The following is a 56326-nucleotide window of genomic DNA, read 5'->3' on the forward strand; positions in this document are numbered from 1 at the left end:
ACGGCATCCGCAACCGCATCTGCCTCTGCCTCTGCCTCTGCCTCTGCCTCTGCCTCTGCCTCTGTATCCACGACGGCACCTGCGACTGCACGCTGATCGAGGGCGATCAGCGGGTCCCCCGTCAGCGGGTGGTCGACCACCGCCGCCCGTACCCCGAACACCTCGGCCAGCAGCTCCGGTGTCAGCACCTCGCGCGGCGCACCGGACGCCACCACCGTCCCTTCGGAAAGCACATGGAGCCGGTCGCAGACCGAGGCCGCCGCGTTCAGGTCGTGCAGGGAGACGAGCGTCGTACAGGCCCGGCCGCGCAGCAGGCTCAGCAGCTCGACCTGGTGCCGTACGTCCAGGTGGTTCGTCGGTTCGTCCAGGACGAGGACGTCCGGTGCCTGGGCGAAGGCGCGGGCGAGCAGGGCACGCTGCCGCTCCCCGCCGGAGAGCGCCGAGAACCGCCGCCCGCCGTGCTCCGCCAGCCCCACGTCGGCCAGGGCGCGGGCCACGGTCTCCCGGTCGGCCCGGTCGTCGCCCGCGAACGCCCGCTTGTACGGGGTGCGGCCCATCGCCACCACCTCGTGGACGGTGAGTTCGAAGTCGCCGCCGCGTTCCTGGGGCAGGGCGGCGATGTGCCGGGCGGTGCGCGACGGCGGCATGGCCCGGATGTCCTCCCCGGCGAGCAGCACCCGGCCCGCTTCGGGGTTCAGATGCCGGTAGACCGTACGCAGCACCGTGGACTTGCCGCTGCCGTTCGGGCCGACCACACCCGCGATCTCACCGGGCGCGGCCATCAGCCGCACCCCAGCCACCACGCACCGGCCGGCGTAGGACACCCGCAGGTCCTCGATGTCGATCCGCATGCCCTGCCCCGTGGCCGCTTCCGTACGTACTCCTCCGCCGGCCGTGCCGGTGCCCCTCCTCGCACTCATGCTCCCGCTCCCGATCCCAGCCGCCGGTCCAGCACGTACAGCAGTACGGGCGCGCCGATCAGCGCCGTCACCACGCCCACCGGCAGTTCCTGGCCGTCCATGGCGGTACGGCACACGATGTCCACCACGATCAGCAGGAGCGCCCCGGTCAGCGCGGCCAGCGGCAGCAGCCTGCGGTGGTCGCCCCCGACGATCAGCCGGCACAGGTGCGGCACCATCAGCCCCACGAAGGCGACCGCCCCGGACACCGACACCAGGACACCGGTGAGCAGGCTGGTCACCACGAACAGCAGCCGGCGCAGCCGCACGACGTCCACGCCGACGCTCGCCGCCGTCTCGTCCCCCATCGTCAGCGCGTTCAGCGCGCGGGCCCGCGCCTGGAGGACCAGCAGCCCGGCCGGTACGGTGACGGCCGGCAGCAGGAGCGTGCCCCAAGTGGCGCCGCCCAGGCTGCCCATCAGCCAGAACAGCACGCCGCGCGTCTGCTGCTCGTCACCGGCCTGCAGTACGAGGTAACTGGTGAACCCGGCCAGGAACTGCCCGATGCCGACCCCGGCCAGCACCAACCGCAGCGGCGCGAAGCCGCCGCCCCGGCGGGCCAGCGTCCACACCAGCGCGAACGAGGCGAGCGCCCCGGCGAAGGCGGCCGACGACAACCCCAGGCCCCCGCCCAGCCCGAACACCCCGCCCGCCCCCGCCACGGTGCCCGCGCCCAGCACGATCGCGGCCACCGCGCCCAGCGAAGCGCCGTTGGAGATGCCCAGCAGGTACGGATCCGCCAGCGGGTTGCGCACCAGCGCCTGGGTGGCCGTACCGACGAGCCCGAGGCCCGCGCCGACCAGCGCGGCGAGCAGCGCCCTCGGGACCCGCAACTGCCAGACGATCAGGTCGTCCGTCCCCGGCCGGGGCGGCTCGCCCCCCAGGCGCCGGAACACCACCGACCACACCTCGGCCGGGGCGATGTCGGTGGCACCGAGTGCGACGGCCGCGGTCAGCGCGACGAGCAGGGCGACCAGCAGCCCGAGAGCGAGCCAGACGGCACGGGCCTGGCCGGGCCCCCTTCCCTCGGCACCTCCGACCCGCCCTTCCTCAGCACCTCCGACCCGCCATTCCGCGGCACCTCCGGCCCGTCCTCCCTCAGCTCCTCCAGCCCGCCGTTCCTCGGCTCTTCCGGCCCGCCCGTCGTCCTGCCCGACGGCTCGCCCGAGGTCCGGCCCCGGAGCCTGCTCGACGGCCTCCCGCCTCGCGCCCGGCGCTGCCATCAGCGGTCCGCTCCGGGCTCGGCCAGGCGGTCCGGGTAGAGCGTCGCCGCGATCCGCCGCACCGTATCGGCATTGCCCACCCCGGCGATGGTCGTCTGCTCCGAGCCGATACGCAGGAATTTCCCTTCCCGCACCGCGCGCAGTCCCGCCGTGGCCGGGAATTCCTTGAGGAACTTCTCAGCTTCGTCGAATGCCTTCCCGGTGGCCGCGGCACTTCCCCGGTTCCGTACGCCGAGCTGGATCCAGTCCGGGTTCTTCGCGACCACGTCCTCCCACGACACCGGCTGGAAATCGCTCGCGCAGTCCGCGAAGATGTTCCGCGCCCCCGCTTCGGTCAGCACCGCGTTGGCCACCTGCCGGTTGCAGACCGCCACGGGCTGTTTCGTCCCCGCGTCGAAGTCGAAGAAGAAGTACGACGGCCGCTTCGCCGCAGGCACGTCGGCAAGGGCCGCACGTACCGAGGAAACCTTCTTCTCCATCTCCGCCACCAGTCGCCCCGCACGGTGCGAGGTACCCGTGACCTGACCGAGCCGCCGGATGTCGGCTTCCACCGCGGACAGGTCCCGCTGCGGCACCTTCTTGCGCGGCGCACACGCCGTAGAAGCCAGATAGACGTGCTTGATGCCCGCCGCGGCGAATTCCTCCTCGGTCGGACCGGTCGCCGCGCCGCCCATCATGCCCATGGACGCGAACGTGTCGATATAGACATCGGCTCCGGACCCGAGCAGCTTCTCCTTCGGGATCACCGTCTTCCCCAGCACCGGGACGCGTTGCGCGCGGGCGTCCAGTTCGGGAGGCAACGTGCCTTTCCCCGGCGGGAATCCGGTACCGACGACCCGGTCGCCCGCTCCCAGCCGGAGCAGCATTTCCAGGCTCGCCGCATTGCTCGTGACAATCTTTCGCGGCGCCTCGGAAAACGTCGTCCGCCGCCCCTCGCAATCGGTGACCGTGGCGGGAAAGCCACCCGCTCCGCCGCCCCGCCCGTCCGCGGCGTCCGCCGCCGTCTGCCCGCCGGAACTACCGCAGCCGGTGGCCAGCGCGGCCACCCCCAGCACCCCCACGATCGCCGCCACCGACCGGCCTCGCCACGCCGACCGACCTTCCGGCACCATCCGGCCTTCCCAAGCCGACCGACCTTCCGGCGCTGCCCGGTCTCCCGACACGGACCGGCCCTTCGACACCGACCGGCCCTTCAGCACCGGCCGGCTCCCGGCCACCGGCTCCACCAGATCCATCCGAGGACGCATACGTCCGCTCTCCCTGCCTCTCGACCGCCCGAGGGCCCGCGCGTGCGGGCCCGGGACCAGGTAGTCGAGCGGACGGCGCCCCGGGTTCCCGCCGTATTGGTCCGATGACCACACCGCGGCCGGGCGTTAGAGTGTGCGGGCCGTGGTGTCGGGAAGACCGGTGAAGACCGTCAGGTCCAGACCGGAGCGGCCCTCGCCACTGTGATCGGGAAGTTCCCGCCCCGTTCCGTACGCGCCCCGCGCCCGTACGGAGCCACTGGCCGCAGCCCGCGACCGGGAAGGCAGGGGCGGGCGCGCACACCCGTCAGCCAGGAGACCGGCCACGGCATCTCACGAACTGATCCACGAGGTGCTGGAGCGTGACCACCGGATGCCCCCGTCCGCCAATTCCCCTTCCCCTTCACCGTCCCCGTCTTCTCCCCCCTCCCCCTCCCCCTCCACTTCGCCGTCCCCGCCGTCCGCTTCCGCGTTCCGCTGGCGGCGGCAGGACACCGTGCGGACCGCCGGGCTGATGGCGGTCATAGCCGCCCTGCACGTCATCGCCTTCGGTGTGCTCTTCCTGCTGGTCGTGCCGCAGCACTACGCCGTCGGGTCGCAGGTCTTCGGGGTCGGTCTCGGCGTCACCGCGTACACCCTCGGTATGCGGCATGCCTTCGACGCCGACCACATCGCCGCCATCGACAACACCACCCGCAAACTGATGGCCGACGGCAAACGCCCGGTCTCGGTGGGCTTCTGGTTCGCGCTCGGGCACTCCAGCGTGGTCGTCGCCATGGCGGCGCTGGTCGCCGGCGGCGCGCAACTGGCCGGCACCCTGCTCGACGACGGATCGAGTGCCCACCAGGTGCTCGGCACCGTGGGCACCACGGTCTCCGGCAGCTTCCTCTACCTCATCGCCGCGCTCAATCTCGTCGCGCTGGCGGGCATCTGGCGGGTGTTCCGGGCGATGCGGCAGGGCCGGTACGACGAGGCGGAGCTGGAGCAGCACCTCGACTCCCGCGGCTTCATGAACCGCGTACTGGGCCGCTTCACCCGCTCCATCACCCGGCCCGGCCAGATGTACCCGCTCGGCCTGCTCTTCGGTCTCGGCTTCGACACCGCGACCGAGGTGACGCTGATGGTGATGGCGGGCAGCGGCGCGGCGGCCGGTCTGCCCTGGTACGCGATCCTGGTGCTGCCGCTGCTGTTCGCGGCGGGGATGAGCCTGTTCGACACGCTGGACGGTACGTTCATGAACTTCGCGTACCAGTGGGCGTTCTCGAACCCGGTGCGCAAGGTCTACTACAACCTCACGATCACCGGTCTGTCGATCGCCGTCGCCTTCTTCATCGGGACCATCGAACTGGTCACCGTCCTGCACGAGAAGCTGAACCTGACGGACGGCGTGACCGGCTGGATCTCGGCGATCGACCTGGACAACGTGGGCTTCATCATCGTCGGCCTGTTCGTGGTGGTCTGGGCGGCGGCGCTGGCGTACTGGCGGCTGGCCGGGGTGGAGAAGCGCTGGTCGGCGCGGGCCACCGAGGCGACCGGGGCCCCGGAGGCCGCACGGGCCCCGGAGACGGCCGGGGAGACCGCCTGACCCGTCGCCCGACCTACCGGGCCCGACCTACCGGACCCGGTCTGTCCGCTCCCCGCCCCGCCCTTCATCAGTGGGGGCCGGGCCACCGCCCCCACCCGCCATCGGCAGGGTCGGCCGCCGCCCCACCCTCCACCGGCAGGGTGGGGCGGTGACTGCTCCCGCCCTGCCTCAGGTCGCCGAACCGGCCGCCGCGCCCGTCTTCAGATCACGGCCCCAGCGCGCCAGCTCGGCTTCGAGGTCGAGCGGGCGCAGCCGGTCCGGTTCGTCCGGGCCCGGCCAGTCCGTACGGGGCACCCGCCACATGACCTCGAACTCGTTGCCGTCCGGGTCCTTGGCGTACAGCGACTTGGACACCAAGTGGTCGGTGGCGCCGACCAGCGCGCCCCGCCCCGCCAGGTCCGCCGCCACGTCCGCCAGCTCCCCGAGGGTGCCGACCTCCCAGGCCAGGTGGTAGAGCCCCACCCGGCCGTGCTCGGGGCCCGGCGCACCGGCGCCGACCGCGAACAGTCCGAGATCGTGATCGTTGGCGGTCCCCTCGGCGCTGAGGAACGCGGCCCTCCCCGGTATCTCGGTGTCCACCCGGAACCCCAGCGTTTCCGTGTAGAAGGCCACAGCGCGCGCCACGTCCCGTACGTAGAGCACCGCGTGATTCAGCCGCCGCACTGCCACGTCAATCCCTCACCTTCCGCTTCTCCCCGCACCCATCACTTCACGGCACATCACGTCATGCCACACTCGGCTCCCCCGGCTCCACCCGGCTCGCCAGGAATCAGTCGCGCACCAGCAGCATCACGAACGCGACGATCACGCCGAACACCAGGGCGGCCACCCCGTACGCAAGGCGGTGGTTGCGCAGGACCGGGAGCAGCCGGTCGACCGCGTACCGGCCGGGGCCGGTCAGTGCCAGGGCTCCCGCGCCCGCCGTGAGCAGCAGCTCGTACTCGACGCCCTCGGGCGCGAAGAAGCCGCCGCCCCACTTCACCGCCAGCGCGTTCACCATCGTCCCGACGACCGCCGCGCCCGCCAGCGGCGTCAGCAGCCCGAGGACCAGCCCGAGGCCGCCCAACGTCTCGCTGAGGCCCGCCACCACGGCCATGGCCTTGCCGGCCGGGTAGCCGCTGGCCGTGAAGAACTGTCCGGTTCCGTCCAGCCCCGGTCCGCTGAACCAGCCGAACAGCTTCTGCGCACCGTGCGCAGCCATGGTCAGGCCGACCGCGAGCCGCAGAACCAACAGACCGATGTCGTACGCGTGCGGGGTCGCGGCATGGCGGTCGTCGACGCCGCTGCCGTAGTCGCGAAGGGGGCTGAGGGGGGAGGACATGCGAGCGCTCATTTCTGTCTGTCTGGTCCGTCCGGACCGGCGTGCCCTACGGGAGGACCGACGCCGCCCCGACGGAAGTACTTGAAACTTCAAGTCACACACCGACGATACACATCACTTGAAAGTGAAACAACACCCCCACCCCTCACCCTCCGAACGCCACCCCACACGATGCGTAACCCTTAAACCTACCCCCCACACCCCCACCACACACCGCATCCACACCAAGACCCACCCCACCCCACCCCCAGAAAAACCACTCCCCAACACCGCCCACCCCTCCTTTCCCTCCCCTCCCCCCTCATCTCCCTCTTCCTCCTCATCCCCCTCCCCCTCGCCCACCTCTGCCGCCCTCTCCCCACCCCTCCGCAACCGCCCACGTGTCCTTGTCCCCACCGCGCCACTCGACGAGCCCCGGAGTGTCCAGGTCGATGTCCTCGGCATCCGGCGCCAGCCCCGCATGCCGCAGGAACTCGGCGACATCACCACGCCCGTGCGCCAGCCCGACGATCTGCCCGTGGACAGTGACCCGCCGCCCACCGGACGAGGAGGGCGGGTGGACGATCACCGGCGGATGCTCAGCCATGCTTTCAGCGTGCACCGAGACCGCCCACCACGCATGTCGGCCGCACCGCACCATGCCGGCCCCATTGCCGGAGAGCTGCACGGAAGCGCGCCCACCGATACTCACCGAACCAGCGTCGCTGGTCGTGGCGTTGACGTACGGAACAACCGCGCCAGGCTTGACGAGCCGCCCGGCGTCCGCGACGCACCACACGGCAAAGCCGGCGCACCGCCCCGGCTCGCGACATCCAAACACCGTCCGACCAGCAACATCGACGTCAACCCCAAATGCCGAAGACCCCCCGTCAAGATCGACGGGGGGTCTTCGCGCTGGTGGGCACAACAGGATTTGAACCTGTGACATCTGCTTTGTAAGAGCAGCGCTCTACCGCTGAGCTATGCGCCCTGGCTGGACCGACAGACTACCTTGCTTCCTGGGCTGCTTCACAAACCAGGGGCCTCAGCTCCGGCGGCGGGCCGGGGAACCAGCCCCCGAGATCGCGAACCAACCGGCCGCTGTATTCGTTCTCACTGGGTGGGAGAATGGCAGCCGGGCCTGGGGCGATGCGATCGGGAGAGGGATGTGACGGCGACACACACGCAGCCGCACGAGCAGCGAGCACGCCGTGCAGTACGCCGTCGCCCCCGCGGGGGCGCGTTCCGGGACACGATGGCTCTGCTCCTTCTGCCGCTTCCTTTGCTGGCCGCCGCGGCGCCGGCCGCGTTCGCCGGTGGCGGTACGCGGCGCTGGTTCGGGCGCGGGGAGAGCCAGCGGGCGGACGCGCAGGCCGCGAAGGATGCCGCGGCTGCGGCGTTCTACGAGCTGGACACGGCACAGCGCGACCTGCGGATCTCCATAGAGACGATCACGGCGGTCGACAGTTCGCCGGCGGCCGTACGGGCCGCGAAGGACTACGAGAACTTCGGGCGGCGGATCGACGAGGTCAGCCAGGGCTACATCAGCGCTGTCGACGCCCACGATCTCGACCGGGACGATCTCGACGCCGGTGCCGCCTCACGGGCCCGCGCCGACCTGACCCGGGCCAAGGAGGAGCTGGAGCGGGTCAAGGCCGACCTCGACCGGTTCGCGCAGGGGCTCGGCCCGCTGCTGCAGACCGCGGAAACGCAGTTGGCACGGCTCGCACCGGCGGTGGAACGGGCGCGGCAGGCCCTGCTCGCGGCGAGCAACGCGCTGGACGCCGTCCGGGCGCAGGACTTCAAGGCCGACGATCTGGCGGCCCGGCTGGCCGCCCTGTCGCCCGAGCTGACCAAGTTGAACCAGGGCGCCGGTCAGCACGGCGTGCAGGAGACGATCCGGCGCGCCGACGACGTACTGCGCCAGGCCGAGTCCGTACGGACCGAGGCGGAGCGGCTGCCCGAGAAGGCCGCGGAGATCGACAAGCGGCTGGTGTCGCTGCGGACCCGGGCGCAGGCCATCACGACGCGGGCGAGCAAGGTCGACCCCGTACTGAGCGAATTGCGGCGGCGGTACAGCGCTGCCTGCTGGCAGGACCTCCAGCATGTGCCGGACCAGGCCGCGGACGCCGTCGCGCAGGCCGAGAGCAAGGTGCGGGAGGCGCAGCGGGCGCGGGACGAGCAGCAATGGGCCGACGCCACGAGCCTGCTGGCGACCGTGCGGGCCCTGCTGAACACCACCGACGAGGCCGTCTCGGCGGCCGGCGACCGGCTGCGGCGGCTGGACGAGGTGTCCTTCGACCGCGAGAAGGAGGTCGAGCGTACGCGCTTCGCCGTACGGGACGCGCAGCGTCTGGCGATGGCCGGACGCAGCACGCCCGACCCGCGGCACGCACGGCCGCTGGACGATGCGGTGGCACGTCTGGAGCGCGCGATCGCCGGTCTGGAGGGGCGGCACCCGGACTGGTGGCACTTCCTGACCGAGACGGAGGCGGTACGGCAGACCGCGTCCCGCGTCGTCCAGGAGATCCGCGACGAACGGGGCGGCGGCGCAGCGGGCTGAGTCGGCTACGGTCCGGACGGTCGGCAGGAAACAGGGCGGCAGAAAGCTGCCCGACGTCGGCGCCTGCCGCCCCGGCTCTCCCGCCTCAGCTCTCCCCCCCAGCCCTCCGGCCTCCGGGGTCCGCGCTCAACCCTTCACACGCGGCTCACCGGCCCACCAGCAGGCAAGTACGCCGGCACGCCGACACGCCGGGCCCACCGGCACGCCAGCGCCCCACCCCATCGCTCCGGCGGATCCTCCCGTCCTCCCCTCCCACCCCCATGACCTGCCGCTATGGCGTTACGCCCGGTTCAGGCGGATGCTGGTGTCAGGCACGGCCCAGGCGGTTCATCGCGCTAAGGAGGCCGGAACATGGACGCTGGCCAGGCTCTGCACGGGCCCACCCGGACGCTGCGCGGCAAAGTGCGGCACACACGGCTCGACGAACATCTGCCCGTCGATCACCGGCTCAGCACGGTGTACCGCTTCGGCGCCGGTTTGATGGGGTTGGTTCTCGTCGCCTTCGGCATTCTCGGACTGATCGACAAGATCGGATTCTTCGACACGGGCGGCGACACCGTCGCGGGCCTGAACACCAACGGTGCGCTGAGCGTGCTGTCGATCATCGTGGGACTGGTCCTCTTCGGGGGCATGGTGATCGGCGGAAACCTCGCCTCCACGCTCAACATCGTGCTCGGAGTGGCCTTCCTGCTGAGCGGCTTCATCAACCTCGCCATCCTGGAGACCGGCTTCAACTACCTGGCCTTCCGCATCCAGAACGTCCTGTTCAGCTTCCTCGTCGGCCTGATGCTGCTGGTCTTCGGCATGTACGGACGGGTCTCCGGCGGCCTGCCGCACGACAACCCGTACTGGCGCGCCCGGCACCCGGAAGCGGCGCAGCGACAGCCCCGGCGCCCTGTCCCGCCCCCGCCCCGTACCGGCGCTCATGTGTCACCACGGCACGAGCCCCCTACAGGTGGCCGCCACCGCCGCCCGAAACACCGCAGACGCGCCGTATGACAAGGCCAGCCCGGGTGGCACCACCGAATCTCCGGCCTCCCCTCCCTGGATCTCCTTCCCTCTCCCTCGCGCCCCGACCTCCCACCCACCCGCCCACCGATTGATAACCCCCGCCTCGCATGCCAGCCTCTGACCAGCCACGATCAGAGGAAAGGCGGCGGCCTGTGAAGATCAGCCGTGTCGAAACGTTCCTGGCTATCCCACGCTGGATGTTCGTCCGCGTGGAGACCGACGACGGCCTCGTCGGCTGGGGTGAGCCGGTGGTCGAGGGCCGCGCGGAACCGGTACGCGCCGCTGTCGAGGTCCTGTCCGAGTACCTCCTCGGTCAAGATCCGTCGCGTATCGAGGACCACTGGCAGGTCATGACGAAGGGCGGCTTCTACCGCGGCGGCCCGGTACTCTCCTCCGCGGTCGCCGGGCTGGACCAGGCCCTGTGGGACATCAAGGGCAAGCAGTACGGCGTGCCCGTCCACCAACTCCTCGGCGGCCCCGTACGGGACCGCGTCCGCGCATACGCCTGGGTCGGAGGCGACGAACCGCACGAGATCCGGGACGCACTGACCGCCCAGGTCGAGGCGGGCTTCACCGCCGTCAAGATGAACGGCTGCGGACGGATGTCGCCGGTCGCCACCCGCGCGGAAGTACGCGCCTGCCTGCGTCGGGCCGAGACCGCCCGTGACGTGCTGGGCGATGAACGGGACTTCGGCCTGGACTTCCACGGCCGGGTCTCCCCCGCCAACGCGCGCCGCCTCCTTCCTCTGCTGGCCGAGCACGCACCGATGTTCGTCGAGGAACCCGTGCTCTGCGACTACCCGCACGCACTTCCCGACCTGGTCAACGCCTCCAGCATCCCGCTCGCCCTGGGCGAGCGGCTCTTCACCCGCCAGGAGTTCCTCGCTCCTCTCCAAGCCGGTGTCGCCATCCTCCAGCCGGACATCTCGCACGCGGGCGGCATCTCCGAACTGCGCCGGATCGCCGCCCTCGCGGAGACGTACGGAGCCCAGCTCGCCCCGCACTGCCCCCTCGGCCCGGTCGCCCTCGCCGCCAGCCTTCAGGTCGCCTTCACCACCCCCAACTTCCTCATCCAGGAACAATCCATCGGCATCCACTACCACCAGGACGCCGAACTGCTCGACTACGTGGCCGACCCGGAACCCTTCCGTTTCCACGACGGTTTTCTCCTGCGCACCGACCGCCCAGGGCTGGGCGTGGCGGTCGACGAGCCCGCCGTACGAGCCGCCGACCGGCAGGGGCACGCCTGGCGCAACCCGGTCTGGCGTCACGCGGACGGTTCGTTCGCCGAGTGGTGACCGACAACCACGCCCCCGACCGACAAGCCGCACGAGGACACATCAACGACTCATCAGCGCACGCACCAGCACGCGCACCACCGCGCGCGCCAGAGAGGCACAGGCCCACCGCTCGAACGGGCCGTGCCGACCGGCGCCTTCGCGATCGCCTCGCCCGTTGACTGGAAGAGCGCCCCCTCCCGGGCCGAACTGAGCTGTCTCGGCACACCTCGCGGCACCGCCGTACGTTGCCCCGGACCGCTACCTCCCCACGACCCGCCCCCTCTCCCCCACTCGCGAGCTAATCTGTCACCATGCCTCGTTACGAATACCGCTGCCGTTCCTGCGGCTCGACCTTCGAGCTGAGCCGCCCGATGGCCGAGTCCTCCGCCCCGGCCGCCTGCCCGGACGGGCACGAGGACACGGTCAAGCTGCTTTCCACGGTCGCCGTCGGCGGCGCGGCCGCCTCTCCTGCTCCGGCCCCCGGCGGCGGCTCAGGTGGTGGCTGCTGCGGAGGCGGGTGCTGCGGTTAACACCGGTCACCGGTAGTTCCAGAGGTACCGGCGGCACCGACAGCACACCGGTGCCGCCGATGGCTTCGGCTTGCCGATGGTCGCTCCGGGGCCCGGGTGCCTGCCTCGGCCTCAGCTCGGCTCCAGGGGTCCAGGCACCGCGGGCCTCGCGCTGAGCCCACCTCCCTGCGCCCAGGGCCCGGCGCCGGTTCGCCACATCCGCCCGGAGCCCGCACCCGCACCCGCACCCGCACCCGCACCCGGCGATCACAGTTTGCGTGCCACCGTCAGTCCGTCTGCCACAGTGAGTATCACCGCCTCTACCCGCTGGTCCGCCATGACGTGGTCGTTGAACTCCCGGATCGCCGCGGCTGCGCCTTTCACCTGCGGGTCGGTGACGGTGCCGCCGAAGAGGACGTTGTCCGCGGCGATCAACCCACCCGGCCGCAGGCGCGGCACCAACTCGTCCCAGTAGGGAATGTAGTTGCCCTTGTCCGCGTCCAGGTAGGCGAAGTCGATGTGCGGCTCGGCGGGCATCGCCCGCAGGGTGTCCAGTGCCGGTGCGATGCGCAGGTCGATCCGGTCCGCCACACCGGCTCTCTCCCACGCTTCACGGCCGTATGCCGTCCATTCCTCGGACACGTCGCAGGAGATCAGCTCACCGTCCGGAGGCAGGGCCTGCGCCATCGCCAGGGTGGAGAAGCCGGTGAAGGTGCCGACCTCCACGATGCGGCGTGCACCGCACAGACGGGCCAGAAAGGCCAGCAGCGGGCCTTGCTCCTGTGCCGACTGCATCTGCGCCTCGTCGGGGAAACGCTGGTAGGTGGTCTCCACCAACTTCCGCTGAACGGCGTCCAGCGGCGGATTGTGCGCGAGGACGTAGTCGTACAGCTCCTCCGTGATCGCGGTGGATTTGCTCTTGGTCACCGGTCCTCCTCAGGCACCCAGATAGCGCAGAACGGCCAGAACGCGGCGAGAGTAGCCCGAAGTGCCCGCCAGACCGAGCTTGTCGAAGATCGCGTTGGTGTGCTTCTCCACCGCGCTCTGTGAAATGTGCAGCCTCCCGGCGATGGCAGCGTTGGTGTGGCCTTCGGCCATCTGGGCGAGCACCTCACGCTCACGAGCCGTGAGCGAGTTCAGCGGATCGGTGCGGCTGCTACGAGAGAACAGGACGCGTACGACCTCCGAGTCGAAGGCCGCTTTGCCGGAGCCGACCCGCTCCAGCGCGTCCAAGAACTCGTCCACCTGTACGACTCTGTCCTTGAGCAGGTAGCCGACGCCTTCACTGTCCTCGGTCAGCAGTTCGGTGGCGTACCGCCGCTCGACGTACTGCGAGAGGACCAGCACACCGACATCCGGCCAACGCTCACGGATCTGCACCGCCGCCCGCAGTCCCTCGTCCGTGTGCGTAGGAGGCATCCGTACGTCCACGACCACCACATCGGGCCGCTGCTCCGCCGGCGCGCGCTCCAGCACGGTCATCAGTTCGGCGGCGTCCGCGACCGCGGCTGTCACCTCGTGGTCCTCTTCCGTCAGCAGGCGCACCAGGCCTTCCCTCAGCAGGGTCGAATCGTCGGCAAGTACTACGCGCACGGCAACTCCGCGGTGATCGTGGTCGGTCCGCCGATCGGGCTGTCCACCCGTAACCGGCCGTCCAGGGCGGCGACCCGGCGTGCCAACCCGACCAGCCCGCTTCCCGAGGCATTCGCACCGCCCCAGCCGTCGTCCTGGATCCGGACGGACAGCATGTTCTCGTCCCGGCCGACAATGACGGTTATCCCTTCCGCGCACGAGTGTTTCACCGCGTTGGTCACCGCCTCGGAGACGACGAAGTAGGCGACGGTCGCCACGGCGGTCTCGGGCTCCTGGGTGAGACGACAGGTCAGCCGGACCGGGACCGCGGAACGCTCCGCGACGGTTTCCAGAGCGGCCTGCAAACCTGCTTCGTCCAACACCGTCGGATAGATGCGCCAGGCGACCTCGCGCAACTCGGTCAGGGCCTGGCGGCTTTCGGCGTGGGCCTGTCGGAGCAGTTCGACCGCATGGGCCTCGTCCTTGCTGCGCACCGCACGGCCGAGCAGCATTCCGAGGGCCACCAGTCTCTGTTGGACGCCGTCGTGCAGGTCGCGCTCGATGCGACGGCGTTCGTCGTTGACCGCGGCGACGACCCCGGCTCGGCTGGAGGCCAGTTCGGCGACCCGGCGTTTCAGATCTCTCTCGTGTGTGGGGCCGAGGAAGTGCCGCGCCAGCCGGGCTTCCAGGGCCGCCACCCCGAACACCGCCTGCAGACTGAGGAAGAGCAGGAACAGGGCGCCCACGCCGGTCTCCGCGACGTCGACCGGATGCTCGACATGGGTGAACGTCCATACCGTCGACGCCCAGAGGACTATGGTCGCCCCCGTGAGCGCGGCGAAGACCACACCCGCGCCGAGAAGTCCCAAGAGCCAGCGGACCGCGAGGTATTTGAGCGCACGCTCGTCGTCGTACCCGTAGGCGAAGTCGGCGCCGCCGAACCGCAGACGGCGGCGCGCCGACTCGATGAGCCACCGGGCCACGGCCATCACCGGCGCGAGCACCTTGCGTCTCCCGCGCGGCCAGACGAAAACGCAGAGCAACGCGAGCCCCGAGAGCACGATGAACGGCAGCTCGACCGCCACCGTGCCCGCGCCGACCAACAATCCGACCGTGAGGCGCATCCCGCGCCGTGCCATCCCCCGCATGATCGAAACGCTAGTGGCTGCGACGACACCGCCGCACTGCGGAAAACCGCAGTGTTCCGTGCGGTTTTCCGCAATGTGCCGCCGCCCGCGGATTTCTAGCGTCGAAGCATGAACGAACACGCGGAAACCAGCTGGATCACCGGGCTCATGGACACGCTCGGCGCACCAGGCGCCGGCCTGGCCATCGCCGCCGAGAATCTCTTCCCGCCCCTGCCCAGCGAGTTGATCCTGCCCCTGGCGGGCTTCGCGGCGGGCCAGGGCCGGATGACTCTGTTCTCCGCTCTGCTGTGGACGACGCTCGGATCGGTACTCGGGGCCCTGGCTCTCTACGGCGTGGGCGCGCTGCTCGGCCGGGACCGGATGCTCGCGATGGCGGCCAAGCTGCCGCTGGTCAAGGTCTCCGACATCGAGAAGACGGAGCGCTGGTTCGAGCGGCACGGCAACAAGGCGGTCTTCTTCGGCCGGATGGTGCCGATCTTCCGCAGCCTGATATCGGTCCCGGCCGGTATCGAGCGGATGTCGTTACCGGCCTTTCTCGTCCTGACCACTCTCGGCAGTCTGATCTGGAATGCGATCTTCGTCCTCGCCGGCTACGCGCTCGGCGAGAACTGGGAGGAGGTGACCGGCTATGTGGACGCGTACTCGAAAGTGGTGCTGGTGGCCGCCGTGCTGGCGGTCCTGGCCTTCCTCGTCGTACGGCTCAGCAGGAGTGGACGGGGGCAGCGACGCCGCGGGTGAACGCCCGCAGGATCTCCTCGCCCGCCACGGCTCCGCGCGCGTCCAGCGCGGTGACGTGGGGAACGTTCCACCCGGAGTCCGCCAGCTCCCCGTGGCCGGGACGCCACCCGCGGTCTGCGGCCAGCAGCAGGTCGGCGTCCAGCAACGAGTCGCCGGCGGCGAGGACCTGCGAGGCACCGGTCCGGCGGACGACTTCGGCGACGGCGGCGCTCTTGGTGAGCGGCTTCGGCACGGCGTAGACCTTCCGCCCCTGGAGCGAGACGGTCCAGCCGCGGGCGTCCGCCCACTCGGCGAGTTCCTTGACCCAGGTCTGCGGCAGCAGCGAGCGCTCGACGACGAGGTAGGCGAAGAGGCCCTCGGCCACGCGTTCCTTGAGCAACCAGGCCGGGTCGGCGGTCCGCAGCAGGTGCGTACGGACCTCGTCGAGCGATGCGCACTCCGCGCTCAGCCGGGCGGCGACGGTGCGCTGCCAGCTCGGGTCGGACTCTCCGTCGACGAGCAGGTGTCCGCCGTTCGCGCAGATGGCGAACCTCGGTGCGGGGCCAGGGAGGTGGATACGCCCGTACTGCTCACGCGTGCGCGTGGTCGTGGGGACGAACGTGGTGGCGTCGGCGAGAACGGCGAGCAGCTCCGCCGCCGTCTCCGTCATGTAGGAGAGCGGCCGGTGCTCGTAGACCTCGACGCAGAGCAGGCGGGGCGCCTCGGCGTCGGGCACGGCCAGGTCCAGTGCGGCGGCCGAATAGATGAGGGTGCGGTCCAGGTCGCTGGCGACGATCGTGCTCACGGCGCGGTCACCGCCTTGCCGTCCGCACCCGTCGCGTCCCGCGTGAAGCGGGGGTGGATCAGTCCGACACAGGTGTAGGGGAGTTCGTCGACCTCTTCGACGGGGACGCCCCGCTGTTCAGCCAGGAGACGCACATGATCGAGATCCGTTCCGGCGCCGCGCCGGGCAAGAATCTTCCAGGGGACGCGCCGGAGCAGTACCCGCGTGGTCTCACCGACACCCGGCTTGACAAGGTTGACGTCGTGGATACCGTACGCCTCACTGATCCGCTCGACCGCGGCCCAGCCCGCCCAGGTGGGTGTCCGGTCGGCCGCAGCCAGTTCCTTCACGTCGACGGCGACCTGGTCGGCGACTTCGTCGAACCGCGCCGCGACGGTGTCGACGAGCACCCGCGAAAGGTCGGCCGGCGCGAGGTCACGGTAGAACTTGGCGCCGTGGAAGTCGTCGGGCCCGACGAGATCGTCGCGGAGTACGGTGCGCGAGATCAGACCGGAGACGGTCGAGTTGAGGCACGCCGAGGGGATGAGGAAGTCGTCGCGGGTGCCGTAGGTGTCCACGCAGCCGCCGGGATCGGCGAGGACCGCGATCCGCGGGTCGAAGCCGGGGAAGTCGCTCAGCGCCTGGGCCAGTTCCCGGGTGATGGCGCCCTTGCCCGTCCAGCCGTCGACGAAGACGATGTCCGCCGGATCGTGGTGGGCGGCGAGCCAGCGCAGTGCGGTGGTGTCGATGCCACGACCGCGCACGATCGAGACCGCGTAGTGCGGCAGGTCGAGCCCGTGAGCGTGCAGGGCCCAGCGGCGCATCAGAACGCCCACCGGGGTGCCGGCGCGGGCCAGCGAGACCAGTACCGGACGGGCGGAGCGCTCGGCGATCACCGTTTCGGTGACGGCACCGACCGCCCGCGCGATGCGGCCGGCAGAGGCCTCCAACGCACTGTGGAACAGCGCCTGGTACTGCTCGCTCGGCTGGTATTCGACGGGCAGCGACTCGGCATAGTGGGCGCCACCTGCCTGTATCGCTTCCTCGCGCTCCTCCGTCGGCGCTTCGAGGGTGATCGAGGACAGATCCTGGAGCAGCCAGCCGACCTCGTCGGGGGCGTAGGAGGAGAAGGCGGGGCCGCGCAGCGGCTCGGGGAGGGGCATCGGTCAGACCTGTCGTCGCGTGGCGTGGGACGTGTGCTTCGGGGTGGGCTCCGGCGTCTGCGGCAGCGTGCCCGCCGGTGTGTAGGAAGGGATGACGGCGAGGAGCAGCCGGTCGGTGTGCTCGGCGAGTCGGCCCAGGAGGCCGTCGGCGCCGTGGAGTTCCGGGGTGTCGCCGTGCGAGTCGGTGACGGCGACGACCGCGTCGAAGCGCCGCTGCGGGTCCGCGCCGGCCGCGACGTTGTACGCGTACCGCTCCCCCGGTCCGTCAGCCGGCCGGTCGTGGGCGGGGAAGGCCAACCGGGTACGTATGGCGTAGCCCGGGTCGTCCACGGCGAGGACCGGGGAGCGGGTGGTGGTCGAGAAGTACACCTCGGCCGATGTACTGGCCTCCAGGGCTCCGGCGAGGCGCAGCGGCGCGTACATCAGCTCTTCGTTGCCGAGGACCAGTACCCGGCGGGCGCCGGTGAGGCCATCGGCGATCCGGGTGGCCATGCCGGGCAGCGCCGTCTCCAGGCGGGACCGGTGGGCTGCGGTGAAGCCGTGGCGCCCGCCATCCGGAACGCCCTCCGGCCAGTCCAGGTCGATCCGCACGGCTTGCACCGGGCCGCTCGGGGCCACGGGCGTGTCCGAGGCTGCGTCCCCGGCCTCACGGCTGCTCCCGCTCTCGCCACTGGCACTGCTGCCCTCCCCGGCGCCGGCCGCCGGGGCCCCCGAAGCCCGGCTCGCGGGCATCGGCACGGGCGTGGGCGTCGTGTGCTGATGGGCGGCTACGAGGGCTTGGCCGCGTTCGAGGACGTCGGCCGGGAGTTGTACGCCGCCGGCGGCCAGGGCGATGAGGTCGACCCGTGCCCCGAGGTCTGCGGCGAACTTCCGCAGCCGGCCGCGGTCCGTGTCCGAGCGCATGTCGACCAGGGCGACGACGACGTACCGCTCGCGGGGGAAGCGGGCGTGCAGCGCCTTGATGGTGTTCAGGACCGTGCGGCCGGTGGAGAACTCGTCGTCGACGAGGACCAGGGGGCCGTCGCCGGCCAGCAGCGCCGGGTCCTCCGGGAGCAGCAGGTGCGAGGTCGCGTGACTGTGTTCCTCCTCGAAGCCGCCCGCCTGCTCGACCCCCGCGACCGGCCGCCGTGTGGAGTGCAGATAGGGCGCGAGGGCCAGACCGTCGGCCACGCTGTGCCCGAGTCCCGTGGCGGTCTCGGCGTATCCCAGGACGACGGCGCGCGCCGCCTCGGTGTCGCCGAGCAGTTCACGGACCTGGCGTCCGAGCCCGAGACCCGCGCCGTAGACCGTGTCCGGCCGCTGCGGTACGTGCTTGCCGAGCACGTTCGACACGAGCAGGTGCGCCCGCTTGGGATTGCGCCGCAACGCCAGCCCGAGCAGCCTGGGCAGCTCCGGCCCGCCGCTCAGCGAGACTCCGAGCCGCTGGGCGACCCACTCTCCCGTCCACACCACTGTGCCCGTCTCCTTCGTCTCTTCCGCCGTCGTCATCGTCCGTTGCTTCCTGGACGTCGTCGGCCCGGTGGGGCGGTGACCGCCAGGCTCGAACCGTTCGCCGTCTCAGGTGTGCGGAAGGCCGGCCGCCAGCAGTTCCACGAAGCCGACGCCCTCGCGGGCGACGCCGAACACCTCGGCGCGCAGCAGGGTCCGTTCGGCCCAGGCGCGATGCGGCTTGATCTCGTTCATCTTGTTCGTGTACGCGGAACGCAGCACGCCGCCGGCGCCCCGCTCGGGCCGCAGGATGTCCACGGCGTCGCTGAACTCCTCATGGCTGACGACCGAGAGGGCGTGCACCGGGGCCACGTGCGAGGGGTGGATGCAGGTCTTGCCCTGCAGGCCGTTCGCGCGGTCGAGTTCGATCTCGCGCAGCAGGCCGTCCATGTCATGTTCGATCAGAGCCGTCCGGAGTTCCTCCGCCCTGCCGAGGAAGGGGCTCTGCCGCAACTGCGGCTTGAACATCCGCTCGTGCAACCGGAAGTACTCCCACACCGGGCCGGTGACCGTGAAACCGGTGCCGTCCGCCCGGCCGAGGACGTTCACCACGTCGGCGATCACGGAGGCGACGATCTGCACGTCGTACGCGGTCATGTCGGGGGCCCGGCGCAGGCCGTAGGCCGAGCAGAAGTCGGTGACACCGAGACGCAGCGCCAGAATGCGGTCACGGTACTTGTCCACCGTGCGCGCGATGCCCCGCAGTGTCTCGCCGCGGCTCTCCAGGTGGAGGAGGTCGGGCGATTCGAGCACCGGCATCGCGAACAGCCGCCGCCCGCACTCCCCCTCCGCGCCGGTCAGCGCCTCCAGGAACGGGACGCCTCGCTCCTCGGTGAACTTGGGCAGCACGAATCCGGACAACAGTCGCACGTCACGACCCAGTCGGCGCACCAGGTCGGGAATCTGCGCGACCGCGCGCACCCGGATGAACAGCAGCGGGAGGACCGTACCGTTTTCGACCTCCTCGCCGAGGGCCGCGAACTGCCGTACGAGGTTCTCCTCACCGGCGGTCACGTCCGCGTCGCTGATGGAGTCCTCCAGGCACAGCACCATGGACACCACTCCACGTCCGGCCTGTTTGACGATGTCCTCGGCGAGCCGTGGACGGGTGGCCGGGCTGTAGAGCGTCGCGCCGAGGGCGACCGAGAGCATGCCGGGCGGGGAGTCGGCGGTGAACTCGGCCGGCTCCTGGTGGAACAAAGCGTTCCGGATATCGGGCGCAAGATGCCCAAAGTGACGCATAGAACTCCCCGTGAGCAGGCGGGGCCGGGGCCACCCCGCGGCGACTCGCTGTCTGGATCCGGCCGGTAATCGTACGTGCGGCCGTGAGGAGAAAGTTCCCGCCCATGTGAAAAGCACGTAACCCGCACACGACGGCCAGGTGTCGCGGGCACCGGGCGGGCCACGCCGGGACGGCCCCCGCGTTGTCCCCCCGACCTCCGGGAAGGCAGGATTACGGACATGACGCACGCGATGCTGAAAGGGTCCAACGTACCCCTCGACACCACGGCGGTCCGGGCCGTCCTGCGCTGGGCCCCCGGCGCGGGAGTGCCCGATGTCGATGCCTCGGCCCTGCTCCTCGGTGCCGACGGACGCGTGCGTTCCGATGCGGACTTCGTCTTCTACAACCAGCCACGGCACCCCAGCGGCCTGGTGCGGCACCTGCCGAAGACGCAGCTGGCCGACGGAGTGGCGGACACCATCGAGGCGGACCTGTCCGGACTTGAGGCGTCGGTGGACCGTGTCATGCTCACCGCATCGGCGGACGGCGGAACCTTCGCGCACGTACGGGATCTACGCGTCCTGCTGCACGACGCCTCCTCGTCGGACGACGAGCCGGTCGCGGTCTTCGACGTAGTGCCGGAGACGGGCAAGGAGACGGCCCTGATCTGCGGCGAGTTGTACCGGCGCGGAGACCGGTGGAAATTCCGTGCGCTCGGGCAGGGTTACGAGAACGGGTTGATCGGCCTGGCCACCGAGTTCGGGATCTCGGTGGAGGAAGAGGACGAGTCCGCGGTGCAGGAAGCCGGTGCGACAGTCGGCCCGACAGCGGCCGCGTCGTCGGCCGCCACCGCACCCGCAGAGGGCTCCGGCACCGGAGCCGTCGGGGCCGGTGCCGGGTCCGGCGAGGCGGAGGGTCCGGCGTCCCCTGCGGACCCCGAGGCCGCGACACAGCACCTTCCCGACCCGAGCCCGAGCCCTGGCCAGAACCAGGCGCCAGCACCGGCGCCGACGCCCCCCGCCGCAGGCCAGGCACCGGCGGCCCCGGACTCCGGTGTGCAGTCAGAACCGGACTCGTTTCCACTGCCGCCGCCCACCGCTCCGCCCTCGACCGCCCCGCACGCGGCTGCGGCGTTCCCGCCTCAGCCGCAGCCCGCCGGCGGGGGTTACGGCTATCCGCAGCACGCTCCGAACATCCCGCCGCCTCCGACGCAGCCCCCGGCTCAGCCCGCGTACGGATACCCCGGTCCGACGCCGCAACAGCCACAGCAACCCCAGCCCTCGTACGGCTATCCGCAGCCTCCACATCAGCCTCAGCACCAGCCGTATCCGACGGGCCCCATGGCTCCGGCCGTCCCAGCGCCTCCGGCCTACGGTTACCCGCAGCAGCCGCCCGGCCCCGGCCCGGCTCCCGGGCCCGGGCTGGACCCGAACTTCGTCCTCCCGCCGCAGGGGCCGCAGTTCCAGCACCGCTGACGGGCGGGCGGCAGTCCGTCACCGCTCACCCGTCACCGGCCGGCCGCTCACTCGTGGACGGCTACTCGTCACCGCTCAGGGTTGTGGCGCCCGGCGGCAGCTTCGTTCGGGACAGCCGTAACGGGGCCATGGCCGCCCCTTGCTCGGCGTGGAGTGAAGAGTGAGTGGAGTGGAGGGTGAGCAGACCCCAGGGGCCTGCCCTCACACGGCTGGCCCACAGCCGACCGTCCGCAGCCGGCCGTCCACAGCCGAACAACCAGCGGCCGGGCGGCCAGCGGACTGGGCCGCCGGATCGCCGGGCCAGCGGGCTGGGCCGCCGGACCGCCGGGCACAGAGCAGCACAAGGCCGACCGGCCCCAGCCTCAACAGCCGCGAATCCAGGCTCCCGCCCCGCCCTCCACACCAGCCGTAACGTTTCCCCACCCCGCCTCACCAGGCCCCACCCGTACCCCAGGGCCGACGCCCCAGGGTCCCCGGCCCCACCTCACACCTTCGACTTGTACCCTCGCCCCCACTGCAGGCCCCAGCCGTACAGGCGGTCCAGTTCGGACTGGAAGCCGTAGACGTACTTCACCTCGCGGCGGACGGTGAGTTCGCCCTTGTTGTTCTCCAGCATGAAGATGGCGCAGGAGCGGGCCTGTGGCGCGCGTTCGTCGAGGCCGATCTCCACGCGGGGGCCGCTGCTCGGGTAGAGCGTCACGACGGCGTGGGTGCGGTCGAAGGCCGGCGTTCCGTCGTAGATGTAGACGAAGATCAGCAGGCGCTTGATCTCGTCGCGGTGGTCGAGGTTGATGTAGAGCGTTTCGCCGGAGGGCGAGCCGAACCGGTCGTCGCCGCTGAGCTTCACGTACGGCGCGGCGTTGATGTCGCCCAGGAAGTTGCCGAGCGGCTGCACCACGCCCTTGGTGCCGTCCTTGAGCTCGTACAGGCAGGCCAGGTCCAGGTCGATCTTGACGACCGCCGGCCCCTGCGCCTGCACCACCTCCGGTTTGAACATCTTGCCCGGATTGCGCAGCAGGCTGCCGCCACGCTGCGAGCTGCGCATTCCGATGTCGGACGTGCGCATCTGCCAGGACAGGTTGACCCGCAGGTGCCCGGAGGCCGCGCCCTGCTTCGTCAGCGAGACGACCGGATTGCGTTTGGTCAGCTCGACCACGTACGACGCGCCACCGGCTTCGAACTTCGGCGCCCCGCCCCGACGCCAGTTGTCCAAGAACGACACCTTGCCCCACCCCATCGATCCGACCCGGAGGCCGCCCGCCCCGATGGCTCGGCGACCCGACTGCTGCGTGCGTCCCGGCTGTACCGGTGCATCCCGGCTGTGCCGGTTCTCCCCGGCCGTACCGGTTCATCCCGGCCATACCGGTTCCTCCCGGCTGTCCCGGCCGCCCCGCGGCCCGGTACGGCCGCGGGGCGGCCATGGAGTGAGCACTCCATGGCCGCCCCGCTGAGAGCGTTCCTCAATCAGGCCCTCGTCACACTCCGGAGGTGACTTCCGACTTTGCCGCGGAGTCTTCTCCCGTTTTGGCTTCCTTGCGGTTCTTGCGCACGGATGACCAGAAGGACGCGGCGATCAGAACGATTCCGACCAGGCCGGTGATGACCTCGTTGATCTCGTACTTGATCGTGGCGAGCAGGATGACGGCCAGCGCGCCGATGGCGTAGTGCGCGCCGTGCTCCAGGTAGACGTAGTCGTCCAGGGTCCCCCTGCGGACCAGGAAGACCGTCAGCGAACGGATGTACATCGCGCCGATGCCCAGACCCAGCGCCATCTCGAAGATGTCGTTGGTGATGGCGAAGGCGCCGATGACGCCGTCGAAGGAGAACGACGCGTCGATGACCTCCAGGTAGAGGAACAGGAAGAACGCGGCCTTGCCCGCGAGCCCCACGCCCGAGACGGAGCCGCGCTTGGACGACTCGCCGTTCGGACCGGCTTCCTGGCCCGCCACCGCCGGCTTCGCCGCCGAGCCGTTCCCGGCGTCCTCGTCCTCGGCTTCCTGTGCCTCCTCGGCCTCCTCCAGCTTGTCTTCGAAGTAGCCGGAGACGCCACCCACGACCAGGTACGTCAGCAGGCCGGCGACGCCGGACAGGAGCACTGTCGCGCTCTTGTCACCCCCGCCGTGCGCGACGTCGGTGGCCACCGTCATGGCGCCGACGAGCAGGACGACCAGCGCGACGATGACGGACAGCATGTCCAGCTTGCCCATTTTGGCCAGCGGCCGTTCCAGCCAGCCCAGCCACTTGTGCTCGCGCTCCTCGAAGATGAAGTCGAGGAAGATCATGAGCAGGAACATGCCACCGAAGGCCGCGATGGCCGGGTGGGCCCCCGTGACCAGGTGCTCGTACTGCGCCTTGTCGTTGATCGCCAGATTGACGGCCTCGATCGGCCCGATCTTCGCGGTGACCGCGACGATGACGACCGGGAAGACCAGACGCATGCCGAAGACGGCGATGAGAATGCCGACGGTCAGAAAGATTTTCTGCCAGAAGGCGTTCATCTTGCGCAGGATTCCGGCGTTGATGACCGCGTTGTCGAACGAGACCGAAATCTCCAGGATCGACAGGATGCCGACGATCGCTAGCCCCTGCCACCCCCAGAGGACGCCGGCCAAAGCCAGGCCGGCCGCCGTGACGGCGAACGACCAGCCAAAGGTTCTCAGGAGCACTGCCTAACCCAATCCCTCGCTGTATGGGGTCCCCCGCGCGCAGTGCGCGGCGCTTTACGAAACGTTGACCCCGAAGTCTAGAGCGATGCCTCGCAACCCCGACGCGTACCCCTGGCCCACCGCGCGGAACTTCCATTCACCGCTGTACCGGTAGACCTCACCGAAGATCATTGCGGTTTCGCTGGAGGCGTCCTCGCTGAGGTCGTAGCGCGCCAGCTCGCTGCCGTCCGCCTGGTTGACCACCCGGATGAATGCGTTGCTGACCTGGCCGAAGCTCTGGCCGCGGACATCCGCCTCGTGGATCGAGACAGGAAAAACGATCTTGTCGACCTCTTCGGGGACCGTGCTGAGGTCCACGAGAATCGACTCGTCGTCCCCTTCACCCTCACCGGTGAGATTGTCGCCCGTGTGCTCGACCGAGCCGTCCGGGCTCTTGAGATTGTTGTAGAAGACGAAGTACTCGTCGCCGAGCACCCGCCCCGACCTGCACAGCAGCGCGCTGGCATCCAGGTCGAACGGCGCTCCCGTGGTCGAGCGCGCGTCCCAGCCGAGACCGACCATGACCTGCGTGAGATTCGGAGCGGCCTTGGAGAGGGAGACGTTGCCTCCCTTTGCGAGCGTGACGCCCATGGTGTTCGCATCCTCCCCGGTGACGGTGGTGCCGCGGTTGCCCACGGCTTTCATACGGGTTCGTACCTGGCCCGTACGGCACGGACACGGCCCCGGATACGCCATCCTTACGGCTCTCACCTGGACTCCGTGCGGTGCGCGTCCGCCGCGCGCCGGGATCCGGGTACCGCACGGCCTGCGTACGGGCTTCAAGCGCGCCCGGCGTCGTACTCCCCGGACAGGGGGCACGACGCCGGGCGCGAAAGGGTGGTGACTCGGGTCAGACGTTGACGCCGAAGTCCTGCGCGATGCCGCGCAGGCCCGAGGCGTACCCCTGGCCGATGGCCCGGAACTTCCACTCCGCGCCGTTGCGGTACAGCTCGCCGAAGACCATGGCGGTCTCGGTCGAGGCGTCCTCGCTCAGGTCGTAGCGCGCGAGCTCGTTGCCGTCGGCCTGGTTCACGACGCGGATGTAGGCGTTGCGGACCTGGCCGAAGCTCTGCTGGCGGTTCTCGGCGTCGTAGATGGACACCGGGAACACGATCTTGGCGACGTCGGCGGGCACGCCGGCGAGGTTCACCTTGATGGCCTCGTCGTCGCCCTCGCCCTCACCGGTGGTGTTGTCGCCGGTGTGCTCGACCGAGCCGTCCGGGCTCTTCAGGTTGTTGAAGAACACGAAGTTCTGGTCGTTGGCGACCTTGCCCTGGTCGTTGGTCAGCAGCGCGCTGGCGTCCAGGTCGAAGTCCGTACCGGTGGTGGTACGGGCGTCCCAGCCGAGACCGACGAGCACCGCGGTCAGATTGGGGGCTTCCTTCGTCAGCGAGACGTTTCCGCCCTTGCTGAGGCTGACTCCCACGAGTCCTCCCTGGGTTCGAGGGGTACGAATTGCTTTGCGCCCCCATCGTGCATGGCATCAGATCAACGATTTGATCCTAGTGACCGGTTCCCACCGATTACAGGTAGCGGTACGGACACCGCGCCGATGTCGTGGCGGGAGCCGGTCGCGGCGGGAATCAGAGGGTGCCGAGCGCCTTGAGGTAGTCGTTGAGGTCACGGGCGTCGGGCAGGCCGTTGACGACCGTCCAGCGCACCACGCCCTCCTTGTCGATGATGAAGGTCCCGCGCACCGCGCAGCCCTTCTCCTCGTCGAAGACGCCGTACGCGCGCGAAGCCTCACCGTGCGGCCAGAAGTCCGACAGCAGCGGGTACTCCAGGCCCTCCTGCTCGGCGAAGACGCGCAGCGCGAAGGGCGAGTCGTTGGAGACGGCCAGGAGCTGCACGTCGTCGTTGACGAACTTCGGCAGCTCGTCGCGCAGGGCGCACAGCTCGCCGGTGCACACGCCGGTGAAGGCGAAGGGGTAGAAGAGGAGGACCACGGCCTTCTCGCCGCGGAAGTCGGAGAGCTTGATCAGCTCACCGTGCTGGTTCTTCAGCTCGAACTCCGGAGCCTTCGAGCCGACCTCGATCGCCATGGGGACCGTTCCCTTCGCAGACACCGTGCGCGGACGCCTTTGCCGTGCCCGGCGCCGTCACCGGCGTGCGGCGCGGGGCACCGCCGGCAGCGTCCGCTCCGGCGGATTCCAACAGGTTGCGGCCAACCCTACGCGCCGGGGCGCACACGCCGAGCCCCCCACCGGATCATCCGGCGGAGGGCTCGGTACGGAACGTGGGGGGCGCGGCTCAGCGCTTGCCCGACTTGGCGCCCTTGGGGGTGACCAGGCGGCTGCCGCTCCAGTCCTTGCCGGCGTTGATGCTCCTGGTCTGGGACAGGCCTGCGGTCTGCGCGGCTTCGTTGATGTCGCTCGGCTCGACGTACCCGTCGCGGCCGGTCTTGGGCGTCATCAGCCAGATCTCGCCGCCCTCGTCGATCAGACCGATGGCATCCACCAGCGCGTCCGTGAGGTCGCCGTCGTCATCGCGGAACCACAGCACGACGACGTCGGCGACGTCGTCGTAGTCCTCGTCAACGATCTCCTGGCCGATCACGGCCTCAATGGCTTCGCGGAGCTCCTGCTCGACGTCGTCGTCGTAGCCGATCTCCTGGACCACCTGTCCGGGCTCGAACCCCAGCTTGATGGCCGGGTTGGTCCGCTCCTCCGCGTGGTCCGCGGTCGCGCTCACGGATTGCCTCCTGTCATGTTTCGGTAAATGACGTGCACCCACGCGTGCGCGGGGCATTGGGCGTAGTCCACACGGGCCGGGCGGATCGCGCAAGTACCCGGCGGCCGAGACCGTCGAAACGGTGACGTTTACCGCCGTCTCGCCGCAACTGCGACCCCGCACACACGGCAAGAAGTGATTCACCCCACACCCTTTTATTGCCTTTATTACGTTTTGGCGGGGGACTGGGCTCTTTGGGGGGCGGCGCCCGTCACACGTACTTCTTCTCGGGGGTCGCACGACCGTACGGCAACCGGTTCCGGCGTGGGCGTATGGTTGCGATTTGGCCGACCTCAAAAACCGGCCTGCGAGCGCCCGTCTCTTAGGGGGTGGTTACCCACCGGTAGAGATGACGTATCCCGGTGAGCCGGTACACGATGGAAGACGGCGCGACACCAAAGCAGAGCAAGACCGAACAGCGAAGGAACAGCGTGGCTTCCGGATCCGATCGCAACCCGATCATCATTGGCGGCCTTCCCAGCCAGGTCCCGGACTTCGATCCCGAAGAGACCCAGGAATGGCTCGACTCGCTCGACGCAGCCGTCGATGAGCGAGGCCGGGAACGTGCCCGCTACCTCATGCTCCGCCTGATCGAGCGGGCCCGCGAGAAGCGCGTGGCCGTGCCCGAGATGCGCAGCACGGATTACGTCAACACCATCGCGACCAAGGACGAGCCGTTCTTCCCCGGCAACGAGGAGATCGAGCGCAAGATCCTGAACGCGACCCGGTGGAACGCCGCGGTCATGGTGTCGCGGGCGCAGCGCCCCGGTATCGGCGTCGGCGGCCACATCGCCACCTTCGCGTCCTCCGCCTCCCTGTACGACGTGGGCTTCAACCACTTCTTCCGGGGCAAGGACGACGGCAAGGGCGGCGACCAGATCTTCTTCCAGGGCCACGCCTCGCCCGGCGTGTACGCCCGCGCGTACCTCCTGGACCGGCTCACCGAGAAGCAGCTCGACGCCTTCCGCCAGGAGAAGTCGAAGTTCCCCGACGGCCTGTCCAGCTACCCGCACCCGCGGCTGATGCCGGACTTCTGGGAGTTCCCGACCGTCTCGATGGGCCTCGGCCCGCTCGGCGCGATCTACCAGGCCCGGATGAACCGCTACATGGAGGCGCGCGGCATCGCCGACACCTCCGACTCGCACGTGTGGGCCTACCTCGGCGACGGCGAGATGGACGAGCCCGAGTCGCTCGGCCAGCTGTCCCTCGCGGCGCGTGAGGGCTTGGACAACCTGACCTTCGTGGTCAACTGCAACCTGCAGCGCCTGGACGGCCCGGTCCGCGGCAACGGCAAGATCATGCAGGAGCTGGAGTCGCAGTTCCGAGGCGCCGGCTGGAACGTGATCAAGCTGGTGTGGGACCGCAGCTGGGACCCGCTGCTGGCCCAGGACCGCGACGGCATCCTGGTCAACAAGCTGAACACGACCCCGGACGGCCAGTTCCAGACGTACGCGACCGAGACCGGTTCGTACATCCGCGAGCACTTCTTCGGTGACGACCACCGCCTGCGCGCGATGGTCGAGAACATGACCGACCAGCAGATCCAGCACCTGGGCCGCGGCGGTCACGACCACAAGAAGATCTACGCGGCGTACGCGGCGGCCAAGGCCCACAAGGGCCAGCCGACGGTGATCCTCGCGCAGACCGTCAAGGGCTGGACCCTCGGTCCGAACTTCGAGGGCCGCAACGCGACCCACCAGATGAAGAAGCTGACGGCCGAGGACCTCAAGCGCTTCCGCGACCGGCTGCACCTGCCGATCTCGGACAAGGAGCTGGAGGACGGCAACCCGCCGTACTACCACCCGGGCCGCGACTCCGAAGAGATCCAGTACATGCACGACCGCCGCAAGGCGAACGGCGGGTACGTCCCGACCCGTGTCGTGCGGGCGAAGCCGCTGCCGCTGCCGGACGAGAAGGCGTACGCGGGGGCGAAGAAGGGCTCCGGCCAGCAGAAGATCGCCACGACCATGGCGTTCGTGCGGGTCCTGAAGGACCTCATGCGGGACAAGGAGATCGGCAAGCGCTTCGTGCCGATCGCGCCGGACGAGTACCGCACCTTCGGTATGGACGCGTTCTTCCCGTCCGCGAAGATCTACAACCCGCTGGGCCAGATCTACGAGTCGGTCGACCGCGAACTGCTGCTCGCCTACAAGGAGTCGCCGACCGGCCAGATGCTGCACGACGGCATCTCCGAGGCCGGCTGCACCGCCTCGCTGATCGCGGCGGGCTCCGCCTACGCCACCCACGGCGAGCCGCTGATCCCGATCTACGTCTTCTACTCGATGTTCGGGTTCCAGCGCACCGGTGACCAGTTCTGGCAGATGGCCGACCAGCTCGCGCGCGGCTTCGTGCTGGGTGCGACCGCCGGTCGTACGACCCTGACCGGTGAGGGCCTCCAGCACGCGGACGGCCACTCCCAGCTGCTCGCCTCGACCAACCCGGCGTGTGTCGCCTACGACCCGGCGTTCGGGTACGAGATCGCGCACATCGTCAAGGACGGTCTGCGCCGGATGTACGGCGAGAACAGCGAGGACGTCTTCTACTACCTCACCGTCTACAACGAGCCGATCCAGCACCCGGCCGAGCCGGCGGACGTGGACGCCGAGGGCATCCTCAAGGGCCTGTACCGCTTCAAGCAGGGCGAGAAGGGCGAGCACGCGGCCCAGATCCTCGCGTCCGGCGTGGCGGTGCCGTGGGCGCTCGAAGCGCAGCGGATCCTGGCCGACGAGTGGAACGTCAAGGCGGACGTCTGGTCGGCGACCTCCTGGAACGAGCTGCGCCGCGACGCGGTGGAGGCCGAGGAGCACAACCTGCTCCACCCGGAGGAGGAGCAGCGCGTCCCGTACGTGACGCGGAAGCTCGCCGACGCCGAGGGTCCGAAGGTGGCCGTCTCCGACTGGATGCGTGCCGTTCCCGACCAGATCGCGCGCTGGGTGCCGGGCACCTACCAGTCGCTGGGCGCCGACGGCTTCGGCTTCGCGGACACGCGGGGCGCGGCCCGCCGCTTCTTCCACATCGACGCGCAGTCGATCGTGCTCGGTGTGCTCACCGAGCTGGCCAAGGAGGGCAAGGTCGACCGTTCGCTGCTGAAGCAGGCGATCGACCGGTACCAACTGCTGGACGTCGCGGCCGCGGAGGCCGGCGAGGCGGGCGGCGACGCGTAGTCGCCCCCAGGACAGCTGACACCGAGGCGCCCCCGGCCGGAGAGATCCGGCCGGGGGCGCCTTTTCGCGTCGCTGTCACCGGTCGGCCCGGCCCCTCGGTGGCTCCGGGGGCGGGCAGGTGATCACGTACGCCTGCCGCGGGGCCCGCTCAGAACGGTGCCCCGACGGCCGTGGTGGTGATCCGGATGATCGCCAGCACTGTGTCGATCACACCGAGGACGACGGCCACCAGTGCCGGGAGCGCGCTCCCGCTGTTCCACCGGCGGCCCATCGCGAGCCAGCCGAGGAGCACGGACACCGGCCCGAGCACGATGCTCAGGATGAAGAATCCGGCGACCGCGCAGATCAGTCCGATCACGCCCAGCGTCGCGCGGTCCGGCCCGGTCCGAGGCCCCGTCCGGCCTCGTGAGCGGGGGTTGCTCCGCAGGTGGGTCCGCCATCGGGTGCGGCTGTGCTGTCCGAGGCCCGCCATCATCCCTCCCGAGGGTCGCGTGGTTCGGGCTCGGGCTCCGAGTACCCCGCGTCGCCGTACCCACTCCCCCGGTCAGCTCTCCCAGATTTTGAACGCCCTGACCTGGTAAGGGGATTCGGGCACCCAGCTACCCCCGCCCGGGTAGGTGTCGTACTCCCCGGTCTCCTCGCACTCGGCGCTCTGGTACGTGGTGACGGGCCGGCCGGTGCGGTTGGCGAACGAGGCGCCGCGGATGCCGGCGGGCAGCGTGACGCAGCTTTCGATGTCGGTGCCGGACAGTTCGTAGCTCTGCCGCTTGCCGCCGAAACCGCGGCCCGGCCAGACGCAGAACTGACCGGTGGCGCAGTCGCCCGCGGCCGGTCCCGGGTGCGCCCGGGGCCGTTGCTGCGGTGCTCCGTGCGCGGTCGGGACGCCGAGGTGGGCGGCGGCCAGCGCGGCGGCTCCGGTCAGCAGGGCGACGGCGTGGATCGTACGCATGTGCATCACTCCCCCGTGGAGTACGAAGTGGTCTGCCGCGGCGGGGTGGTCCGCCGCGGGCCGGTGATCCGAGCTTGGCCGCGTGCGGGTGCCGGAGCCAAGCCCGCGCCGGGCGTCCCACCCTGATAGGCGACGCGCTGCTGCCGGGCCGTCAACGGACGTACGGCGGCGAGCCGTTGACGTCACTTCGCCTGCGCACGGCCGGGCGTCGTACGCCGGGGTGCGGTAAGCCTCAGGCCCGTACGGAGGACGGCACGCCTGTGGAGAAACGAAACGCGCGGCCGGCCGGAGCGGGAAGCTCCGGCCCGCCGCGCGTCGAGGCGCCCCGGCCGCCCGGCGGACGGCCGGGCACTCAGGCAGTCGGACGGCAGACGTCAGATGTGTCCGACGCCCGCGCCCGCCTCCGCGTTGGCGCCGCGCTTGGTGAACAGCGCGACGACGGCCGCGACGACCGCCACGGCACAGGCGACGGTGAAGGACAGCCCCATGCCCGACACGAACGTGTCGTGCACCGCGGTGCCGATACGGTCGACGATCTGCGGCGTCATGCCCGGGGCCTGGGCCACCTGCGGCGGCACCGCGCCGACCTCGGCGGCGGCCTTGAGCGCCGGGTCCGGCGCTCCCGGCAGCCCGGCCTTGCTCCAGTTGCCCGCGAAGTCCGAGCTGACCTTGCTGGACATCACGGCGCCGAGCACCGCCGTACCGAGGCTGCCGCCGACCTGCATGGCGGCCTGCTGGAGGCCGCCCGCCACACCGGACAGCTCCAGCGGCGCGTTGCCGACGATGACCTCGGTGGCGCCGACCATGACCGGTGCGAGGCCCAGGCCCAGCAGCGCGAACCACAGGGACATCGTCAGCGTGCCCGTGCCGGTGGACAGGGTGGTCATGCCGAACATGGCGACGGCGGTGAAGACCATGCCGCCGACCAGCGGGACACGGGGACCGAACTTGGTGATCAGCGCGCCCGCGGCCGGCGAGCCGACGATCATCATCGCGGTCAGCGGCAGCAGGTGCAGACCGCTGTCGACGGGGCTCAGGCCGTGCACGTTCTGCAGGTAGAAGGTGACGAAGAAGAGGCCACCCATGAAGGCGAAGGCCATCAGCACCATCAGGATCGTGCCGGCCGTCAGCGGTACGGACCGGAACATCCGCAGCGGGATCAGCGGCTCGCGGACCTTGGTCTCCAGGACCGCGAAGGCGGCGAAGACGACGACCGCGGCGGCCAGGAAGCCCAGCGTCTTCGCGTCGCCCCAGCCCCACTCACCGGCCTTGATCAGGGCCCAGATGAGGCAGAACATGGCACCGGAGAGCAGCACGATGCCGGGGATGTCGAAGGAGCGCGGGGCGTTCACGGCGCGGTGGTCCTTGAGGATCACCAGGCCCAGTACGAGGGCGAGGACGCCGACCGGCACGTTGATGAAGAACACCGACTGCCAGTTCACGTGCTCGACGAGGAGACCGCCGACGATCGGGCCGCCGGCGGTGGAGGCGCCGATGACCATGCCCCAGATGCCGATGGCCATGTTGAGCTTCTCGGCCGGGAAGGACGCGCGCAGCAGTCCAAGGGCGGCGGGCATCAGCAGCGCGCCGAAGATGCCCTGCAGCACACGGAAGGTGATGACCAGCGAGACCTCGCTGGACAGCCCGATGGCTCCGGAGGCGATGGCGAAGCCCACCACGCCTATGAGGAACGTCTGCCGGTGGCCGAAGCGGTCACCGAGCTTGCCGGCCGTGATCAGCGAGACGGCGAGCGCCAGCAGATAGCCGTTGGTGATCCACTGGACGTCGGCGAGCGACGCTTTCAGGTCCGCCTGGATGGCCGGGTTGGCGATGGCGACGATGGTGCCGTCGAGGGCCACCATCATCACGCCGATCGCGACGGAGAACAGGGTCAGCCACGGATGGCCCCGGAGTCCCTTGCGAGGCTCCGGTACGGAAAGGTCCGGCGCGGCTTGGGCAACCGGGGTCTGAGAGCTCATTCCACGAGGCTAATGTCAGCCACTGACAGTTGACAAAATAATTCAACAGTCGGTAACTGTCATTTAGCTCACAGGTATTCTGAGCAGCGGCAACAACGAGAAAGGCGGCGCAGGATGACCGGCTCCACGCCGCAGGTGACCCGACCTGAAACCGTCTGGACCGGCGGAGGCGAACCCTCCGGCGGCACCGGGACCGGCGGCCTGCGCGAGCGCAAGAAGCAGCGCACCCGCGACGCGCTGATCCGCTCCGCCCTCGAACTCTTCACGGCGCACGGCTACGACGAGACGACGATCGACGAGATCGCCGAGGCCGTCGACGTATCGCAGCGCACGTTCTTCCGCTACTTCGCCAGCAAGGAGGAGGTCGTCTTCGCCGTCCACGAGATGGTGGAGGCGCGCTTCGTCGAGGAACTGGAACGGCGCCCGGCGGCCGAGACCCCCCTGGAGGCGCTGCACAGCGCCGTGATGACCTCGTGGGACGACCTCGGCGGCGTGATCCAGTCGGTGATTCCGCTCGAACTGCACATGCGGACGTACCAGATGATCGAGTCGACGCCCGCGCTCATGGCCGCCCACTGGCGCCGCTACTCGGAGCTGGAGGAGCAGATAGCCCGGCTCGTCGCGCGGCGCGAGGGCGTGGACGTGGCGACCGACCCGCGGCCGCGGGTGGTGGTCGCGGCGTTCAGCGGCGTGATGCGGGTCGCCGGGAAGGTGTGGGGCGAGGGCGAGGACGTCAGCGTGGAGTCGATCCGCGAGATCACCGAGGAGTACCTGGCGCAGATCGGACCGGCCGTGTGCGGCGACTGGCGCGGCTGAACGGAGAGCCGAGCACCCTCCGGAAGCGACGCGGCCGACCGGAAAGCCGACGCGCGCCCCGGGAGCAGCGCGGCCGACCGGAGAGCCGAGCCCTCCGAAAGCGCGCCCGTCGGAAGCGGCGCGCCCGTCGGCCGCCGAGTGCCTGCCTGAGTCCGTTTCCGCACGTCTGAGCGACGCCCGTTACCGCACCGTGTCCGAAGTGGTCCCATATGACCAGCGTGAAACGTGATATCCCTCACCCCCTCGGCGGGCACCCCGTCACGTCTCCTAGGGTGGCCCGCGGTGACTTCTTCCTTTCCGGGCCTCGGTGCCCCCTCCTTCGGTTTCCTGCAGTCCACCGCCTGGCGTGCCGCGCTCGCCCTGCTGGTGGTGTTCGTGATGCTCGCGATGACCGGCTGGACGGCCGTCAGAGGCAGCAAGGACGACGCCAACCCGCTGGCCACCGCGCGGTCCGCCTGGGAGCACGCCTCCTTCCGCGGCCACCGGCTGCCGGACACCGACTCCGCGCCCGGCGCGCTCGCCGCCTTCTTCCGGAAGCTGAGCCGTGCCGACCGGGCCACGCTCGCCGACCGCTACCCGCTGGTGGTCGGCAACATGGGCGGAGCCCCCGTCGACCTGCGCTATCAGGCCAACAAGCAGGCGTTGCGGCAGGCCGGTGAGCTGGAGCGGAAGCGGATGCACGACCGGCGGCTGACGCCGGTGGGCCGCCGGGAGGCGAGCCGGCTGATGCACCGCTTCGCGTCGATGCGCGGCCCCGGCCGGCAGATCCTCGCGTTCGACCCGGCCGGCGGCGGCCGGGCCGCCGAGGTCTTCGGCGACCTGCGGCAGGCCCGGCACGTCTCGGTGGTGGTGCCCGGCGTGGACACCAACCTCGCGACCTTCGAGCGCACCGCGCGGGCGACGAGCGCGCCCGCCGGCATGGCCAAGTCGCTCTACGACGCCGAACGGTCCGTACGCGGCGGCGACTCCCGTACGGCCGTGATCGCCTGGGCCGACTACACCGCGCCCGCCGGGCTCGGTGTCGGCGCGGCCACCGGGCAGCTCGCCGAGGCGGGCGCCGTACGGCTGAACGCGCTGGTGCGGGCGCTGCCGAAGTCGGCTTCCGTCTCACTGATGTGCCACAGCTACGGCTCCGTGGTGTGCGGCGTCGCGGCCCACCGGCTGCCGTCCGGTGTCACCGACATCGCGGTGGCGGGCAGCCCCGGGATGCGGGCGGAGACCGCCGCGGGGCTCGGTACCGGCGCCCGGGTGTGGGCGATGCGCAACCCCGACGACTGGATCCAGGACGTGCCGTACCTGGAGGTCGGCGGGCTCGGCCACGGCGCCGACCCGGTCACCGAAGCCTTCGGTTCCCGGGTGCTGTCGGCCGCCGGCGCCCAGGGGCACGCCGGGTACTTCGTGCCCGGCACGGAGAGCCTGCGCAACTTCGCGAAGATCGGGGTGGGCGCGGTCTCCTCGGTGGACTGCGCCGCGCAGGACCGGGAGTGCTCGGCCGACCTGGCCTGAGTGACGGCACGCGCTGCCGCGCCCGGGTTCGCACCGGTCCCCGGGTCCGGTTCCGTACGGCGTGAACCGGACGGGCCGGGCACGGGGGTGACATGGGGCAAAAGCGGCTTGACGCGCGTAGCGCATGATGTCCGGAAGGGGGACGGGCGGGCGACCGCCGCTTACGATGAGCCGCATGGGTGATGTGCTGGCCGGTTTTCACGCCGTCTGGGAGTTCGACACGGACTCCGTGCTCATCCGCTTCGAACGGGGGATACGCAGGCCGAAGCTGTTCCAGGCGCTCGGCGAGCGGCGCGTCCCCTACGAGGCGCTGAGGTCCGTCGAGCTGTCGCCGGGCAGACGCGGCACGGTGGTGCTGCGCGCGGTGCCCCGGCCGGGCGCCGACCCGCTGATGGAGGCTGCCGACGGCCAGCTCAAGGACGATCTCGACCCGTACCGCCTGGCGCTGCCGGCCGACCGGGAGACCCTCGCCGAGTACTACCGCGACGAGCTGCGCACCGTGCTCGGGCCCGCCGCCGCGCTCCCCGCCGACGAGCACCTGGTGGCCGCGCCGGAACCGCCGCTGACCTTCAAGGCGTACGACGGCAAGGCGTCCTTCGACGGCAGTTCGGTGGCGTTCCGCTGGTTCTGGACGGGAGCGTCGTCGGCCAAGTGGAAGTGCGGCGACCAGCACTTCCCGGTCGGCGGGCTGACCGGGGTGGAGTGGCGCTCGCCGGAAAGCGGCGCCGGGGTGCTGTCGGGCAACGGGTACCTGCGGCTGGTGGAACGCGGCGCGGAGGACCGGCGGCCCGGCGAGGCGGACCAGGACCCGGCTTCGGTGGTCTTCGGGCTGGGATACGGGCCGGTGCACGAGTCGCTGCCGTTCGCCGCCTCGGTGCTCCAGGCGGTACGGGCGGCCACGCCCGGCGCCGACGCGGGCGTCCGCCGGCCGGTGCGGACCCGCGCCGACGACCGCCGCGACCCGGCCGACATCGCCGACCGCATCCGGCAACTGGGCGAGCTGCACACGGCGGGCCTGCTGACGGACGCCGAGTTCACGTCGAAGAAGGCCGAGCTGCTGGCGGAGCTGTAGCGGCACGGGGCGGAGCTGTAGCGACGCCGGGCCGGGAGGGGCGCCCGCAGTCCTGCCAGGGAACGCCACCCGGGCTCCCGCCACCGGGGCGGGCCCCGGCCCCCCGTACCGGGGTATGACGGCGGAGGCCACCCCCGGTATGACGCCCCGGCCCCCGGCCGCCGCTTACGCTGATCAGGTCATGCAGACCACACCACGCCCCACCGGCGACCGCCCGGCCACCCGCACCCGCGTCCTGCGGGCCGGGCGGCAGGCGCTGCGCACCCTCGCCGAGGACCTCGGGAGGCCGACCGGCCCCGGCGCCGCGCTCTTCGGCCAGGTGCACAACCGCTGGCTGCGCCTGCTGCCTTACGTGGTCGCCTTCACCTTCATGGTCTCCCTGCTGCCCTCGACGGTGAACGTGCTCACGCACGACTACGGGCTCAGCGGCGGCCCGGCCGGAGCGCTGGCCACCGCTCAGACCGTGCCGCTGCTGCTCGCGGTGACCCGACCGCTCCAGGCATGGTGGGTGATCTTCGCGGCGGACGTCCTCGGAGGCATCGCGCTGGCCGCCGCGCCGGCGGGAGAGGGCCGCGCCTGGCCCTGGCCGGCCACGGTCATCATCGGCTACCTCGTGCTGATGCTGGCGCTCTCGCTGCGCGAGCGGCGCCGCACGCTGATCGCCGTCTGGGGGGCGACCGGCGCCGTGAGCGTCCTCTTCGAGCTGGTCCGGCCGGCCCGCAGCGACGGCACCTGGGTGCTGATGTTCGTCCTCTCCGGCCTCCTTCTGCTGGTCGGCGGCGCGCTCCGGGAGCGCGGGGCGGCCCAGCGCAAGTTGATCGAGCAGGAGAACATCAGCGAGGCGGAGCGTGCCATGCGCACCCTGCTGGAGGAGCGCACCCGGATCGCCCGCGAGCTGCACGACGTCGTCGCCCACCACATGTCGGTGATCACGGTCCAGGCCGCCAGCGCGCCGTACCGGATCAGCGGCATCCCGGAGGCCGCCCAGGAGGAGTTCAGCACGATCGCCGCCACGGCACGCGAGTCGCTGGCCGAGATGCGGCGGCTGCTGGGCGTGCTGCGCAGCGAGGAGACGGAGCGGCACGGCGGTCCGGAGAAGGCGCCGCAGCCCGGTCTGGCGCAGTTGCCGAAGCTGGTCGAGGGGACGGTGCGGGCGGGGGTGCCGGTCGAGTTGGCGCTGCCCGACGGGCCGGTGGCCCTGGCACCCGCGGTGGACCTGTCGGCGTACCGCATCGTGCAGGAGGCGCTGGCCAACGTCGTACGGCACGCGCCGGGCGCGCAGACCCGCGTCTCGGTCACGGCCGACGAGGCCGGCGGCCGGCTGACCGTCCTGGTCGTCAACAACGCCCCGCCGCGCGTCGCCGCGCCGCTGGAGACCTCCGGTACGGGACACGGTCTGGTCGGCATGCGCGAGCGCGTGCGGCTGGTGGACGGCACCCTGGACACCGGGCCCCTGCCCGACGGCGGCTTCCGCGTCGCCGCCCAACTCCCCATGACAGCAAAGGACCGCCATCCCGCATGACCACTCGGGTGATCATCGTCGACGACCAGGCCATGGTGCGCGCCGGCTTCGCCGCGCTGCTCGCCGCGCAGAGCGACATCGACGTCGTCGGTGACGCGCCGGACGGCGTGCAAGGCGTCGAACTGAGCCGCCGTACGCACCCGGACGTGGTGCTGATGGACGTACGGATGCCGGAGATGGACGGGCTGGAGGCGGCCCGGCAGCTCCTGGACCCGCCGCCCGGCGTCGTGCACCGGCCGAAGGTGCTGATGCTCACCACGTTCGACGTGGACGACTACGTGTACGAGGCGCTGCGGGCGGGGGCGTCGGGGTTCCTGCTGAAGGACGCGCCGCCGGCCGACCTGATCTCGGCGGTACGGGTGGTGGCGGCGGGTGAGGCGCTGCTCGCGCCGTCCGTGACGCGGCGGCTGATCGCCGACTTCGCCCGGCAGCGGCCCGCACCGCGCAAGGACCGGACCGCGCTGCGGCTCAACGGGCTGACCCCGCGCGAGACCGAGGTTCTGGAACTGATCGCCCGCGGCCTGTCGAACCAGGAGATCGCGGAGGCGCTGGTGCTCGCCGAGCAGACCGTGAAGACCCACATCGGCCGGGTGCTGGCCAAGCTGGAGCTGCGCGACCGCGCGCAGGCCGTGATCTTCGCGTACGAGTCGGGGCTGGTGTCACCGGGCGTGAACTGACCGGACTCCGCCACGCCCCCAGGGCGGTCCCGCCGGAGTACGGGCCGATGGGGGCGGGCGGGGTGGGGGTAACCCCCTCAAGGTCCTGGGGGTGGCCGGTCGTGCTGAAGGACGAGCAGGTCAGGCACCCCCTACCCCGGTATCAGCGGACAGTTGGCCCCGCGGTGTGACGCCGTGTCACCCATCCGCTTTCTACGTTTCCCTCCGTCACGCCAACGGAAGAGGGAGACCCCACCATGTCCTTGCTGCGCCGGTTCACCCCACGCGGTAGGCGCACGCTCGTCGCGCTCACGCTGGCGGCGGTGGTCGTCGGCGGCACCGGCGGCTGGGCGGCGGGGTCCACCCAGGAGGCCGTAACCGGGCCCGCGCCGGGCGCCGCCGCCTGGCGCGCCGACCACACGCTGGGCAAGCGGCTGCCGGACCCGGCGACCGCCACCCCGGCGCAGGTCGCCCGCTTCTTCGCCGCGCTGAGCGAGGCCCAGCGGCAGGAGCTGGCGGCCCGTCACCCGTTGACCGTGGGCAATCTGGACGGCGCGCCGGTGGCCCTGCGCTACCGCGCCAACGCCCTCGCGCTGGCGGCGGAACGCGACCGGCAGGCGGCCCGTGCCACCGATCCGGCCGGCACCCTCCAGGACCACCAGGAGGCCCGCCGGCTGGCCGACCGGTACACCGAACTCTCGCGCCCCGGCCGCCAGATACTCGCCTTCGACCCGCGCGGCCGCGGCCAGGTGGCCGAGGTGTTCGGTGACCTGGTGGCGGCGCGGCGTACGTCGGTGTTCGTGCCGGGCTCGGACATCGACCTGTCCTCGTCCGACCGCGCACGCGACCCGTACGGCACGCCGTCCGGCATGGCGAAGTCGCTGCGGGCCCGGATGGCCGCCGAAGCGCCCGGTGTCCGTACGGCCGCGATCGCCTGGACCGGCTACACCACGCCGGTCGGTCTGGGCCCGGACGCCGCGACCGGCCGCCTGGCGGAGGCCGGTGCCCCGCGCCTGGCCCGCTTCCTGGACGGGCTGGTCGCCGCCGGCGTCCGGGCTCCCGCCCTGCTGTGCCACAGCTACGGCACGGTGGTGTGCGCCCAGGCCGTACCGCTGCTGGAGCCGGGGCGGATCGCGGACCTCATCGTCTTCGGCTCCCCCGGGATGCGCACGGACAGTGTGGCGGCCCTGCACACCACCGCCCGGGTGTGGGCCGCCCGGGACGCCTCCGACTGGATCGGCAACGTGCCGAACGTCGAGTTCCTGGGCCTGGGGCACGGTACGGACCCGACGGACCCGGAGTTCGGCGCGCGCCGGGTGCCCGCCAGGACGGCCGAGGGGCACACCGGCTATCTCGCGCCCGGCACCGACTCGCTGCGCAACTTCGCCGACATCGCGCTCGGCCGCTACGACCGGGTGCGCTGACGGCCGGTGCCGTACGCGCCCTGCCCCCACCGCGCTTCCTCCCCGACCGAACCTCCTCCGAAGGAGGCCCTCATGGCCGCCCCACTCCTGGCTCCCGTCCGCAAGGCCGTCCGCACCATCGAGGGCCGCACCCCCGCCCACCGCGACCGTGCCGTCGACGGCCTGCGCGCCCTCGCGCTGCTCGCCGTGCCGACCGGGCACTGGCTGCTCGGCGGTTTCACCCTCGACCCCGGCGGCGCATTGCACAACGCGAGTCCCCTGTCCTCCTTCGCCGGCCTGGCGCCCGCGAGCTGGGTGCTCCAGATGCTCGGCATCTTCTTCCTGGTCGGCGGGTACGCCTCGGTGCTGTCCTTCCACCGGGCCGCCGCGCGCGGGGAGTCGACGGGGCACTGGCTGCGGGCCCGGCTGGCCCGGCTGGGCCGCCCCGTCCTCGGGGTGACCGCCGTCTGGGCGGCGCTGATCCCCGTACTGTCCACGCTCGGCGTGCCCGAGGCGACGCTCCGTACGGGCGCGACGCTGGTCATCCAGCCCCTGTGGTTCGTCGGCGTCTACGCGGGCATCACCGCGCTCACGCCGTACTGCGTCCGCGCGGCGCGCCGCCTGGGCGTCTGGGCCGCGGCGCCGCTGCTGGGCGCCGTCGCCGTCGTCGACTTCCTGCGGTACGGGCCGTACGCCGACGCGATGCCTTCGTGGCTGAGTCTGCTGAACCTGCTGCCGGGCTGGATGTTCGCGTACCAACTCGGCGTCGCCTGGGGGGAGAAGCGGCTGGGCAGGCGGGCCGCTTGGATGCTGCTGCTCGGTGGTACCGCCCTGTTCGCCGCGCTGCTGCTGTTCTTCCACTACCCGGCCAGCATGGTCGGCGTCCCGGGCCAGGACCGTACGAACTCGCACCCGCCGTCGCTGCTGGTCCTCGCGCTGGCCGCGGCCCAGTCCGGCGCCGCGATCCTGCTGCGCGACCGTATCGCCCGGCTGCTGCGCCGTCCTGCTCTCTGGGCGCCCGTGGTCGTCGTCAATCTCTGTGCGATGACGGTGCTGTGCTGGCATCAGACGGCGATGTTCTCGGCGGCCGTCCCCGCGTCCTTCCTCGGTGCCGTGCCCGGTCTCACCACCGCGCCGGACACCGCCGGCTGGGTCCTGGCCCGCCTCGCCTGGCTGCCGGTCTTCGCCGTGGCGCTGCTGCTCATCGGCCGCCTGACCCGCCGTTTCGAGGCGCCGTGGACCGGCGTCACGGCGGCCCGGCGGGCCGTGGCGGGGACCCTGGCGGCGGCCTTCGCGGTGTTCGCGCTGGGGCTCGCCTAGGGCGCGTCTTTCGGAGCAGCCTGGGCCCGCGGCGCCTGGCTGCTCCACACGACACGACCTGAGCCCCGGCGCGGGAATCGCGGCGGGCGGAGCCGATCGGGGGACGGCTCCGCCCGCCGCGCGTGCGGGGTTACTCCCGGCCCGCCGAGGTGAACGACATGTCCGCGTACCGGTCGCCCGCGACCTTGCCCGCGACGGGCGCCAGCAGCGCCAGCTCCGCCTCGGTGAGCACGAGGTGCGTGGCGGCCGTGTTCTCCTCGACCCGGCTGCGCTTGCGCGTCCCCGGGATCGGCACCACCGCCAGGCCGTGCACCTGCGCCTGCTGCTGCACCCAGGCCAGCGCGACCTGCCCGAGCGAGGCCCCGTGGGCCGCGGCGACCTCACGGACCGGCTCCAGCAGAGCCGCGTTGGCCTTCGCGTTGTCGCCGGTGAAGCGGGGCTGCCGGCGGCGGAAGTCGTCGTCGGTCAGTTCCTTGTCGGCGCTGACGAACGAGCCGGTCAGGAAGCCGCGGCCGAGCGGCGAGTACGGCACGAAGCCGACGCCGAGTTCGCGCGCGGCCGGCACCACGCCGTTCTCCACGTCCCGGCTGAACAGCGACCACTCCGACTGCACGGCCGCGATCGGGTGGACGCCCTGGGCCGCGCGCAGTTCGCCGCCGGTGACCTCGCTCAGGCCCAGGTGCTTGACCTTGCCCTCGGCCACCAGCTCGGCCATCGCGCCGACCGTGTCCTCGATGGGGACGGCCGGGTCGCGGCGGTGCATGTAGTACAGGTCGATCACGTCGACGCCCAGGCGGCGCAGGCTCGCCTCGACGGCCTCGCGGATGTAGGGGCGGTCGTTGCGGATGACCCGCTTGGCCGGGTTCAGCGGGTCGGCCGGGTCCGCGGTGATGGCGAACTTCGTCGCCACCACGACCTCGTCGCGGTGCGCCCGGACGAACGGGGCTATGAACTCCTCGTTGCGGCCCATGCCGTACATGTCGGCGGTGTCGTAGAGCGTCACGCCCAGTTCGAGCGCCCGCTCCAGCGTGGCCCGCGCCTCGCCCTCGTCGTCCGTCGGGCCGTACGCGAAGCTCATGCCCATGCAGCCGAGCCCCTGGACACCGACCAGCGGTCCGGAGGCGCCCAGCTGAACGGTGCCGATGTTCTCTGTGGTCATGCCGTCCTCAGACTCTCTCCGACGCCCGGCGGGCGTCGGCGTAAACGTCGATCTTGTAGTCGAGGACCTGGAGCGTGCTCTGCAGCTCGGCGATCCGCTGCCGTACGTCCTCACGGTGCGCGGTCAGCAGCCGTTCCCGCTCGGGGAAGGTGTGCCCGCCCTCGCGTACCAGTTCGGCGTAGCGGACCATGTCCGCGACCGGCATGCCGGTCAGGCGGAGCTTGGTCACCAGGTCCAGCCAGTCCAGGTCGCGGTTGCTGAAGCGGCGCTGGCCCGTGTGCGTACGGTCCACGTGCGGCATCAGCCCGATCCTTTCGTACCAGCGCAGGGTGTGGGCGCTCAGGCCGGTGTGCTCGGCGACCTCGCTGATCGTGTACTGGTCGCGGCCGGTCGGCCGCGGGTGCAGAACCCGTCCTTTGCAGGCCGTCGGCCGTACCGGTTCCGCCATCGTCCGGTCCGTCGCCGTCACTGTCATGCCGCGCCTCCCGTAGTTGCCGGTCGTCCCGTCGCCGGAACGTTTTCTCCGGATCTCTCACGACGGCTTCAACGCTAGAGACTTGGAGTGCACTCCAAGCAAGCGAAGACTTGACCCGGTCTTGAGGAGATCCGCGGCCGGTCGCCCTCCCGCCCCCGTCCGTCCCGGCCCCGCCACCCGGAGCGTTAGGCTCGTGGCCATGCCCTTGCAGAGCCTTCGGATGATCGAGAACTGGCCGGTGCCGACCGCGGCCGTCGCTGTCGTACGGACCGACGGGACGGTGGCCGGATCGTACGGTCCCCAGGAGCACCGCTTCCCGCTGGCCTCGGTCACCAAGCCGCTCGCCGCGTACGCCGCGCTGCTCGCCGTCGAGGAAGGGGCGGTGGAGCTGGACGAACCGGCCGGGCCGCCGGGCTCGACCGTCCGCCACCTGCTCGCGCACACCGGCGGGCTGGCCTTCGACGAGGACCGGGTGCAGGCCGCGCCGGGCGAGCGCCGGCTGTACTCGAACGCGGGCTTCGAGGCGCTCGGCGACCACATCGCCAAGGCCACCGACATCCCCTTCCCGCAGTACCTGCGCGAGGCGGTCCTCGAACCGCTCGGCATGGCCGCCACCGACCTGCCCGGCTCGCCCGCCAAGGACGGCGTCTCGACCGCCGCCGACATGGCCCGCTTCGGCGCCGAACTCCTCGCGCCGCGGCTGCTGGCGCCGCAGACGCTCGCCGAGGCGACGTCGGTGGTCTTCCCCGGCGTACGCGGTGTGCTGCCCGGCTACGGGATGCAGAACCCGAACGACTGGGGCCTGGGCTTCGAGATCCGGGACGGCAAGTCGCCGCACTGGACGGGCGCTTCGTCCTCGCCGCGCACGTTCGGGCACTTCGGCCAGTCGGGCACGTTCCTGTGGGTGGACCCGGACGCGGGCGCGGCCTGCGTCGCGCTGGCCGACCGGGCCTTCGGCCCCTGGGCGATCGAGGCGTGGCCGCCGCTCACGGACGCGATCCTCGCCGAGCTGCGCTGAACACGCGCAGCGATGCCGCGGGGGCCCGGCTCGTACGGCGGCCCGCCGCCCCCTCAGCCGTACGACGGTTCGCCCGGCATCTCCCACAGCAGGCACTCGGCGGCGCCCTCGGCGGCCAGTTCCAGATCCGCCGCGTCCGTGATCCGCGCCGCGTCGCCGGCCGCCAGGCGCTCGCCGGCCAGCCGGACCGCGCCGCGCACGACGTGCACGTACATCCGCGGCGCGTCCGGTACGGCGGACCGTTCGCCGTCGGCCAGCCGTCGTACGTGCAGCATCGACGCGGCCCCGGGCAGCGCGTACGGCGTGCCGTCGGCGATGCCGCGCACCACCTCGTACTCCGGCTCGCCGCCGGGCGCGGTGGGCGCGAGCCACATCTGCACGAACCGCAGCGGCCCGGCGCCGCCGTTGCGCTCCTCGTGCCGCACACCGCCCGCCGAGCTGAGCCGCTGCACGTCGCCGGGCCGCACCACCGTCTCGTGGCCGGTGGTGGAGTCGCGGTGGGTCAGCTCCCCCTCGACGACCCAGGTGACGATCTCGGTGTCGCGGTGCGGGTGCTCGTCGAAACCGGCGCCGGGCGCCAGCCGTTCCTCGTTGCACGCGACGAGCGGGCCGAAGCGCAGATTGTCCGGGTCGTAGTGCGGGCCGAAGGAGAAGGCGTGCCGGGTCTCGATGCCGGCCGCCGCGTCACCGCCCGGATAGCGTTCGTCGCCTCTGTGTACCTGGATCACCCGACCACCGTAGCCCCCGCCCCCGAGAGCCCACCGCGCCATCACACCGCCCCGATAAGGCAGGCTTGTCCCCGTGTCTGAACCCGCATCGCGCGACCCGCACCCGCATCCGCACACCGCGACCCTCCGCCGCCTGGAGAAGTCGTCGGGAAAGCTGGCTGCCAACGCCATCGCCCGCATGGACGCGCAGCTGCCGTGGTACCGCGCCATGCCGCCGGAGAACCGCTCCTGGATCGGGCTGGTCGCCCAGGCGGGCATCGCGGCCTTCACCGAGTGGTTCCGGCATCCGGAGACGCCGCAGGCCATCAGTACCGACGTGTTCGGAACGGCGCCGCGCGAGCTGACCCGGGCGATCACTTTGCGCCAGACCGTCGAGATGGTCCGTACGACCATCGAGGTCATGGAGGCGGCGATCGACGACGTGGCGGCCCCCGGGGACGAGGGCGTGCTGCGCGAGGCGCTGCTCGTCTACGCGCGGGAGATCGCCTTCGCCACCGCCCAGGTGTACGCGCAGGCCGCCGAGGCCCGGGGCGCGTGGGACGCGCGGCTGGAGTCGCTGGTGGTCAACGCGGTGCTCTCCGGGGAGGCGGACGAGGGGGCGATCTCGCGGGCCGCCGCGCTCGGCTGGAATTCTCCCGAACATGTGTGCGTTGTGCTGGGTACGGCCCCCGACGGGGACAGCGAGCTGACGGTGGAAGCCATCCGCCGCGCGTCCCGGCACGCCAAGCTCCAGGTGCTCACCGGCGTCCTGGGCAGCCGTCTGGTCGTCATCGCGGGTGGCTCGGACGACCCGCTCAAGGCGGCGAAAGCCCTGATCGGGCCATTCGCCGCGGGCCCGGTGGTGGCCGGGCCGGTGGTGGCCGACCTGCTGGCCGCGACCCGCTCCGCGCAGGCCGCCGCGGCGGGACTGAAGGCATGTGCCGCTTGGCCGGACGCTCCCCGTCCCGTACTGTCCGACGACCTGCTGCCGGAGCGGGCGATGGCGTCCGACCCGGCGGCGCGTGAGCAACTGGTGGAGGAGATCTACAGACCGCTGGAGGAGGCAGGCTCGGCGCTCCTGGAGACGCTGAGCGTGTATCTGGAACAAGCCAGCAGCCTGGAGGGCGCGGCGCGGATGCTCTTCGTGCACCCCAACACCGTGCGCTACCGGCTGCGACGTGTGACCGACGTCACCGGATGGTCACCTTCGGACGTACGCTCCGCCTTCACGCTGCGCATCGCGCTGATCCTGGGGCGTCTGGCCGACAGGGACGGCCAACTCTAGACTTTTGTAGAACACCGACAATTCCCCTGATGGTTCTTCGTCCCTGTCCCCACGGGCGGGCGGGACCTCCCACAAGAGAGAGTGTGAGGGTGCTCGTACTCGTCGCTCCCGGCCAAGGCGCTCAGGCGCCCGGCTTCCTGACCCCCTGGCTCGACCTCCCCGGTGTCGAAGACCGGCTCCGCGCGTGGTCGGCCGCCATCGACCTGGATCTGGTCCACTACGGCACGAACGCGGACGCGGACGAGATCCGCGACACCGCGGTGGCACAGCCGCTGCTGGTCGCGGCCTCCCTGGTGTCCGCCCGGCAGCTCTTCGCGACCCCGGGGGACGTGTCCCGGCTGGTCGGCGCCGCCGCCGGGCACAGCGTCGGCGAACTGGCCGCCGCGGCCCTGACCGGCGTGCTCTCCGAGGACGACGCGCTGACGCTGGTACGCAAGCGGGGCCTGGCCATGGCCGAGGCCGCCGCCGTCACCGAGACGGGCATGGCCGCCCTCCTCGGCGGCGAGCAGGACGTCGTCCTGCCGCACCTGGAGAAGCTGGGCCTGACCCCCGCGAACGTCAACGGCGCGGGCCAGATCGTCGCCGCGGGCACCGCCGAGCAGCTCGCCGCGCTGGCCGCGGACAAGCCCGAGGGCACCCGCCGCGTCGTACCGCTGAAGGTCGCCGGCGCCTTCCACACCGAGCACATGGCCCCGGCCGTGACGGCCCTGGAGGCAGCGGTCGCGCAGGTCACCCCGGCCGACCCGCACACCCGGTACGTCTCGAACAAGGACGGCCGTGTCGTCACCGACGGGCAGGACGTCGTGCGCCGCCTGGTGGGCCAGGTGGCCAACCCGGTGCGCTGGGACCTGTGCATGGAGACGTTCAAGGAGCTGGGCGTCACCGGCATCATCGAGGTGAGCCCCGGCGGCACCCTCGTCGGCATCGCCAAGCGCGCGCTGCCCGGTGTGCAGACCCTCGCGCTCAAGACCCCGGACGACCTCGACGCGGCCCGCACGCTGATCGCCGAGCACTCTGCCCAGGCCGAATAGGAGCCCCGAGAGCATGACCTCGAAGATCAAGCCCGCCAAGGGCGCCGCGCACGCGCGCATCATGGGTGTCGGCGGCTACCGCCCGACCCGTGTGGTGCCGAACGAGGAGATCCTCAAGCACATCGACTCCTCCGACGAGTGGATCCGCTCGCGCTCCGGCATCGCCACCCGCCACTGGGCCGGCCCGGACGAGACCGTGGCGGCCATGTCGGTGGAGGCGGCCGGCAAGGCCATCGCGGACGCCGGGATCACCCCCGAGCAGATCGGCGCGGTGGTCGTCTCGACCGTCTCGCACTTCAAGCAGACCCCGGCCATCGCGACCGAGATCGCCCACAAGGTCGGCGCGGGCAAGCCCGCCGCGTTCGACATCTCCGCAGGTTGCGCCGGATTCGGCTACGGTCTGACGCTCGCCAAGGGCATGATCACCGACGGCAGCGCCGAGTACGTGCTCGTCATCGGCGTCGAGCGGCTCTCGGACCTGACCGACCTGGAGGACCGGGCCACCGCGTTCCTCTTCGGCGACGGCGCCGGCGCCGTGGTCGTCGGCCCCGGCAAGGAGCCCGCGATCGGCCCGACCGTCTGGGGCTCGGAGGGCGACAAGGCCGAGACGATCAAGCAGACGTTCGGCTGGGACATCTACCGCCGCACCCCGGTGCCCGGCGGCAACGGCCCGGACGCCCAGGTGGCGCTGGACGAGATCCGCTACCCCGCCATCACCCAGGAGGGCCAGGCGGTCTTCCGGTGGGCGGTGTTCGAGATGGCGAAGGTCGCCCAGCAGGCGCTGGACGCGGCCGGAGTCAGCCCGGACGACCTGGACGTCTTCATCCCGCACCAGGCCAACATGCGGATCATCGACTCGATGGTGAAGACTCTGAAGCTGCCGGAGAGCGTCACGGTCGCCCGTGACGTGGAGACCACCGGCAACACCTCGGCCGCCTCGATTCCGCTCGCCATGGAGCGGCTGCTGGCGACCGGTCAGGCCAAGAGCGGGGACACCGCGCTCGTCATCGGCTTCGGGGCGGGTCTCGTCTACGCCGCGACGGTCGTTACCCTCCCCTAGGCGAGTTTCGCGCGACACCACCGGTGACCTTGTGTCCCGGTGACCGCGCGGAGCCTGTCCACATCCCCGGAACTGCAGACTTTCTACCGTTCCCCCGACCCATTACCGAAGGAGCGCCATCATGGCCGCCACCCAGGAAGAGATCGTCAAGGGTCTCGCCGAGATCGTGAACGAGATCGCCGGGATCCCCGTCGAGGACGTCAAGCTGGACAAGTCCTTCACCGACGACCTGGACGTCGACTCGCTGTCCATGGTCGAGGTCGTCGTCGCCGCCGAGGAGCGCTTCGACGTGAAGATCCCCGACGACGACGTCAAGAACCTCAAGACGGTCGGCGACGCGACCGATTACATCCTGAAGCACCAGGGCTGATCCAGCCCCGGCGCATGTCGCCACCCCGCGGTGGCGCCGTCGATTCTCAACCCCTCAACCTGTGGAGTAGGAATTTCCGTGAACGCGACCAATCGCACCGTGGTCGTCACCGGTATCGGCGCAACCACACCGCTGGGTGGCGACAGTGCCTCGACCTGGGAAGGGATGCTCGCCGGACGTTCCGGCGTGTCCGCCCTCGACCAGGACTGGGCGGCCGACCTCCCGGTCCGCATCGCCGCCGCGGCGGCCGTCGACCCGGGCGAGATCATCCCCCGGGCGCAGGCCCGCAAGCTGGACCGCTCGGCACAGCTCGCGCTGATCGCGGCCCGTGAGGCGTGGGCGGACGCCGGTTTCGAGGCCCGGGCCGGCGAGGACTCCTCGGTGGACCCGGACCGGCTCGGCACGGTCATCGCCTCCGGCATCGGCGGCGTGACCACCCTGCTGAACCAGTACGACATCCTGCGGGAGAAGGGCTCTCGCCGCGTCTCCCCGCACACCGTGCCGATGCTGATGCCCAACAGCCCGTCGGCCAACGTCGGCCTGGAGGTCAACGCGCGGGCCGGTGTGCACACCCCGGTCAGCGCCTGCGCCTCCGGTGCCGAGGCCATCGGCTACGGCATCGAGATGATCCGTACGGGCCGTGCCGACGTCGTCGTCGCGGGCGGTACGGAGGCGGCCATCCACCCGCTGCCGATCGCCGCGTTCGGCAACATGATGGCGATGTCCAAGAACAACGACGACCCGCAGGGCGCGTCCCGCCCCTACGACGCGGACCGCAACGGCTTCGTGCTCGGCGAGGGCTCCGGCGTGATCGTCCTGGAGTCGGCCGACCACGCCGCCAAGCGCGGTGCGAAGGTCTACGCCGAGGCCGTCGGCCAGGGCATCTCCGCCGACAGCCACGACATCGTGCAGCCCGAGCCGTCCGGTAACGGCATCGCGCACGCGCTGCAGAACCTGCTCGCCAACACCGACCTCAAGTCGGCCGAGATCGCGCACGTCAACGCGCACGCGACCTCGACGCCGCTGGGCGACCTGGCCGAGATCAAGGCGCTGCGCAAGGTCTTCGGCACCGACGTCGACCACATGGCGATCTCCGCCACCAAGTCGATGACCGGCCACCTGCTGGGCGGCGCGGGCGGCGTGGAGACCGTCGCCTCGGTGCTGGCGATCCACCACCGGGTGGCGCCGCCGACCATCAACATCGAGAACCTCGACCCCGAGGCCGACGCGGACATCGTCCGGGACGAGAAGCGCGCGCTGCCCGCCGAGGGCACGATCGCGGTGCTGAACGACTCGTTCGGCTTCGGCGGCCACAACGTGGTGCTGGCCTTCCGGACCGTGTGACCGGAGCCGGACCCGCCGGTCCGTGAGGTGTGCGAAGGGGCCGTGCCGTGTGGCGCGGCCCCTTCCGCGCACCCGGGGGCGGGCGTACGGTCTCTGCCGCGTGCCCGGGGACCCGGGACCGCGTACGCCTCAGAAGCTGGCGTAGTACGCCGCCGCGCCGTCCTCGTCGCCGTGCCCCTGCGCCTCCGCCCGCCGGAAGCGCTCCGCCGCGGCCGCCGCCAGGTCCATGTGCACCCCGCCCGCCACGGCGGCCTCCTCGATCAGCCGGGCGTCCTTGCGCGCGGCGGAGACCGTGAAGCTCGCCGGGTACGCGCCGGACAGGATCAGCTCCGACTTCATCCGGAGGTAGGGCAGGTCGAGCGGTCCGCCCTCGACCGCTTCGAGGAAGGAGCGGGGATCCACGCCGAGTCCCTGGGCGAGGGCCAGCGCCTCGCCCGTGCCGTTGATGACGGTGAGCACCCAGCTGTTGACGACGAGCTTGAGGCGGCTGGCCGCGCCCGAGGACGCGTCCTCGTCGACCCACAGGGTGCGCTGTCCGACGACGTCGAGGATGCGCGCCGCCCGCTCCCGTACGTCCTGCGGCCCGGCCGCGAGAACGGTCAGCAGGCCCTTCTCCGCGGGTTCCTTCGTGCCGACCACGGGAGCGTCCACGAGGTCCAGGCCGTGTTCGCGGGCGAGGGCGGCGAGCGGGGCGGTTCCGTCGGCGCCCACGGTGCTCATCTGGAGCCAGAGGGTCCGCGCGCGCAGGGCGGGGGCGCTCGCCCGTACGGCGTCCAGGACGGCCGGTCCGTCCAGCAGGACGGTCAGGACGGCGTCCGCGCCGTCCACCGCCTCGGCCGGGGTGTCCACGACCCGTACACCGTCGGCGGCCAGGGGTTCGGCCTTGGCGCGGGTGCGGTTCCAGGCGCGGACGTCCAGGCCGGCGCCGGCGAGATTGCGGGCCATCGCCGAGCCCATGATTCCGGTGCCGAGCACCGCCACTGAGGTCTTGTCAGGCATGTCCGCACGCTACGGCCTGGAGCGGGCTCCAGGGCAAGGGCGGCGTCGGCGCGCCGCCGCGGCCGCCCGCGGCCTGGTGCGGCGGGTCAGACGACCTGGTGCAGCCAGCGGACCGGGGCGCCCTCACCCGCGTACCGGAAGGGCTCCAGCTCGTCGTCCCAGGGCTTGCCGAGCAGCTTGGCGACCTCGGCCGCCAGCTCGGTCTCGCCGCCCGCCGAACGGGCGAGCGCTGCGCGCAGCCGGTCCTCGGGGATCAGGATGTCGCCGTGGATGCCGGTGACGGCGTGAAAGATGCCCAGCTCGGGCGTGGCGCTGTAGCGCTCGCCCTCGGCGGTGGCGCAGGGTTCGGCGGTCACCTCGAAGCGCAGCAGGTGCCAGCCGCGCAGCGCGGAGGCCAGCTTGGAGGCCGTGCCGGCCTCGCCCTGCCAGGAGAACTCGGCTCTCCAGGTGCCGGGGGACGCCGGCTGGCGGATCCAGTCGAGGTTGACGCGCACACCGAGGACGCCCGCGACGGCCCATTCGACGTGCGGGCACAGCGCGCGCGGTGCGGAGTGGACGTACAGAACTCCACGTGTCGTCACCGGGACCTCCAGTACGGTTCGAGGTTCGCCTTCCCCAGCGGCCTCGTGCCCGTTCCGGTCGCGGCCGGGACAGCTGCAAGCATTCTGCCCCAGTGATCACGTCGGCACCAGCATCCGAGGTTACCTACAGTAAACACCATGAGCCCCAATTTGCCGCAAAAGGGACAGTAAATGACGTGATGTAATACACGCGTGCCGACTGTGCCGGTGCCGTCGGGCGAGGACCCTACGGGTCACGGCACAAGCTACCGCGCGGCAGGCGTCAGGGGGTGACGTACCGTCGGTACCGGAACAGATATCACTCGCACGCCGGAGGGGGACAGGGGATGGCCGCGGTCAATCAGCCCTTTCGGCCAAACCGGGCCCGTACCGCCGCTGCCGCCGCCCTCACGGCGGCCGCGCTCGCCGTCTCCCTGACGGCCTGCGCCGGTGATCCCGACGACGGCGGCCGGACGGCCCCGAGCCGCTCCCCCAAGCCCTCTCCCGCCTGGCGCACCGACCCCGCCTCGGTGGCCGCGGTCGGCGACTCCATCACCGCCGGGTTCGACGCCTGCTCGGTGCTGTCCGACTGCCCCGCCGTCTCCTGGGCCACCGGCACGGACCCGGGAGTGAACAGCGTCGCCCGGCGGCTGGTGAAGGATCCCGCCACGCAGAGCTGGAACTTCGCGAAGACCGGCGCGCTGATGCGCGACCTGCCCGCCCAGGTCGAGCAGGCCGTACGGAAACGGCCCGAGCTGGTCACCGTCCTGATGGGCGCCAACGACGCCTGCCGCACCGACGTCGGCGCGATGACCACGACGACCGCCTTCCGCGCCGACTTCGAGGCGTCGCTGCGCGCGCTGCGGCGCGCCCTGCCCAAGACGCAGGTGTACGTCGCGGCCGTGCCCGACCTGATGCGGCTGTGGTCGCAGGGGCGGCAGAATCCGCTGGGCAAGGAAGTGTGGAAGCTCGGGATGTGCGGCTCGATGCTGCGCGACCCCGACGACCTGTCGAAGGCCGCGGACACCCGCCGGCAGAGCGTGCGGGACCGGGTGGTGGCCTACAACAAGGCCCTGGAGTCGGTCTGCGAGCGCGACACGCTGTGCCGCTTCGACCGGTCCGTCTTCGACTTCCGCTTCACCGGCGCGGAGTTGAGCGCCTGGGACTGGTTCCACCCCGGCCGGGAAGGGCAGCGGGAGCTGGCCCGGATGGCGTTCCGGGAGATCACCCGTAAGGGGACGTAGCAGCCCTGACGGGGCGGCACGGACACCCTTAGGGGGAAGGCCGGGCAGATCGTTCCTGCTGGGGATCCGGCGGAAACGCGGGGCGCGGGAGGATGGCAGTCGGCCCGAACCACGGTGCGCCCGGGGCCCGTACACCGCTCCGCACGCCCGCACACCGCTTTCCGTACCCGGGGGGACCCACCATGACCGCACGCCGTACGACCAGGCCGGAACACCGCACCACCAGACCGGGGCACCGCACCACCCGTGTCGCCCTCGCCACGGCCGCCCTCGTCACGGTGACCGTCGCGGCCACCGGCTGCGAGCTGACCGAAAAGGTCACCGAGACCGAGCGCAGCTACACCGTCGAGGGCAGAACGACGACGCTGGACGTGACGACGCCAGGCGGCAACATCACGGTCGTCGCGGACGACACGGCCGGTGACCGGGTCAAGGTGACGGAACGGCTGGCGTACGGCGAGCGGAAGCCCGGCACCCGGCACGCCCTCGAAGGCGGCAGCCTGAAGCTCACCGCGGACGACTGCGCGGGAATCCGGGGCAAGTGCAGCGTCGCCTACGAGGTCAGGGTCGCGCGGTCGGTCGCCGTGAAGCTGCGGACCGAGGGCGGCGACATCCACGTCGAGGGCGCCTCGGGGGCCGTCGACGCGAAGACCCACGGCGGCGACATCGACCTGCGGGACTGCACGGCGAAGCAGGCGACGGCGGACACCGACGGCGGCGAGATCGACGCCCGCTTCACCGGTGTGCCGGACCGGGTGGACGGCCGGAGCAGCGGCGGCGCGGTCACGGTCCGGGTCCCGCAGGGCCGTTACGCGGTGGACGCCACCACGGACGGTGGCAACCGCCGGGTCACCGGCACCGTGGACAACAAGTCGCCGCACAAGATCAAGGTGCACAGCGACGGGGGCGACGTGGAGGTACGGGCCGGGGGCTGAGGTGCCGCGGGCGCCGCGCGGGCAGGCCGTCGCGCCCCGCGCAACCGGAGCGTGGTGGCCCGCGCGGTCGGACCGTCGTGACCCGCGCGGTCAGGCCACGGTGATCTGCGCGGCCAGCCGCCGGTCGGTGACACTGCGGGCCGCCTCGATCGCGTACGTACCGTCCACGAAACGGCGGGCACCGGCCGCCTCGTCCCAGATCTCGAAGGCACGGCGCGGCAGCACGATCTCGGCCTCGGCCGTCTCGCCCGGGGCCGCCTCCACCGTCGCGAACCCGGCCAGCCAGCGGTCCGGGCGGTCCGCGGGCGCCAGGCCCGCGACCCGGTCCAGGGGCGCGAGGTAGACCTGTACGACCTCACGGCCGTGGCGGGTGCCGGTGTTGCGCACCCGGACCCGGGCGCGGGCCGGGGTCGCCTCCAGGGACTCGTAACTCCAGTCGGTGTAGCCCAGTCCGTGCCCGAAGGGGTACGCCGGTGCCGGGCCCGCCTCCTCGCGGGCCCGGCGCTGCCAGGCCCGGTAGCCGATGAAGACGCCCTCCTCGTACGCGATCCGGCCGTCGGCCGGGGTGACCTGGGTGACCGGGGCGTCCGCCAGGCAGGCGGGCCAGGTGGTCGGCAGGCGGCCGCCCGGCTCGTGCGTCCCCAGCAGGACGTCGGCCAGTGCGGCTCCCGCCTCCTGCCCGGGGAACCAGCCGAGCAGGACGGCGGGCACCTCCGCGCGCCAGGGCAGCTCCACCGGGGAACCCGCGTTGACGACCACGACGGTGTACGGGTTGGCGGCGGCCACCCGCGAGACCAGCTCGTCCTGGCGCCCCGGCAGGGCCAGGCCCGTACGGTCGAAGCCCTCCGACTCGGTCTCCTCGGTGGTCGCCACGACCACGACCACGGCGTCCGCCGCCGCGGCGGCCCGTACCGCCTCCTCGATCTCCGCGTCCGGGTCGGGCCGCGGCTCCGCGTGGCCGAGCGCGAAGGTCAGTACGGGCAGGTCGGCGCCGAGACCGGTGCCGCGCGGGACGAACCGCAGCGCCACGTGCAGGGTCTGTCCGGCCGTCAGCTCCGCCTGCACGCGGTGCTCGGCGGGGTTCATGAACGCCTCGAACGGGTCGTCCGTGTCCGGGGCACAGGGGGCGTCGAACAGCACCCGGCCGCCGACGGTCAGCCGGAGCTCGCCGGTGCCGGAGACGGCGAAGGTGTGCGCGCCGTCGGCCTGCGGGGTGAACGTGCCCGCCAGCTCCACAGTGTGCAGGTTGCGCTGTGTGACACCGTCCGGGAACCGGCCCATGGCCTGCACCTTGCCGTCGAACTGCGGCTGTTCGGCGAGCAGCGCGCCGTCCGCGCCGTAGTAACGGGCGCACAGCTCGAAGCCCGCGCGGGCGTGCGGGACCTTCGTGCGGGGGTCGGCGCCGGCCGAGAAGGTGACGTCGGTGTCCGGCAGGGCGGCGCGCAGGCCCTCCAGCGGGGAGACGATCCGCTCGGGGAAGACGGTGGCGGAGCCGCCGCCCAGCACCCGGGCGTCCTTGGCCGCGGCACCGATGACGGCGAGCTTGCGGAGGGAGTGGGGGGTGAGGGGGAGGGCGCGGGGCGGGGTGTCGTTCCGGGTGGGTGCGGGCTCGTCGCGTACGGCCGGTTCGTCGCGTGCGACCGGTTCATCGCGTGCGACCGGTTCGTTGCGTACGAGGACGAAGGCGCGGCGGGCGATCTCGCGGGCCAGTGCGCGGCCGTCGATGTGCCGCGGTACGTCCTCGGGGGCGACGGCGGCCGGGACGCCCTCCAGGCAGTCCGTGCGGGCGGCGAGCAGGAGCACGCGGCGCACCGCGTCGTCCACCTCGTCCTCCGTCACCCGCCCGTCCCGGACGGCCGCCGCGAGCGGTGCGCCGAAGACCGTGTGCGGCCCCGGCATCGCGAGGTCCAGGCCGCCACGCAGCGCGCGTACCGTGTCGCGGGCCGCCGTCCAGTCGGAGACGTTGACCCCGTCGAAGCCCCACCCGCCTCGCAGGACGCCGTCGACCAGCTCGCGGTGTTCGGTCATCGTCACGCCGTTGACCTGGTTGTAGGCCGTCATGACGGCCCAGGGCCGGGCGGTTTCGACGATGTGCTCGAAGGGCGCCAGGTACAGCTCGCGCAGCGGCCGGGGAGCGATCCGGTTGTCGACGGTGAAGCGCTCGGTCTCGGCGTCGTTGCCCACGAAGTGCTTGACGGTCGCCCCCACCCCGCCGTCCTGGACCCCGGCGACGTACCCCGCGCCGATCACACCGGTCAGGTACGGGTCCTCGGAGAAGCACTCGAAATGGCGGCCGCCGAGCGGGGAGCGGTGCAGGTTGACGGTGGGGGCCAGCAGGACGTGCACGCCCTTGCGGCGCGCCTCCTGGGCGAGCAGCCGGCCCGCGCGGCGCGCCAGCTCCCGGTCCCAGGTGGCGGCCAGCGCGGTGGGGCTGGGCAGGGCGACGGACGGATCCTCCGCACCCCATCCCTGGCCGCGCACGCCGATCGGTCCGTCCGACATGACCAGGGACCTCAGCCCGATCTCCGGTACGGCGGGCAGCGTCCAGACGTCCTGCCCGGACAGCAGCCCGGCCTTGGTGTCGAGGTCCAGCTTCCCGAGGGCCTCCTCGACGGCCACGGCGGCTGCCGCGGTGTGGGCGCTTCGGTGGTCGGTCATACGGCTCTCCCTGGCGTGACGAGCGGCTCCGGGCCCCTGAGCCCGATTGTGACCGGTTCGCCTGGCAAGTGGTAGGTACTGTTATCTTCTGGTTACCTTATGACCGGGGCAGGCGGGGTTACGCTCGCCCGGTGACTGCACGGGACCAGGTACGGCCGGGCGGCCGCCGGAGCGGCGGTGGACGCGAGGCACAGCGCGCGGAGCGGCGCGAGGCGATCCTCCAGGCCGCCATGGAGCTGATCGCCGAGCGCGGCTATCGCGGTACGTCACTCGCCGCCGTCGCCGAGCGCGCCGGACTGACCCAGCAGGGCCTGCTGCACCACTTCCCCAGCAAGGAACTGCTGCTGGTCGGCGTCCTGGAGGCGCGCGACCGCTGGGACACGGCCGCGGCGGCGGCCACCGGCGCCTGGCGCACG

The 56326-nt window shown here is 71.5% G+C and carries 51 protein-coding genes, 1 tRNA gene, 1 pseudogene and 1 riboswitch (3 of these 54 only partly in view); of the genes and pseudogenes, 25 read left to right on the top strand and 28 right to left on the bottom strand.

Annotated elements, in window-relative coordinates; all coding sequences use genetic code 11:
* Positions 1 to 96, top strand: the final stretch of a protein-coding gene (locus tag ACZ4QV_RS04935) for an L-tyrosine/L-tryptophan isonitrile synthase family protein (RefSeq protein WP_467762585.1). It extends 996 nt beyond the left edge of the window; 96 of the gene's 1092 nt are visible here — the last part of the coding sequence; its start codon lies off the left edge, out of view; its stop codon occupies positions 94 to 96.
* On the opposite strand, the gene ACZ4QV_RS04940 is transcribed toward ACZ4QV_RS04935, so the two are convergent.
* The 3 genes from ACZ4QV_RS04940 to ACZ4QV_RS04950 form a co-directional block, all read right to left on the bottom strand.
* Positions 1 to 851: the 5' portion of an ABC transporter ATP-binding protein gene (locus ACZ4QV_RS04940; RefSeq protein WP_467762694.1), read on the bottom strand. Its footprint begins 19 nt before the window's first position; 851 of the gene's 870 nt are visible here — the first part of the coding sequence; the start codon lies at positions 849 to 851; its stop codon lies off the left edge, out of view. The two genes, ACZ4QV_RS04935 and ACZ4QV_RS04940, sit on opposite strands and share 115 nt — an antisense overlap.
* Before the next feature lie 65 nt (positions 852 to 916).
* Positions 917 to 2182, bottom strand: coding sequence for a FecCD family ABC transporter permease (locus ACZ4QV_RS04945; protein ID WP_361619079.1), 1266 nt, complete (start codon positions 2180 to 2182; stop codon positions 917 to 919).
* Complete coding sequence (locus ACZ4QV_RS04950) at positions 2182 to 3294, bottom strand: ABC transporter substrate-binding protein (RefSeq protein WP_361619083.1); 1113 nt, start codon at positions 3292 to 3294, stop codon at positions 2182 to 2184. Before ACZ4QV_RS04950 ends, ACZ4QV_RS04945 begins: the two co-directional genes overlap by 1 nt.
* 261 nt (positions 3295 to 3555) lie before the next feature.
* Positions 3556 to 3768: riboswitch (cobalamin riboswitch) on the top strand.
* On the opposite strand from ACZ4QV_RS04950, the gene nicT reads away from it, so the two are divergent.
* Positions 3767 to 5011, top strand: a complete 1245-nt coding sequence (gene nicT, locus ACZ4QV_RS04955; RefSeq protein ID WP_467762695.1) for a Nickel transporter NicT — start codon at positions 3767 to 3769, stop codon at positions 5009 to 5011. It overlaps the preceding riboswitch by 2 nt.
* A 168-nt stretch (positions 5012 to 5179) precedes the next feature.
* Here the strand turns inward: nicT and ACZ4QV_RS04960 are convergent, their stop codons facing one another.
* The 4 genes from ACZ4QV_RS04960 to ACZ4QV_RS04975 all read right to left on the bottom strand — a co-directional run bounded on the left by ACZ4QV_RS04960 (position 5180) and on the right by ACZ4QV_RS04975 (position 7302).
* Complete coding sequence (locus ACZ4QV_RS04960) at positions 5180 to 5680, bottom strand: VOC family protein (RefSeq protein WP_361143670.1); 501 nt, start codon at positions 5678 to 5680, stop codon at positions 5180 to 5182.
* 100 nt (positions 5681 to 5780) lie between these two features.
* On the bottom strand, positions 5781 to 6332 hold the full coding sequence (locus ACZ4QV_RS04965; RefSeq protein ID WP_361143673.1) for a DoxX family protein: 552 nt from the start codon (positions 6330 to 6332) through the stop codon (positions 5781 to 5783).
* A 319-nt stretch (positions 6333 to 6651) separates the two neighbouring features.
* Entirely contained in the window at positions 6652 to 6918 is a 267-nt protein-coding gene (locus ACZ4QV_RS04970) for a hypothetical protein (RefSeq protein ID WP_361143676.1), read from the bottom strand.
* A 309-nt stretch (positions 6919 to 7227) separates the two neighbouring features.
* Positions 7228 to 7302 (bottom strand) — tRNA-Val (locus tag ACZ4QV_RS04975).
* Between the two features lie 177 nt (positions 7303 to 7479).
* Here ACZ4QV_RS04975 and ACZ4QV_RS04980 point away from each other — a divergent pair.
* The 4 genes from ACZ4QV_RS04980 to ACZ4QV_RS04995 all read left to right on the top strand — a co-directional run bounded on the left by ACZ4QV_RS04980 (position 7480) and on the right by ACZ4QV_RS04995 (position 11695).
* The gene (locus tag ACZ4QV_RS04980) at positions 7480 to 8874 is read left to right on the top strand and encodes a hypothetical protein (protein ID WP_467762586.1); all 1395 of its coding nucleotides are present in this window, start codon (positions 7480 to 7482) and stop codon (positions 8872 to 8874) included.
* Positions 8875 to 9225: 351 nt separating this feature from the next.
* Positions 9226 to 9873, top strand: a complete 648-nt coding sequence (locus tag ACZ4QV_RS04985; protein WP_361143715.1) for a DUF4383 domain-containing protein — start codon at positions 9226 to 9228, stop codon at positions 9871 to 9873.
* 164 nt (positions 9874 to 10037) lie between these two features.
* On the top strand, positions 10038 to 11183 hold the full coding sequence (dgoD, locus tag ACZ4QV_RS04990) for a galactonate dehydratase (RefSeq protein ID WP_467762587.1): 1146 nt from the start codon (positions 10038 to 10040) through the stop codon (positions 11181 to 11183).
* Between the two features lie 293 nt (positions 11184 to 11476).
* Positions 11477 to 11695: an FmdB family zinc ribbon protein gene (locus ACZ4QV_RS04995; RefSeq protein ID WP_361143719.1), complete on the top strand. Its 219-nt coding sequence runs from the start codon at positions 11477 to 11479 to the stop codon at positions 11693 to 11695.
* A gap of 246 nt (positions 11696 to 11941) precedes the next feature.
* Here the strand turns inward: ACZ4QV_RS04995 and ACZ4QV_RS05000 are convergent, their stop codons facing one another.
* From ACZ4QV_RS05000 to ACZ4QV_RS05010, 3 genes are read right to left on the bottom strand one after another with little or no spacing between them, the layout of a single operon-like run.
* Positions 11942 to 12601, bottom strand: coding sequence for an O-methyltransferase (locus ACZ4QV_RS05000; RefSeq protein ID WP_361586581.1), 660 nt, complete (start codon positions 12599 to 12601; stop codon positions 11942 to 11944).
* A 9-nt stretch (positions 12602 to 12610) separates the two neighbouring features.
* The gene (locus ACZ4QV_RS05005) at positions 12611 to 13267 is read right to left on the bottom strand and encodes a response regulator transcription factor (protein WP_361143724.1); all 657 of its coding nucleotides are present in this window, start codon (positions 13265 to 13267) and stop codon (positions 12611 to 12613) included.
* A complete protein-coding gene (locus tag ACZ4QV_RS05010) occupies positions 13258 to 14394 on the bottom strand; it encodes a sensor histidine kinase (RefSeq protein ID WP_361145215.1) in 1137 nt (378 codons plus the stop codon). Before ACZ4QV_RS05010 ends, ACZ4QV_RS05005 begins: the two co-directional genes overlap by 10 nt.
* A gap of 108 nt (positions 14395 to 14502) precedes the next feature.
* Here ACZ4QV_RS05010 and ACZ4QV_RS05015 point away from each other — a divergent pair, with 108 nt between their 5' ends.
* A complete protein-coding gene (locus ACZ4QV_RS05015; RefSeq protein ID WP_467762588.1) occupies positions 14503 to 15132 on the top strand; it encodes a DedA family protein in 630 nt (209 codons plus the stop codon).
* Here ACZ4QV_RS05015 and ACZ4QV_RS05020 read toward each other — a convergent pair.
* The 3 genes and pseudogenes from ACZ4QV_RS05020 to ACZ4QV_RS05030 form a co-directional block, all read right to left on the bottom strand.
* A complete protein-coding gene (locus ACZ4QV_RS05020; protein ID WP_467762589.1) occupies positions 15095 to 15916 on the bottom strand; it encodes an HAD family hydrolase in 822 nt (273 codons plus the stop codon). The two genes, ACZ4QV_RS05015 and ACZ4QV_RS05020, sit on opposite strands and share 38 nt — an antisense overlap.
* Positions 15913 to 18546, bottom strand: a pseudogene (locus ACZ4QV_RS05025) (phosphoribosyltransferase). The gene ACZ4QV_RS05020 and the pseudogene ACZ4QV_RS05025 overlap by 4 nt, the downstream one beginning before the upstream one ends.
* Before the next feature lie 69 nt (positions 18547 to 18615).
* The gene (locus ACZ4QV_RS05030; protein ID WP_467762590.1) at positions 18616 to 19788 is read right to left on the bottom strand and encodes an HpcH/HpaI aldolase/citrate lyase family protein; all 1173 of its coding nucleotides are present in this window, start codon (positions 19786 to 19788) and stop codon (positions 18616 to 18618) included.
* A gap of 219 nt (positions 19789 to 20007) precedes the next feature.
* Here ACZ4QV_RS05030 and ACZ4QV_RS05035 point away from each other — a divergent pair, with 219 nt between their 5' ends.
* Positions 20008 to 21243: a TerD family protein gene (locus ACZ4QV_RS05035; RefSeq protein WP_467762591.1), complete on the top strand. Its 1236-nt coding sequence runs from the start codon at positions 20008 to 20010 to the stop codon at positions 21241 to 21243.
* Between the two features lie 484 nt (positions 21244 to 21727).
* Here the strand turns inward: ACZ4QV_RS05035 and ACZ4QV_RS05040 are convergent, their stop codons facing one another.
* The 6 genes from ACZ4QV_RS05040 to ACZ4QV_RS05065 all read right to left on the bottom strand — a co-directional run bounded on the left by ACZ4QV_RS05040 (position 21728) and on the right by ACZ4QV_RS05065 (position 26639).
* Complete coding sequence (locus tag ACZ4QV_RS05040) at positions 21728 to 22465, bottom strand: TerD family protein (RefSeq protein ID WP_361586565.1); 738 nt, start codon at positions 22463 to 22465, stop codon at positions 21728 to 21730.
* A gap of 253 nt (positions 22466 to 22718) precedes the next feature.
* Positions 22719 to 23909 carry a DUF475 domain-containing protein gene (locus tag ACZ4QV_RS05045; RefSeq protein WP_361882544.1) on the bottom strand — a complete coding sequence of 397 codons (1191 nt, stop codon included), beginning with the start codon at positions 23907 to 23909 and terminating at the stop codon, positions 22719 to 22721.
* 54 nt (positions 23910 to 23963) lie between these two features.
* A complete protein-coding gene (locus ACZ4QV_RS05050; protein WP_030023140.1) occupies positions 23964 to 24539 on the bottom strand; it encodes a TerD family protein in 576 nt (191 codons plus the stop codon).
* Between the two features lie 259 nt (positions 24540 to 24798).
* Positions 24799 to 25374 carry a TerD family protein gene (locus tag ACZ4QV_RS05055; protein ID WP_030023139.1) on the bottom strand — a complete coding sequence of 192 codons (576 nt, stop codon included), beginning with the start codon at positions 25372 to 25374 and terminating at the stop codon, positions 24799 to 24801.
* A 157-nt stretch (positions 25375 to 25531) separates the two neighbouring features.
* Positions 25532 to 25990 (bottom strand): peroxiredoxin, encoded by a 459-nt coding sequence (locus ACZ4QV_RS05060; RefSeq protein ID WP_031003511.1) that lies wholly within the window; start codon positions 25988 to 25990, stop codon positions 25532 to 25534.
* A gap of 208 nt (positions 25991 to 26198) precedes the next feature.
* Entirely contained in the window at positions 26199 to 26639 is a 441-nt protein-coding gene (locus ACZ4QV_RS05065) for a DUF3052 domain-containing protein (RefSeq protein WP_003979717.1), read from the bottom strand.
* Between the two features lie 470 nt (positions 26640 to 27109).
* On the opposite strand from ACZ4QV_RS05065, the gene aceE reads away from it, so the two are divergent.
* Positions 27110 to 29842, top strand: coding sequence for a pyruvate dehydrogenase (acetyl-transferring), homodimeric type (aceE, locus tag ACZ4QV_RS05070; RefSeq protein ID WP_361143744.1), 2733 nt, complete (start codon positions 27110 to 27112; stop codon positions 29840 to 29842).
* A gap of 148 nt (positions 29843 to 29990) precedes the next feature.
* Here aceE and ACZ4QV_RS05075 read toward each other — a convergent pair whose 3' ends face one another.
* The 3 genes from ACZ4QV_RS05075 to ACZ4QV_RS05085 form a co-directional block, all read right to left on the bottom strand.
* On the bottom strand, positions 29991 to 30317 hold the full coding sequence (locus ACZ4QV_RS05075) for a small hydrophobic protein (protein WP_361143747.1): 327 nt from the start codon (positions 30315 to 30317) through the stop codon (positions 29991 to 29993).
* A gap of 69 nt (positions 30318 to 30386) precedes the next feature.
* Positions 30387 to 30791 (bottom strand): peptidase inhibitor family I36 protein, encoded by a 405-nt coding sequence (locus ACZ4QV_RS05080; RefSeq protein ID WP_361143750.1) that lies wholly within the window; start codon positions 30789 to 30791, stop codon positions 30387 to 30389.
* Positions 30792 to 31165: 374 nt separating this feature from the next.
* Positions 31166 to 32770 (bottom strand): MFS transporter, encoded by a 1605-nt coding sequence (locus ACZ4QV_RS05085; RefSeq protein WP_361143753.1) that lies wholly within the window; start codon positions 32768 to 32770, stop codon positions 31166 to 31168.
* Positions 32771 to 32884: 114 nt separating this feature from the next.
* Here ACZ4QV_RS05085 and ACZ4QV_RS05090 point away from each other — a divergent pair, with 114 nt between their 5' ends.
* The 7 genes from ACZ4QV_RS05090 to ACZ4QV_RS05120 all read left to right on the top strand — a co-directional run bounded on the left by ACZ4QV_RS05090 (position 32885) and on the right by ACZ4QV_RS05120 (position 41065).
* On the top strand, positions 32885 to 33586 hold the full coding sequence (locus ACZ4QV_RS05090; RefSeq protein ID WP_361143756.1) for a TetR family transcriptional regulator: 702 nt from the start codon (positions 32885 to 32887) through the stop codon (positions 33584 to 33586).
* 282 nt (positions 33587 to 33868) lie between these two features.
* Positions 33869 to 35092, top strand: coding sequence for an alpha/beta hydrolase (locus tag ACZ4QV_RS05095; RefSeq protein ID WP_361143759.1), 1224 nt, complete (start codon positions 33869 to 33871; stop codon positions 35090 to 35092).
* Positions 35093 to 35267: 175 nt separating this feature from the next.
* A complete protein-coding gene (locus ACZ4QV_RS05100) occupies positions 35268 to 36164 on the top strand; it encodes a DUF4429 domain-containing protein (protein ID WP_361143762.1) in 897 nt (298 codons plus the stop codon).
* 139 nt (positions 36165 to 36303) lie between these two features.
* The gene (locus ACZ4QV_RS05105) at positions 36304 to 37686 is read left to right on the top strand and encodes a sensor histidine kinase (protein ID WP_467762592.1); all 1383 of its coding nucleotides are present in this window, start codon (positions 36304 to 36306) and stop codon (positions 37684 to 37686) included.
* Positions 37683 to 38363, top strand: a complete 681-nt coding sequence (locus ACZ4QV_RS05110) for a response regulator (protein ID WP_030023125.1) — start codon at positions 37683 to 37685, stop codon at positions 38361 to 38363. The genes ACZ4QV_RS05105 and ACZ4QV_RS05110 overlap by 4 nt, the downstream gene beginning before the upstream one ends.
* Before the next feature lie 236 nt (positions 38364 to 38599).
* Positions 38600 to 39766 (top strand): alpha/beta hydrolase, encoded by a 1167-nt coding sequence (locus ACZ4QV_RS05115; RefSeq protein ID WP_467762593.1) that lies wholly within the window; start codon positions 38600 to 38602, stop codon positions 39764 to 39766.
* A gap of 72 nt (positions 39767 to 39838) precedes the next feature.
* Positions 39839 to 41065 (top strand): acyltransferase family protein, encoded by a 1227-nt coding sequence (locus ACZ4QV_RS05120; protein ID WP_361143771.1) that lies wholly within the window; start codon positions 39839 to 39841, stop codon positions 41063 to 41065.
* A gap of 130 nt (positions 41066 to 41195) precedes the next feature.
* Here ACZ4QV_RS05120 and ACZ4QV_RS05125 read toward each other — a convergent pair whose 3' ends face one another.
* On the bottom strand, positions 41196 to 42224 hold the full coding sequence (locus tag ACZ4QV_RS05125) for an aldo/keto reductase (protein ID WP_361143774.1): 1029 nt from the start codon (positions 42222 to 42224) through the stop codon (positions 41196 to 41198).
* A 7-nt stretch (positions 42225 to 42231) separates the two neighbouring features.
* The gene (locus ACZ4QV_RS05130; protein WP_467762594.1) at positions 42232 to 42699 is read right to left on the bottom strand and encodes a MerR family transcriptional regulator; all 468 of its coding nucleotides are present in this window, start codon (positions 42697 to 42699) and stop codon (positions 42232 to 42234) included.
* A gap of 199 nt (positions 42700 to 42898) precedes the next feature.
* Between ACZ4QV_RS05130 and ACZ4QV_RS05135 the strand changes: the two genes are divergently transcribed.
* Positions 42899 to 43717 carry a serine hydrolase domain-containing protein gene (locus ACZ4QV_RS05135; RefSeq protein WP_361143777.1) on the top strand — a complete coding sequence of 273 codons (819 nt, stop codon included), beginning with the start codon at positions 42899 to 42901 and terminating at the stop codon, positions 43715 to 43717.
* A gap of 53 nt (positions 43718 to 43770) precedes the next feature.
* Here the strand turns inward: ACZ4QV_RS05135 and ACZ4QV_RS05140 are convergent, their stop codons facing one another.
* Positions 43771 to 44445, bottom strand: coding sequence for a pirin family protein (locus ACZ4QV_RS05140; RefSeq protein ID WP_361143780.1), 675 nt, complete (start codon positions 44443 to 44445; stop codon positions 43771 to 43773).
* A gap of 73 nt (positions 44446 to 44518) precedes the next feature.
* On the opposite strand from ACZ4QV_RS05140, the gene ACZ4QV_RS05145 reads away from it, so the two are divergent.
* From ACZ4QV_RS05145 to ACZ4QV_RS05165, 5 genes are all read left to right on the top strand, one after another.
* Positions 44519 to 45709 (top strand): PucR family transcriptional regulator, encoded by a 1191-nt coding sequence (locus tag ACZ4QV_RS05145; protein ID WP_361143783.1) that lies wholly within the window; start codon positions 44519 to 44521, stop codon positions 45707 to 45709.
* A gap of 89 nt (positions 45710 to 45798) precedes the next feature.
* A complete protein-coding gene (locus ACZ4QV_RS05150; RefSeq protein ID WP_361143786.1) occupies positions 45799 to 46740 on the top strand; it encodes an ACP S-malonyltransferase in 942 nt (313 codons plus the stop codon).
* A gap of 13 nt (positions 46741 to 46753) precedes the next feature.
* Positions 46754 to 47800 (top strand): ketoacyl-ACP synthase III, encoded by a 1047-nt coding sequence (locus tag ACZ4QV_RS05155; RefSeq protein ID WP_361143789.1) that lies wholly within the window; start codon positions 46754 to 46756, stop codon positions 47798 to 47800.
* Positions 47801 to 47921: 121 nt separating this feature from the next.
* A complete protein-coding gene (locus ACZ4QV_RS05160; RefSeq protein WP_361143792.1) occupies positions 47922 to 48170 on the top strand; it encodes an acyl carrier protein in 249 nt (82 codons plus the stop codon).
* Between the two features lie 78 nt (positions 48171 to 48248).
* Positions 48249 to 49514: a beta-ketoacyl-[acyl-carrier-protein] synthase family protein gene (locus ACZ4QV_RS05165; protein ID WP_361143794.1), complete on the top strand. Its 1266-nt coding sequence runs from the start codon at positions 48249 to 48251 to the stop codon at positions 49512 to 49514.
* Between the two features lie 129 nt (positions 49515 to 49643).
* On the opposite strand, the gene ACZ4QV_RS05170 is transcribed toward ACZ4QV_RS05165, so the two are convergent.
* Both ACZ4QV_RS05170 and ACZ4QV_RS05175 read right to left on the bottom strand, forming a co-directional pair.
* Positions 49644 to 50513 (bottom strand): NAD(P)-dependent oxidoreductase, encoded by an 870-nt coding sequence (locus ACZ4QV_RS05170; RefSeq protein WP_361591283.1) that lies wholly within the window; start codon positions 50511 to 50513, stop codon positions 49644 to 49646.
* An 86-nt stretch (positions 50514 to 50599) separates the two neighbouring features.
* Positions 50600 to 51094, bottom strand: a complete 495-nt coding sequence (locus ACZ4QV_RS05175; protein WP_030597503.1) for a DUF3145 domain-containing protein — start codon at positions 51092 to 51094, stop codon at positions 50600 to 50602.
* A gap of 326 nt (positions 51095 to 51420) precedes the next feature.
* Between ACZ4QV_RS05175 and ACZ4QV_RS05180 the strand changes: the two genes are divergently transcribed.
* Together ACZ4QV_RS05180 and ACZ4QV_RS05185 are read left to right on the top strand one after the other, a co-directional pair.
* The gene (locus ACZ4QV_RS05180; protein ID WP_361638016.1) at positions 51421 to 52317 is read left to right on the top strand and encodes a GDSL-type esterase/lipase family protein; all 897 of its coding nucleotides are present in this window, start codon (positions 51421 to 51423) and stop codon (positions 52315 to 52317) included.
* 182 nt (positions 52318 to 52499) lie between these two features.
* A complete protein-coding gene (locus ACZ4QV_RS05185) occupies positions 52500 to 53252 on the top strand; it encodes a DUF4097 family beta strand repeat-containing protein (protein ID WP_361591279.1) in 753 nt (250 codons plus the stop codon).
* Positions 53253 to 53342: 90 nt separating this feature from the next.
* Here ACZ4QV_RS05185 and ACZ4QV_RS05190 read toward each other — a convergent pair whose 3' ends face one another.
* Positions 53343 to 55910, bottom strand: a complete 2568-nt coding sequence (locus ACZ4QV_RS05190) for a beta-glucosidase (protein ID WP_467762595.1) — start codon at positions 55908 to 55910, stop codon at positions 53343 to 53345.
* Positions 55911 to 56140: 230 nt separating this feature from the next.
* Between ACZ4QV_RS05190 and ACZ4QV_RS05195 the strand changes: the two genes are divergently transcribed.
* A protein-coding gene (locus ACZ4QV_RS05195) for a TetR/AcrR family transcriptional regulator (protein ID WP_467762696.1) crosses the window boundary here: on the top strand, positions 56141 to 56326 show its 5' end (the start). 375 nt of this gene lie beyond the right edge of the window; only the first 186 of its 561 coding nucleotides appear in the window; the start codon lies at positions 56141 to 56143; the stop codon falls past the right edge of the window.

It is taken from the genome of Streptomyces sp. NPDC026394, assembly GCF_055567735.1.

Bases quoted from the DNA above. Each gene is read 5' to 3' on its own strand.
- ACZ4QV_RS04945 (WP_361619079.1), bottom strand. From the start codon at position 2,182: ATGGCAGCGCCGGGCGCGAGGCGGGAGGCCGTCGAGCAGGCTCCGGGG.
- ACZ4QV_RS04950 (WP_361619083.1), bottom strand. From the start codon at position 3,294: ATGGTGCCGGAAGGTCGGTCGGCGTGGCGAGGCCGGTCGGTGGCGGCG.
- ACZ4QV_RS04965 (WP_361143673.1), bottom strand. From the start codon at position 6,332: ATGTCCTCCCCCCTCAGCCCCCTTCGCGACTACGGCAGCGGCGTCGAC.
- ACZ4QV_RS04970 (WP_361143676.1), bottom strand. From the start codon at position 6,918: ATGGCTGAGCATCCGCCGGTGATCGTCCACCCGCCCTCCTCGTCCGGT.
- ACZ4QV_RS04985 (WP_361143715.1), top strand. From the start codon at position 9,226: ATGGACGCTGGCCAGGCTCTGCACGGGCCCACCCGGACGCTGCGCGGC.
- ACZ4QV_RS04995 (WP_361143719.1), top strand. From the start codon at position 11,477: ATGCCTCGTTACGAATACCGCTGCCGTTCCTGCGGCTCGACCTTCGAG.
- ACZ4QV_RS05010 (WP_361145215.1), bottom strand. From the start codon at position 14,394: ATGCGGGGGATGGCACGGCGCGGGATGCGCCTCACGGTCGGATTGTTG.
- ACZ4QV_RS05015 (WP_467762588.1), top strand. From the start codon at position 14,503: ATGAACGAACACGCGGAAACCAGCTGGATCACCGGGCTCATGGACACG.
- ACZ4QV_RS05030 (WP_467762590.1), bottom strand. From the start codon at position 19,788: ATGCGTCACTTTGGGCATCTTGCGCCCGATATCCGGAACGCTTTGTTC.
- ACZ4QV_RS05035 (WP_467762591.1), top strand. From the start codon at position 20,008: ATGACGCACGCGATGCTGAAAGGGTCCAACGTACCCCTCGACACCACG.
- ACZ4QV_RS05050 (WP_030023140.1), bottom strand. From the start codon at position 24,539: ATGGGCGTCACGCTCGCAAAGGGAGGCAACGTCTCCCTCTCCAAGGCC.
- ACZ4QV_RS05060 (WP_031003511.1), bottom strand. From the start codon at position 25,990: ATGGCGATCGAGGTCGGCTCGAAGGCTCCGGAGTTCGAGCTGAAGAAC.
- ACZ4QV_RS05075 (WP_361143747.1), bottom strand. From the start codon at position 30,317: ATGATGGCGGGCCTCGGACAGCACAGCCGCACCCGATGGCGGACCCAC.
- ACZ4QV_RS05080 (WP_361143750.1), bottom strand. From the start codon at position 30,791: ATGCGTACGATCCACGCCGTCGCCCTGCTGACCGGAGCCGCCGCGCTG.
- ACZ4QV_RS05085 (WP_361143753.1), bottom strand. From the start codon at position 32,770: ATGAGCTCTCAGACCCCGGTTGCCCAAGCCGCGCCGGACCTTTCCGTA.
- ACZ4QV_RS05090 (WP_361143756.1), top strand. From the start codon at position 32,885: ATGACCGGCTCCACGCCGCAGGTGACCCGACCTGAAACCGTCTGGACC.
- ACZ4QV_RS05100 (WP_361143762.1), top strand. From the start codon at position 35,268: ATGGGTGATGTGCTGGCCGGTTTTCACGCCGTCTGGGAGTTCGACACG.
- ACZ4QV_RS05105 (WP_467762592.1), top strand. From the start codon at position 36,304: ATGACGCCCCGGCCCCCGGCCGCCGCTTACGCTGATCAGGTCATGCAG.
- ACZ4QV_RS05110 (WP_030023125.1), top strand. From the start codon at position 37,683: ATGACCACTCGGGTGATCATCGTCGACGACCAGGCCATGGTGCGCGCC.
- ACZ4QV_RS05115 (WP_467762593.1), top strand. From the start codon at position 38,600: ATGTCCTTGCTGCGCCGGTTCACCCCACGCGGTAGGCGCACGCTCGTC.
- ACZ4QV_RS05120 (WP_361143771.1), top strand. From the start codon at position 39,839: ATGGCCGCCCCACTCCTGGCTCCCGTCCGCAAGGCCGTCCGCACCATC.
- ACZ4QV_RS05125 (WP_361143774.1), bottom strand. From the start codon at position 42,224: ATGACCACAGAGAACATCGGCACCGTTCAGCTGGGCGCCTCCGGACCG.
- ACZ4QV_RS05130 (WP_467762594.1), bottom strand. From the start codon at position 42,699: ATGACAGTGACGGCGACGGACCGGACGATGGCGGAACCGGTACGGCCG.
- ACZ4QV_RS05135 (WP_361143777.1), top strand. From the start codon at position 42,899: ATGCCCTTGCAGAGCCTTCGGATGATCGAGAACTGGCCGGTGCCGACC.
- ACZ4QV_RS05155 (WP_361143789.1), top strand. From the start codon at position 46,754: ATGACCTCGAAGATCAAGCCCGCCAAGGGCGCCGCGCACGCGCGCATC.
- ACZ4QV_RS05160 (WP_361143792.1), top strand. From the start codon at position 47,922: ATGGCCGCCACCCAGGAAGAGATCGTCAAGGGTCTCGCCGAGATCGTG.
- ACZ4QV_RS05170 (WP_361591283.1), bottom strand. From the start codon at position 50,513: ATGCCTGACAAGACCTCAGTGGCGGTGCTCGGCACCGGAATCATGGGC.
- ACZ4QV_RS05180 (WP_361638016.1), top strand. From the start codon at position 51,421: ATGGCCGCGGTCAATCAGCCCTTTCGGCCAAACCGGGCCCGTACCGCC.
- ACZ4QV_RS05185 (WP_361591279.1), top strand. From the start codon at position 52,500: ATGACCGCACGCCGTACGACCAGGCCGGAACACCGCACCACCAGACCG.
- ACZ4QV_RS05190 (WP_467762595.1), bottom strand. From the start codon at position 55,910: ATGACCGACCACCGAAGCGCCCACACCGCGGCAGCCGCCGTGGCCGTC.